Origin of the sequence: Cytobacillus spartinae (genome assembly GCF_042865285.1) — a bacterium.
Classification (GTDB): domain Bacteria; phylum Bacillota; class Bacilli; order Bacillales; family Cytobacillaceae; genus Robertmurraya_A; species Robertmurraya_A spartinae.
This window is the reverse complement of record NZ_JBIACK010000007.1, coordinates 115344-173014: the sequence shown is the minus strand read 5'-3', so window position 1 is coordinate 173014 and position 57671 is coordinate 115344. Positions and strand designations below refer to the sequence as shown.

Genomic DNA, 57671 nt, shown 5'->3' with positions numbered 1-57671 from the left:
TTCCAACAGATAAAATCGTTTCTAACTGTGCTTCCAACGTTTCAATCGCCTGTGGAAACACGTTGTGGTGCCAATGATTTTTAGGATCCATTGTAACAATAGTAGTTAGGGCCGTCATTCCGTATACCCCTAGTTCTTGAAAGGTTTTAAGGTCTGCTTGAATCCCTGCTCCTCCACTTGTATCTGATCCAGCAATCGTTAACACTTTTTTCATTGTCATAAGTAATCTTCCTTTCTATGGTGTTTCATACTTACTATGTTAGTAGAAATCACCATTTACCGCTAGTTTTTTTAACAGTAATTGCCTATTATAAAAATAGAAAAAGAAAGTACGGTGATGAACATGAAAAGAATAATCTATGTGGAAGATGATATAGAGATTGGAAGCTGGGTAAGGAATGATCTAGAAGAACGAGGATATTTAGTAGACTGGTTAAAATCTGGTGTCCGCGCCACTGAATTGATTCACCAAGCTGATTTAGTCATTCTAGATGTTATGCTGCCGGAGTTAGATGGTTTTACGGTTGGGCAAAGAATAAAAAAAGAAGCTCCGAATCTTCCTATCCTAATGCTATCAGCCAGAACAGCAGTGGATGATAAACTTCAAGGATTGCAATTTGCAGACGATTATTTAACGAAGCCCTTTCATCCTGATGAATTGGCAGCGCGAGTGGAAGTGTTACTTAGAAGATTTGGTCAGACGTTTTCGGAAGAAATCCATCTAGGACATCTGAGAATTAATTTGGAAAGTAACCAAATTCTAAATGAAGAAACCGGAGAAGAGCTTATTTTAACGGGAAAGCAATATCATATCTTTATGTATTTTTTAAAGCACCCAAATCAAATTTTGACCAAGGAACAAATCTATGAGGCCGTATGGGGAGAGTCTTATATAGAAGGAGACAAATCCTTAATGGTCCATATTCGCCATCTTCGTGAAAAGGTTGAAAGAGATCCTGGGAACCCTACTATTATTGAGACGATTCGTGGGATTGGATATAGGGTGAAACAATGAAGTTAAGAAACTCTCTATTGGTAAGATACCTTCTTATTATATTGATTGCGATTATGATTTTACCGCTTTCTTTTCCTGTTATGGCCATTCTTTTTTATGCTCCTATCAGTCTAAAAGAAGAAGCTCCTAATTTATATCTAGATGGAACAGATATTGAACGAACTTGGAGGCTGGCAGCAACAGATCTTGCAGGTGCATCAGATGAAGAAATCAACAACAAGATAAATACTCTCCATAGTAAGTATGATAAGGCTAGTATGTTTTGGGTTGATGAAACAGGCACAACGAAACTCATGATCCCGGCTGGACAGAGTATTCCGTCAGAATGGACCCCATCCTATACAGTGGATTTTATGAAACAACGATACGGAGGCGACCCTTTTACTATTGTTTCTTTTATTGGGAATTCAAAAACAGAAGGATTTATGGTGTTTCAAGTTCCCCGTTCAGAAATGATTAGTATGGGTGAGAAAATTAGAGATGAGTATGACTATATTATGGTAATTGGTACCATAGCCATTTTAGTGATATTTGTTTTTATGTCAGGTATTTTCTTTTATAAAATTAGAAAACGACTAATACGAGTTGCAAAGGCGATGACAACTCCTGCAGAGAACGGAATTCCATTACCTATATCCATACAAAAACAGGATGAGATTGGACAGCTTGAAAATGCCTTCAACGAAATGATTAAGGAATTAGAAATTAGCCGAAAACGGGAAAAAGAAGAAGAAGGACTAAGAAGGCAACTGATTGCAAACCTATCACATGATTTAAGAACTCCATTAACAACGATAAGGAGTCATACATATAGTTTGCAAAAAGAAGTTATGAGTGACAAAGGCAAGCAGTCGATTGAGTTGATTGATAAAAAAATATCTTATTTAGGTCAGCTAATTGAAAATTTACTCTCATACACTCTTCTTTCATCAAAAAAATATCCATATAACCCACAAAGAATAGATGTGGCTCGAAAACTAAGAGAGTGTTTTGCCAATTGGTACCCTGTATTTGAACATGCAGGCTTTGAAATAGAACTATACACACCTGAACATCCCGTCTATTGGATTGTAGATGCACAATGGTTTGAGAGGATCCTCGATAACCTATTCCAAAATATTAACCGACACGCAGCAACAGGAAAATATATAGGAATAAAACTAGAAGAAAAAAATGACCGCACCACCCTAACCATCCAAGACCACGGACCAGGAATGGACGGCCAATCAAACGGAAAAGGTGCCGGAATCGGCCTAACCATCGTTTCATTAATGATTAAAGAGATGAACCTAAACTGGGATATTAATAGTAGGAACAACGGAACGACGATAAGTATTTGGAAATAAGGAGCCCAGTTAGGTTCCTTTTTTTATTGAGGAATAAATTATTTTCAGCCAAGTTGATTGGAGCGAAAGGCGCGAGAATCCTGCGGGAGAACGGGTCAGGGGAGACCCCACAGGCGCATTATGCGCCGAGGAGGCTCCCCGACTCGCCCGCGGAAAGCGAGTGCCTGTAGCGTAAATCAACAACAAGGTTAATGTGAAATCTTATAAATGATGTAGTTCTAACAATCTTCTAAACAACAAGAGAAAAACCATAAATTTAAACAAAACTTAAACTCCACTCCTCCCTTAATTTAACCTTCGATGTCTATCATGAATATCGAGGTGATGACAAAATGAACGAAATGATTATCCAAACCAATCAATTAACCAAAACATTTGGCAAAAGAGCCGCTGTCGAAGATGTAAATCTACAAATTAGAAAAGGTGAAATATATGGATTCCTTGGCCCTAATGGAGCTGGAAAAACCACAACCATTCGTATGCTATTAGGACTTTCAAAACCTACAAAAGGCTCCATTCATATTTTCGGAAAAGACATGAAAAAAGAAAAACTAAATGTATTAAAAAAAGTGGGATCTCTAGTAGAGTACCCATCCTACTATGGCCATTTAACCGCAAAAGAAAACTTAGAGGCAGTTCGTAGATTGATTGATGCCCCTAAATCAAGAATCGATGAGGTGCTATCCATTGTCCGTCTATCTAATGAAGCAACTCGTCCTGTAAAAGGATTCTCCTTAGGAATGAAACAACGACTAGGAATTGCCACAGCCCTTTTAGGAAACCCTGAATTACTAATTCTTGATGAACCGACAAATGGATTAGATCCATCTGGAATTTTAGAAGTAAGGGAATTAATCAAGAGCATGCCAAAGGAGCACGGAATTACAATTGTAGTTTCAAGCCATTTACTATCAGAGATTGACCAAATGGCAACGCAGGTTGGAATTATTTCAAAAGGAAAAATGATTTTCCAAGACTCGATTGAAACCTTAAGAAGACAAGCATCCAATAAAATTAAGATTTCTGTTAATGACTCAGAAAAAGCATGGAAATGGCTCCTGTCAAACGGCCATAATGCTGAAATGGAAAAAGGCAATCTGTATATTGATTATTCAACAGATGAAAAAGTTTCTGCAATCGTTGAAAAGCTCGTAAAAAATCAATTCTCCATTTACCGAGTACAAGAAGAGAAGAAATCGCTAGAGGATATCTTCTTACAGATTACTGGTGAAGGGGTGAGCTTATAATGTTTCAGGTACTATCCTCTGATTTATTAAAGGTTAAAAGAAAGTTAATTTGGTTTCTAATCTTTTTAGGCCCTTTCGGTGTAATTGCTTTAGAAGCAGTTAATTTCACGGTAAGGTATGAATATTTAACAACACGATATGCTGATGATTTATGGGGAGGTCTAATAGAATCGGTTAGATTCCTCACCATCCCAGTCCTATTTATTGGGTTAACCATTATATCTTCCATGATTGCAAATATTGAACATCAAACAAATGCATGGAAACAAGTATTGTCCCTACCGATTTCGAGAACAAAAGTATTTACTGGGAAGTTTGCTTTAACCACAATTATGTTGTTGGTTTCAACAACTTTGTTAGGAATTGGCACAGTTATTTTAGGGTTAGCGTTAAAGTTTGGGTCAGATGTTCCCTTCATGTACTTATTAAAAATGACATATTACCCTTACTTTGCTGCTCTACCTTTTGTAGCACTTCAAGTCTGGCTTTCTATAACCGTTAAAAATCAGGCAACCCCTTTAACAATTGGGATTTTAGGGATGATCCTCTCGATGTATTCAATGGGAATGCCTGATTTTGTTCCATATAAATGGGCTTCATTAGAGAATCAATGGGGTGAACCTATCTACTCGGTAGTTGCAGGATTAACAGTAGGAATGGTGATCTATGCAATAGGGGTTATCGATTTTGCTCGAAAGGATGTTAGTTAAATGGTAAATGTCTTAAGTTCAGAATTTCTTAAAATAAAGAAGTCTAGTATTTGGGGATTAATTTTTATAAGTCCGTTATTGTCTACACTTGTTGGGTTAGGTGAAACCATGGATGAAACGATGAATCCGTGGCTTGGGACGATTGGGCTCATGTCTTTCTTACATGCATTGCTGTTTTTACCTTTATTAACAGGGGTATTCTCTGCCTTTGTATGTCGGTTTGAGCACATAGGCGGAGGGTGGAAACAACTATTATCCATGCCCGTATCAAGGAATAATGTATACATTTCGAAATACCTATTAGTAATGGGTTTACTGGCTCTAACCCAACTATTATTCTTAGCAGGACTAATTGTAATTGGAGAGATCAAGGGATTTGAAGGTCCTATTCCTTGGAATATGGTTACTACAAGTGTGGTAGGTGGTTGGATTGCCTGTCTTCCACTTGCAGCTTTACAGATGCTAGTTTCAGTCGCTTGGTCGAGCTTTGCAGCACCACTAGCCATTAATGTTATTTTGACGATTCCTAATATCTTGGTCGTAAACTCAGCAGAATATGGTCCATACCATCCTTGGGCACAACCATTCCTGGCCATGATGCCAAGGTCTGATGAGAGTTTCGGGGCGTTAAATGTTTCACCAGAAACTCTTTACTTTGTCATTTTAGGAAGCTTTGTACTCCTATTTCTTTCAGGATTAACCTATTTCAATAGAAAAGAAATTTAGCAGCACCCATCTATAAGGTTGGGTGTTTTTTTTGTATAGATAATTATGAACATTTTTTAACAATAAGGAGATTACACTATCAGCGGGTGGTTTAGAGTGATAAAAGTTACAGTTCAAATCGGTCAAAAGAAATACCATTAACACGATAGGAATATTACAAAGTTTTATTTTTTTACTATAGTAATGGTAGTTATATGAAGAGTTCACAAAATAGATATAAAAATGCCACAATTTTGTATGTTCTTTGCCACAATTTTGACGTTTTTTCTATTGTTTTTAGTATAAATTTATAACGCAACCTAATAAATACTCTATTTACTGTAGGAAATATAACATTTTTGTAATTGTGATAATTGTCGCAGAGGCAAAAGATTACTTTTTTTACAATAGTGAATGTAGAGGAAATTCTCTCTACCAAAAAGAGGTGGAAATATGAATAAGAAAGGTTGTCCTGATGAGTATCCAATTACTCTAATTGTGAATGGATATGAAGTAGCCGTATTTCAACTTACAAAGCTAAATCTTGAAGACTGGGTTTATGGCTATCTTTTCTCAGAGGGAATGATCGAGAACGCAAGTGATGTTCGATCAGTTACAGTTAATGAGGAAACAGGATCCATTCAGGTTACATTAACGGAAGACTTTGATCCGGAGCAGATGTTTTCGAAAAAGAAGCATTATACAGCTGGATGTGGAAGAGGAGTAACATTTTTCTCCATGACAGATGTGAAAACGTTTACCAAGGTTGAAGAAGGAAAAACGTATCCGTTAAGCTTCATTTTAAAAATGCGTAGTGAATTTGCCAAACAATCCCCATTGTATTTAGAAACAGGTGGAATGCATGGTGCTTGCATTGTGGATGAGCATGGAAATATTACGGTTAGAGAAGACATTGGGCGTCATAATGCAGTTGATAAGATTATTGGCTACGCAGTCCGAAATAAATTAGATCCGAAAACGTTGTTACTTTTAACAACTGGAAGAGTTTCGTATGAAATGCTATCAAAGGCAGCCAAATTTGGATTTGCAGTGGTCGGTTCACGGACGGCAGCAACTAAACAAGCTATTCAACTAGCAAAATATTTAAACATCGAAGTGATCGGTTATTTGAGGGGAAGAATGGCTATACCATACACCTCATTTGGAAGGATCATAAACGACCTTGAAGAGCGTCATTTGGGGGTTCATCCTAATTAAGGATTTATCTATAAATTGTAATGTTCTATTCTTTTAAAAACTTAAACAGAGGCTGGGGAGCCTTTGTGAAAAAAGTAGGGGGGATATAAGCTATGGAGATCAATGTTACCAGAAGGCAGTTCTTGAAACTGTCTGGTGCAATGGCAGCAACTCTGGCGGTTGTTGAGCTTGGTTTTAATGAAAAGCATGCAAAAGCTAAATCAGGCGAATTTAAAATCGCTAAGCTGAAGCCGACTCCGACAATCTGTCCGTACTGTTCGGTAGGTTGTGGTATTTTAGTATATTCTAAGGATAATGACGTGGTTTATACAGAAGGAGATCCAGATCATCCAATTAATGAAGGGTCTTTATGTAGTAAAGGAACAACGGTACGTCAAGTATTTACGTCCGAAAAACGTATAACAAAACCAATGTACCGTGCTCCAGGCAGTGATAAATGGGAAGAAGTAGATTGGGACTTTGCTCTTGATAGAGTAGTTAAAAACATTAAGGATACTCGTGACCGCACTTTTATTCAAAAAGAGAATGGATTCACAGTAAACAGAGTTGATTCAATTGCCTATTTAGGTGGAGCTGCTCTTGATAATGAAGAATGTCACTTATTACAAAAATTGTTCCGTCCTGGTTTAGGGTTAACCTATATTGAACACCAGGCCCGAATATGACACAGTTCAACGGTTGCCGGTCTGGCACCTACATTCGGTCGTGGAGCAATGACAAATCACTGGAATGATCTTCAGTATGCAGATGTTCTAATGGTTATTGGAGCAAACCCTGCTGAGAATCATCCAATTAGTTTTAGATGGATTTCAAAAGCGAAAGAAAAAGGTGGGAAACTAATCTCGGTTGACCCACGTTATACGAGAACATCACAGATGGCAAATATGTACGGACAGCTTCGTTCAGGTACGGACATTGCGTTTATCGGTGGGATGATCAACTATGTTCTTGAAAATGACCTTTATTTTAAAGAATATGTAGCAAATTATACAAATGCAGCCTACATCGTTTCTGACACGTACTCATTTAAGGATGGTATGTTTAGTGGTTATGATGAAGGAAGCAGAAAATATGATAAGACAAAGTGGAATTTTAAAACGGATGAAGAGGGCAAGGTTCTTACAGACCCTACTTTAAAAGATCCAAACTGTGTATTCCAGCTTATGAAAAAACATTATGCTCGTTATGATGTGGATACAGTAGTTGGGGTAACTGGAACTGATAAGCAAACTTATCTAGATATTTGTAAAACATACGGAGAAACTGGAAAAGTAGGTAAGGCCGGTACCATTTTATATGCAATGGGTGGAACTCAGCATACAGTTGGTACGCAAAATATTCGTGCTTATGCCATTCTTCAGTTACTTCTAGGGAACATCGGGATTGCTGGTGGCGGCGTTAATGCTCTACGTGGAGAGTCAAACGTTCAAGGTTCAACAGACTTCGGGCTTCTATATCACAATGTACCAGGTTATATGAAAGTGCCTGAAGCAACGGATGTAGATGCAACATACAAAGGGTTCCTTGACAGAGTGACACCTAAATCAGGCTATTGGACAAATATGCCTAAGTTCTATACGAGTATGTTGAAGTCTTTCTACGGGAACAACGCAACAAAAGGAAATGAGTTTGGATATCACTTTATGCCTAAGCTGTCAGCTGGCAAGAACTACTCATTCCTGAGACTATTTGATGCGATGTATCGAAAAGAACTTGAGGGCTTAATTTTATTTGGATCGAACCCAGTAGTTGGAGGGGCGAACGTAAATAAACAACAAGGTTCTCTTTCTAACTTGAAATGGATGGTTGCTGTTGATCTGTTCGAAACAGAAACTTCTGCATTCTGGCAAAAAGAAGCAGGTTCTGATCCAGCATCTATTCAAACAGAGGTTATCTTCCTACCAGCTTGTGCTTCATTTGAAAAAGAAGGATCTGTTACAAACTCTGGTCGTTGGATGCAATACCGTTGGCAAGGAATTAAGCCAAAGGGTGAATCATTGGCTGATTTAGAAATTGTTAATATGCTGGCTCGTCGTCTAAAAGAAGCCTATAAAAATGAATCAGGTCCAGCAGCTCAACAAATCAATGCTCTTACATGGGAATACGGAGATAGCGACCACCCAGACATTGACTTAGTGTGTAGAGAAATAAATGGTTACGATATGAAAACGAAGAAACAAATTAAAATCTTCGGTGACTTAAAAGACGATGGTTCAACATGTAGCGGTAATTGGATTTACTGTGGTTTCTACCCTGAAGAAGGAAACTTATCAAAACGTCGTGATAATACAAACGAGGGAATGAGCAACTTCCTGAACTGGTCTTATGCTTGGCCAGCAAACCGCCGCATTCTATACAACCGTGCAAGTGCTGATCTAAATGGTAAAGCATGGAGTAAGGACCGTGTTGGAATTGAATGGAATGCATTAGAAGGAAAATGGATGGGATATGATGTTCCTGACTTCGCAGCAACAAAAGGTCCGGATGATCCAACATTCAATGATCCATTCCTAATGATGGCTGGTGGTAAAGGTGCACTTTACTCGGCAAATGGACTGAATGAGGGACCATTCCCAGAGCATTATGAGCCTTATGAAAATCCTATGAACAATGCATTTTCAAGTGTACAGTTAAACCCTGCTGTACAGTTTGGAGAAGAAGAAATGAATGCGAAGGGTGATGTTTCGAAGTATCCTATCGTTGCCACCACTTATCGTGTATCGGAGCATTGGCAATCTGGTGCAATGACAAGAAACGTACCATGGTTAGCTGAGCTGTTCCCACATATGTTTATTGAAATTAGTGAAGAGTTAGCGAAAGAAAAAGGGATCAAAAATAAAGAAAAGATCATCGTATCATCAGCACGTGGTGAGATTGAAGCGTATGCGATGGTTACGAAACGCTTTAAGCCTTATAAATTAAAGGATAAAACACTTCACCATATTGGGATGCCTTGGCATTATGGTTACAAAGGAATTGCGACGGGTGCAACAGCTAACCGCTTAACACCGCATATCGGAGATGCGAATTCAACCATCCCAGAGTATAAAGCATTCCTATGCGATGTAAGGAGGGTGTAACGAATGGCAGATTATATTAAGTTTGTAGACGTTACAAAATGTGATGGGTGCCGTGCTTGTATGGTAGCTTGTAAAAACTGGAATGACCTTCCTGCAGAACCAGAAGGATTCCTTGGAAGCTATCAATCTCACGAAAACTTAACGGCTAATACATGGAATGTGATTACCTTTAATGAGCAAGAAACTTCTAATGGAGGATTTGAATGGTTATTTAGACATCAATCTTGCCTTCACTGTGTGCAAGCGGCTTGTGAAAAAGCTTGTCCTGAAGACGCGATTAGTCATACGAAGTTTGGATCTGTTGTCATTAATGCAGATAAATGCGTTGGATGTGGCTACTGTGTAGAGAACTGTACATTCGATGTTGTGAAACTAGCAACTTACAAAGATAAGAATGGCAAAGAGTACCGCAAAGCACAAAAATGTACACTTTGTACAGATCGTCTAGAAGAAGGATTACAGCCAGCTTGTGTAACAGCGTGCCATACGGACTGTCTGATTTATGACGAAAAAGAAAAGGTATTATCGGAAGCAAACAAACGATTAGCGAAAATCAAAGACAGATTCCCTAATGCAAATGTGTATAATCCACAAGGTATTGAAGGAACAACAACTGTCTACTTATTAGCTGATAAGCCATCTGTGTACGGTCTTCCAGAAGATCCAAAAATTCCACTATCTCAAGTCGTTTGGAAGGACTATGCTCAGCCACTTGGAAAAGCGATGTTCGGTGTAACTACTATGGCGGTTGTAGGTGCTGTCATTGCGAACGCTGTTAAGAAGGATAAAGGTGATCATAAAGGAGGAGAAGATAACCATGAGTAAGGGTAAACAAAAGATGGTAAAGCGTTTTAGTAAACCTGTCATCATTGCCCATTGGGTAAATGCACTAGCATTTTTCGTACTCTATATCTCAGCTCTTCCTATGTACACTGAATTCTTCGATTGGTTATATGTATTATTCGGAGGTCCAGAAGGTGCAAGGTTGGTTCACCGTATTTTTGCGGTAATCTTTATCTTACCTATTGTCTTTATCTTAATCGCTGATCCGAAGAGCTTTTTTCACTGGATTAAACAAATTTTCACATGGCGAAAAGATGATATTGAATTTTTAAAAGCATTTCCGAAAGAGTTTTTCGGAGGACATCCAAAGACTCCTAAACAAGACTTTTACAATGCTGGGGAAAAAGTAAACTCTTTACTTATTATCGTGACGACTGTCATGTTAATCGCCTCAGGGGTGATTATGTGGTTCCCGCAATTTTTCCCACAAGGAGCTGTTATGTGGGCGTATCCAATTCATAATATTGGACTGGGCTTGTCTGCAGCAGTAGTGGTTGGACATATCTACCTATCTATTGGTCATCCCGGATCAAAAGCTGCCTTCAGAGGAATGGTCAAAGGGGATATTCCAGAGGATTTTGCGAAAGCACACCATGGCCGTTGGTATGATGAACTTCAAAAAGAAAAACAACCTAAAAAGAAAACAAGTTAATTTATTTAGCGCTATATCAAATGAATCAATCTGAACCCCATAAAAGGAAAGAGCTACCCAGCGTATTGGGTAGCCTTTCCTCTCTATTTTATCAAATGCAAGAGGTGATTAAGAAATGAGTGTTTTAACAAATGATTATGAACAACTAGAAGAACGAATCCAAGTTTTAAGCGAAAACTGGAGCAATCAGTTAGAAGTGGAAGCTCTTACGAACGCCGATGTCATCTCAGGTTTGAAACAATATCCGATTATCCCACAGCTAGACCTGACGATTAATCTAGATAAATTCAAATCCTTTATATTAGAACTAAGTCATTTACTCAAAGAACATCAACCAGCGGTTACCGATGATATAAATAAAATTGAAAGCACCCTTTCGGATGAAGTACTTCAAAGATGGTCTAAAGAAGCGATTGCTGTTAACATCTACTACTTTGAACAGTATGCTCAAGACCTTGAAGTTGAAGATTGGCTTGGCTTATTTCTAGCAGAACATGCCGTTCGTCCTTTTCTAAGAAAAATATCTTCTGAAGTTAAGGAAACAATAAAGGAAGTAGATTCATGCACAGGCTGTCCAACATGTGGAGAACCAGCTCGCTTAGCTGTCATTAGTAAATCAGGAAAGAAAGAACTTACTTGTCCACGCTGTGATTTTACATGGGAAGAGAAAAAAATAAGCTGTGCACACTGCAAAACAGAGGAACATGCAGACTTAGAGATTTTAACCATTGAAGGCGATGAAAAGACGCAGATCCATGTTTGCCATAAATGTAACGGGTATACAAAGGTGATTGATGTCCGTAGAATGATTAAAAAAGAATCTCCACAACTATTAGATATTAAAACGATCCATTTAGACTATATCGCTCAAGAAAATGGGTACGGAATCACAGAAGGAAAAGACACTCATTAAACTAAGGTATTATTAGTTTAACGGTGGTTTCTAAGTTGTTCTTAGGAGGTGTGTAATCGACATGCAAGCAACAGGAATTATTTTAGCAGGTGGAAAATCAAGTCGCATGGGCACAAACAAAGCTCTGCTGAAAATTAATGGTGTAACAACAGTCGAAAGAGTCGTTACAGAACTTAGGAAAATAGTAGACGAAATCATCATCGTAACAAACTCATTTGAAGATTATGCGTTTTTAAACTTACCAATGGTTGAAGATCACTGGAAGGGGATGGGGCCTCTTGCTGGTATTCATGCAGGGCTAACCGCATCCAAAACGGAAAAGAATATTGTTGTTGCTTGTGACATGCCTTTTATATCCTATCAGTTTGGAAAACTACTGCTACAAAAATTGGCTCAATATCAAGCTGCTGTTCCTGAGATTGCTGGACAACTACATCCTCTTTTTGCGGCCTATCGCAAGGAAGTGAAAGGAGAAGTAGAAAGAGCAATTCAAGAAAATCAGCTTAAAATTAGAGCTATTTTACAACATATTCACGTTAAGATTGTTAAGGATGATGAATTTGAGAATCTTGGTATCAGGCTTGATGAGACCTTTTTCTATAATATGAATCATCCAAATGAGTACGAGAATGCTATCAATATGTTTAAAAATCGTTCAAAAGAAAGCAGAGAGTCCTAATGAAATTTTTCCAAGTAAAGTCAGTAGAAGAGACGTTTCAATTAATAAACGAAAATATTACTCCTTTATCGGAAAAAGTCTCGAAGCCACTTTTCGAAGCGCTTCATTTCGTTTTAGCTGAAGATATAGAAGTAAAAGAGAATGTACCGAATTTCCGTAGATCATCCGTTGATGGATATGCAGTTAAAGCAGCAGATACGTTTGGATCCTCTGAAAGCATGCCAGGTTTTTTGAATCTAATTGGAGAAGTAAAGATGGGGGAGACTCCTTCGAGAATGATTCAAATGGGAGAAGCGATGTATGTTCCTACTGGGGGAATGCTTCCTGAGGGAAGTGATTCTGTTATCATGATTGAGCACTGCGAGGATATCAGTGGGTTGCTTAATGTATACCGTCAAATCGCACCAAATGAAAATGTCATTGCAATAGGAGAAGATTTAAGAAGAGGGAATGTTCTTCTCTCCAAAGGTACAAAACTACGTCCACAAGAGTTAGGAGCACTAGCTTCACAAGGAATTATTGAAGTAGCTGTGTTTAGAAAACCGATTATCGGTTATCTATCTTCTGGGGACGAAATCATGCCAATGGAGACGGAAGCATTAGAATTGGGTCAAGTTCGTGATATGAATGGCATCACCATCGGATCCCAAGTGGCTCAATGGGGAATGACCTTTCTCTATGGTGGAGTTGTTAAGGACGATCAAGCAGAGCTTGAGAGAAGGGTACGCGACATGATTGAAAAGGTAGATTGCTTGGTTCTATCTGGAGGTAGTTCTGTTGGAACAAAGGATTATTCTGTCGACGTAATCCAGTCACTCGGTGATCCAGGTGTGTATGTTCATGGCATATCTATTAAGCCAGGAAAGCCTACGATCCTATCAAACGCAAATGGCAAGCCCGTAATAGGCTTACCAGGTCATCCAGCTTCGGCCATGATTATTTTTCATTTGTTTGGAAAAGCCATTCTGGACCGACTACAGGGAATGGAATTAGAAGAAAAACAATTAACGTTTGCTAGGGTAACCAAAAACATTCCATCTGCTCCTGGAAGAACAGACTTTGTGCGAGTAAGGCTTTTTGAAAAAGATCAAGAGTGGTATGCAGAACCAATCTTAGGAAAATCCGGTCTCATCTCGACACTTGTAAAAAGTGAAGGAATGATAGAGATTTCTTCAGAAAACGAAGGAGTTTATAAAGGGGACTTAGTACCAATTAGACTATTTCAGTAAGGTGAGGAAATATGGTTAACAAACAGTATAAACGAAAAATTTATCTTCAAGATAAACCTCGAGGTTTTGCAAGAGAGGAAATGCTAGCTCATTTTAAACCAAGGATGGAAACAGAAAGAATTTACAGTGCTGATGCCCTTGGAAGAGTGACAGCAGAACCTATTTATGCAACCAATTCAATGCCTCACTACCATGCGTCTGCCATGGATGGGATTGCCGTAATAGCCGAGGCTACTTACCTAGCCCACGAGCAGAACCCTATTCAGCTAAAACGAAATGAAGATTTTGTCTATGTAGATACAGGAAATGAAGTTCCGCCACCTTTCAATGCGGTAATTATGATTGAACATGTTGAAGAAATAACAGAAGATGTACTAGAAATTATCGAACCAGCATCCCCTTGGCAGCATATCCGACCAATTGGGGAAGATATTGTACAAGAGGAAATGCTATTCCCTCAAGGTCATATCGTTAGACCCGTTGATATTGGGGTATTGCTAGCATCACAGTCAACGATGATTGACGTGATTAAAAAACCGGTAGTTACAGTGATCCCGACAGGAAATGAGTTGATCACTCCTTATGAGACAGCTTCTCCAGGGAAATTAATCGAGTTTAATGGCACGGTTATATCCAGTTTCATCACAGAATGGGGAGGCGAAGCGATATTATCTCCTATTGTGAAAGATGATCCGGAAAAAATTAAAGAAGCTTTGTTACATGCTGCTAATACTTCTGACGTCGTTGTTATTAATGCAGGTTCTTCAGCTGGATCGAAGGATTACACGGTCCACATTATCGAAGAACTTGGAGAAGTTTTTACACATGGAGTTGCAACAAGACCAGGAAAACCTGTTATTATTGGAAAAATAAATGAAACGATAGTCATCGGAATTCCAGGATACCCTGTCTCCGCCTATTTAGCATTAGAGTGGTTTGTAAGGCCTCTCGTTTGCAAGTGCTTGCAAATTCCAGAACCAAGTAGACCTTTATTAAAAGTAAAATTAGGAAGACGAATCGTATCCACTATGGGTGCTGAAGATTTTGTTAGAATGAACATTGGTTATGTAAATGGGGAGTTTATTGCCAACCCATTAACAAGGGCAGCTGGTGTCACGATGTCATTGGTTCGAGCAGATGGATTATTAGTAGTTTCCCCCGATCAGCTAGGATTCGAACAAGGTGATATCGTAGAGGTTGAGCTTTTAAAACCAGTAGAAGAAATAAAGTCAGCAATTGTTTTTAATGGAAGTCACGATTTAACGATTGATCTTCTAACTTCACAATTAAAGAAAAACCATGTAACATCTAAAATAATATCCTCCCATGTAGGAAGCATGGCAGGAATTATGGCCATCAAAAAAGGGGAGGCCCATATTGCGGGTATTCACCTTTTAGACCCTGAAACAAAACAATATAATGTATCCTATGTACAGCGATTTTTATCAGGAGCAGATGTTGTACTGTATCCATTTTTAAAGCGAACACAAGGATGGTTTCTACCAAAAGGAAACCCTCTTCAAATAAATCATATAAAAGATATTGCTAAAAAGCAGGCGCACTTCGTTAATCGTCAAAAAGGGGCAGGTACAAGAATATTACTTGATCTACTTCTAAAAGAAAACGAGATAACACCTGATCAAATAAAAGGATACCAAAGGGAAATGTTCTCCCATTTAAGCGTAGCCGCAGAAGTAAAAGGAAACAATAATGCCGTTGGACTAGGAATATACCCTGCTGCAAAAGCAATGGGGCTAGATTTTATCCCCTTAGCAGATGAAAACTATGATCTACTAATGACAAGAGAATTCTTTGAAAGTGATCAGGGGAAATCATTAATTGAAATAATTCAGTCGGAACAATTCCAAACACAAGTTAATCAAATTGGCGGGTACTCAGTTATAAAAAACCCTGAACCTATTTATTTTTAATTAAGGCTCATAGAATCAGTGTTGGAGACCCATTACGAATTGCAACATTCTATGCGAAAAACAGCTTAAATTAATGTATATTTCAAAAGGTGATACTTTTTATAAATCTTAAAAACCTAAGTTGATTGGAGCGGAAGGCACTTGACTCCTGCGGGATGTAGAGGGAAGTGTGAGACCCTACAGGCGAAGCCGAGGAGGCTCACATCCCTCCCCTAAGAGGAATCGAACCCCATTCCTCCTAGGAAAGAAAGTGCCTGTAGCGGAAATCAACAACAGGATTATCTGAACTAGACAACGAAAAAAGCTCCCCAGGAGGGTAAAAATGAACTTTGAAATCGCAAAAGACCCTATTAATATACAAGAAGTCATAGATAAAGTCATCCAGCGTGAAGCAGGTGCCATTACAACTTTTATCGGCACCGTACGTGAGCTCACAGCAGGAAAAAAGACTCTTTACCTCATCTACGAGGCATACGAGCCAATGGCCGTAAAAAAACTAGAGCAAATCGGTACTGAAATCGGCGAACGTTGGCCTGGATCAAAAGTAGCCATTACTCATCGAGTTGGGAAGCTAGACATTACCGATGTAGCCGTAGTCATCGCCGTTTCTACCCCTCACCGGGCAGATGCGTATGAAGCAAACCGATATGCGATTGAAAGAATTAAAGAAATTGTGCCGATTTGGAAGAAAGAACATTGGGAAGACGGACAAGAATGGATTGGGAACCAGTTAGAAACGGTAGCCTATCCAACTGGCAAACCAGAGGAGAAGGATTTAAATGAATAAAATCTTATTTTTTGCCCATTTAAAAGACGTTACCGAAGAAGAATTCATTATGATGGATGTATCAGGAAAGTCAGTGGCTGAAGTAAAAGAAATCCTTTTACAAAAATATGATCGACTCAAGCTAGATACGGTGATGACTGCGGTTAACGAAGAGTTCGCAACAAATGATGAAACGATAAAACCCGGCGATGAAATTGCCTTTATCCCTCCGGTAAGCGGTGGTTGATTCTAGTATAAAGGTTTTTAAGGTGATGGGGGGTGCAAATGAATGGATGAGCGCTACTCTCGACAAATCTTATTCACACCGATAGGCAAACCAGGACAAGAAAAGATCAGTTCCAAACACGTGTTGATCATTGGCGCAGGCGCTCTTGGTTCTAGCAATGCCGAAACCATGGTTAGAGCCGGTATTGGACGGCTCACCATTGTGGATAGAGATTACGTAGAATTTAGTAATCTACAGAGGCAGCAGCTTTATACGGAAGAAGACGTAATAGAAAAGCTTCCTAAAGCAGTTGCTGCGGAAAAAAGGCTGAGAGCTATTAATTCTGGCGTACAAATCAACTCTATTGTTGGAGACGCCAATTATGAAATGTTTGAGGAATTAGTAGCTGGAGTAGATTTGATTCTTGATTCGACCGATAACTTCGAGACGAGAATGTTGATTAATGATATTTCTCAAAAATATAACATCCCTTGGATTTATGGTGCGTGTGTTGGAAGCTATGGAATGAGCTTTACGATTATTCCAGGCAAAACACCATGTTTAAACTGCTTACTTAAAGCCATTCCGATGCAAGGAATGACATGTGATACGGCAGGCATTATTGGTCCCACTGTTCAGATGGTGATTGCTCATCAAACTGCAGAGGCGTTAAAAATTTTGGTCGAAGACTGGGATTCGATTAGAAACTCCTTTCTAAGCTTTGACTTATGGCGAAATCAATATACAAGCATGAAGATGGGCAAAGCAAAGGATGAGGGCTGCTTATCATGTGGGACTTCCCGAACTTATCCTTACTTAGACAAAAATAATCTAATGAAATCAACCGTTTTATGTGGTCGGGATACGGTACAAATTAGACCTCCTGGAAATGTTGATATTAACTTAAACGACTTAGGCGGACGTTTACAATCTCTCGGATATGATGTGAAAGGAAATCCATATCTTTTATCCATTGAAATGCCTGATCAACGCCTAGTCATTTTCAGTGATGGCCGAGCCTTAATACATGGCACAAAGGATATGACATACGCAAGAACCATTTATCAACGCATATTAGGCTAAGGCTCTTTTCGTAAACTTTTTTGATATTTAAATACTTCAAACTACTTTCTGAAACGATTCTTGTGCTGTTTTCTTCCTTCTACGAAGAAAAGATGCGAAGTAGCACAGAACCCGTGTTGAAGAATATATACGAATAGCAACAATCAGTGCGAAAACAGTCTAGGCTAAAAGAACACCTTCGATTTTAAACGAAGGTGTTCTTTCTTCCTCTCTTATGTGAAATTAAATTTAATAAATATACCTGTTATAAGTTGAATCGGCCTGATTAGATCCAATCAGTATAAGTTTTCCTTCATCCAGCTTTTCTTCCATTTGTTCAGCTTCTACTTGGCTCAATCCGAGCGATCTCATTTTAGATCGGAGTTCGTCTCCTCTATCTCGAAACACATTCCCGATTGATTCAAAAATTCCTTGCTCTTTAATCCCTACTTCCCCTGTATCGGTTCCATCCGTAATTTGTTCAGAAAGATATTTATCATGAGCAAAAATATAAATTTGTTTCTGCTCATAACCTGAAGACCTCATTGATTCAACTGTATTAGATGCTTGTACGACATTTTCAACAACATGTACATGATACATACAATCTCCTCCTTCATTTTTAAAATAAAGCCTCTATTATTTCTATAACCTATTTCATGTCTATTAAACTATCTTTTTATATACTTTAACGAAATCTACCATTCGTTCTTTTTCAGCAAAAGATTACAAAATTTGCATCTATCACTTTATAATAGAGTGTAATAGCGACGAAAGGCGTGAAAGAATGACAAAAAAAGATGAGGAAATCCTCACACAATTAGAGGCTATTATGGAAGAGTTAAAAGAGGCCCGTCAACAATCGGCAAGTACAATAGCTATGGAACGTAAACCCTTTACCTTAGGTCATTATTTAAAAGCAGGGTTAAGACTTTGGAGTATAAAGATTAGTGTAATTTTGATCTTATTAGTTTTAATAGGAACGATAATAGGAGCTAGTATTTTTTATTTTACAAGTAGTAGTGTTCATACAGAGAAGGGAAGTTTTGTCGAACAAATAAGGGATTTGTCGTCCCTTGCAACTTCTCAAGCTTATGTAAAAGCAGTGATTGAAAAAGAAGACAATCAATTATTTGGGAAAGAGATTAGTACAAATATTCCTGGTACCAAAAGAAAGCTTCTTTTAATCATACCTGGGTCGGTAACGGCAGGAGTAGATTTAGAACAGCTGCAGGATGATGACATAAAGCTTATGGAAGAGGAGAAGAGATTGGAAATTACACTTCCAAAAGCAGAACTCCTTCAAGACCCATCCTTAGACTTCGAACAAGCTCAAACCTTCTCTGTAGAAGGGATTTTTAGAGGAGAAGTCAATTGGGATGAAGGCTATGAGTTAGCAAAAGAGGCGAAGGATAAGGTAGTAGAAGAGGCTCTAACACAAGGTTTACTTCAAACCGCTGAGAAAAATGCAGAAAAAATGTTAACAGAGTTTTACTCAAGAGTAGGGTATGATGTCGTAATTCACTTCCAGGATTAAAGAGGTAATAGAATGGTCTATCAAGTTTTACAAAATAATTGGAATGAAATAGTAGGCAACGAGTTTAAAATGAATTACTTTAAAAGTTTGAGTCAGTTTTTAGAAGAAGAATATCAAAATGAGCTTATATATCCAGAAAGAAATGAAATCTTTAATGCCCTTAACTATACTGATTATCATGATGTAAAGGTTATTATACTTGGTCAGGATCCTTACCATGGTCCAGGTCAAGCACATGGGTTAAGTTTCTCAGTAAAGCCTGGAGAGAAGATTCCGCCTTCTTTACTTAATATATATAAAGAACTAAACGCAGACATAGGGTGTGAAATTCCCAGCCATGGCTATCTAAAAAAATGGGCTGACCAAGGAGTTTTGTTGTTAAATACGGTTTTGACTGTCCGTTCTGGGCAAGCCCATTCTCACCGAGATCAGGGATGGGAGACGTTTACAGATAAAGTAATTAGCAGTTTAAACAAAAGGGAGAAGCCAGTTGTTTTTATTTTATGGGGACGTCCTGCTCAAAGTAAAATGAAATGGATTGATCGAGAAAAGCATTATATCCTTTCATCCCCACATCCAAGTCCATTATCCGCTCATCGAGGTTTTTTCGGAAGTAAACCTTTTTCAAAGGTCAATGATTTACTAAGAAAGATGGGCGAGAAAGAGATTGATTGGCAAATAGAAGATAGGTAAGGAATGGAGATACATGTCGAATGGTGAGTCTAGCATTCGACTTGTTTCACGTGAAACAACAAATTGCGACAATCCTACCTGTTGAGAGACTTTAAAGTAGAAGGTATGTTACTTTTATAAAGAGAGATTAGTAGATAGGGAAACGGGGCTTAACCAGATATAAATGAAAAGTCTTAAAAGGAATGACAAATGTGAAGACGGAGAGAATTGATTGTTACAAGTGTAAACACTTTTACGTGACTTGGGATCCAAATTTTCCAAAGGGATGCAGAGCATTTCAATTTAAAACAAGACAGTTTCCTTCTGTAGAAGTCTTAAAGGCTTCAGGGGAACCATGTCTTCGATTTGAGAAAAAATAGTCTCTACTAATGGAGTTATTACATAAGGAATCATCATCATACATTTAAAAAAGTTTGTTTATACTGAGAGTAGAGGTGAAGAGTTTGAGTATACCAGTAAGAAAGTTGCTTGAAAAAATGGAGCAAGAAATGACCCAAGCTAAAAGGAGTGAATCTTCTGCTCACATAAGAGAGCGCGTTCATGCCATCAAAACATTATGTGAACTGGTCCTTGATGAACAAGTGAAGATGGAGGGCACACTGAAAGTTGCAACTTCAACATCCATCACACAAGGACAACCCGTAAGTGTTCAACAACAAACCAAGCGGATGGAAATAGACGATCAATCAAATGGAGAGTCATTATTTGATTTTTAACGAAAGGGGTCAAAACAAGATGAAATTATTTATTATTTTAGGAGCAATAAATGCTTTTTTATCTGTAGCATTAGGAGCATTTGGCGCACATGGGCTTGAAGGAAAAGTGGAACCGAAGTATTTAGATATTTGGAAGACTGGGGTAACCTACCAGATGTTTCACGCAACGGGACTTTTAATTATAGGGGTATTATTAGGAAAACTGCCTACTAGTGCACTGCTGTCATGGTCTGGGTGGTTAATGTTAATTGGCATTATTTTATTTTCAGGTAGTTTGTATGTCCTTACTTTAACAAAAATTGGTGTTTTAGGAGCGATTACTCCTTTAGGTGGAGTCTCATTTTTAGCTGCTTGGATTCTAATCATCATAGCTGCCGTAAAGTATTTATAATAATAAGAAGGAGCTCTGACACGATGTCAGGCTCCTTTTCATTTACACACTATTATCTAGGTGTATAAGTTGTCATCCCTGGTACCCCAAATGGGTAATCATATTCTAATTCTTCATCAAACGTTGCATATGCAAAGTAAACCATTGGAATTAAATATCTCATTCCAGTTTGAGGGTCACTTAAAATTAAGTGGTCCCTACCAGCTGCTTCAATGATCCCCTTGAAAGTTCTAGCAAAAGATTCGTCTGTTGTTTCAAATAACGTATAAACAGTCGTTAACTTCCCTTTATTCAATCGTAAAATGTTTTCAATATACGATTGTTCTAAAGGAAGCATACCAGGTATTTGAGGCGCTGGTGTTGGTGCAACTGCACCTGGGAATCCTGGAGCCCCTCCAGCAGGTGGTATATAAGTTGTAGCTGGTGCAGTTGGATAAACCGGCTGGCTGCCATATCCAGTTTTTTGTGGCTGTGTACCATATGTAGGTACTTGGCCTGTTGCTCCTGCTCCATAGTTTTGTGCAGGTTGTTGATAACCGTATTGTCTATTTGCATTCGTGCCATATTGTGACAATAGAACCCCTCCTAATTAATGGTTAATTATAAGGCCATCGTTTCGTTAAAAGCGCAAACTGCTTCTAGAAACAATCATTAACAAAGACTAGACTACACATCAAAAAAACTTTGCCTTTCTTTCACCTCTCTTTGCTGTCATCAAGTATGGTGGTGAAATGATGATTGGCACCATTATTAGAAACATTCACTATTTCATAGATATGTAGGAGATGTACGCTTTATGACAAAGGCTTTAATCGTAACCTAGGAGAGGTGGAAACTTGTTTGATAAAGCCCTTAAGCTTTAGGGGTATATGTACTAGAAACATGCGTTTTTTATGTGGAAATCATGCTAATCACAAAAAAGCTCCCAGCAAATAGCTGAGAGCACAGAAATATTATTCATTAACGTGTAAAAACTTATGTACCGCTTCTTCTTCTAGAAGATTTCCTACGAAGAATGCTCCGAATTCTCCAAAGCGAGCACTTACTTCATCAAAACGCATTTCATAAACAAGTTTTTTGAATTGAAGTACCTCATCAGAGAATAACGTTACGCCCCACTCATAATCATCAAATCCAACAGATCCTGTGATGACTTGTTTTACTTTTCCTGCATATCCACGACCAATCATTCCGTGGCTACGCATCATGTTGCGGCGGTCTTCCATCGGAAGCATATACCAGTTATCAGTACCTTGACGACGCTTATCCATAGGATAGAAACATACATGCTTTGCCTTTGGTAGAGTCGGGTAAAGGCGCGCTAAAATTTCTGGGTTTTCATATGGATTTTGACCTGCTGGTAGGTAGTTACTTAATTCAACAACAGAAACATAAGAGTGCGCTGGAATTGTAAACTCAGCTAACTTTGATTTATTGAATTCTGTCTCAATTTCATTTAATTCTTCCATAGTTGGTCGTAAAATCATCATCATAAAATCTGCTTTTTGACCAACAATTGTATATAATGCATGACTGCCTTCTTTGTTGCTTTGCGTTTTATTCCATTTTTCAACTAAACCTAAAAATTCGTTGATAGCCTCTTGTCTTTCTTCACTAGGTAGCATCTTCCATGTTGTCCAATCTACGGTACGGAAATCATGAAGACAATACCACCCGTCAAGCGTTTGTGCTGCTTCACTCATTCAAATCACTCCTAAAAATAAATTTCAACGAGTTTCATAAATCGATTAATACCAATAGAATCTTGCCTAAATATGTACGTTCATAGGTTAAAAATCGTTTGGTTATGAAACCATCCTTTGGCAAATACATGAATACTATATCATAGTTTCACCATGAAACGTGTGAATAAAACACGAAAATGTGACAACTTTTTCCGTATAGAATCTTCTTAAAAAGGATATTTTGTAAAAAAGTAGTGGATATTAAAAATGTTTTGAATGGAATTTAATGAATGATAAGGGTTTCAATCTTTAGAAAAGAAAGACATTTCACCTGTAAGCGATACCAATCTTGAAATTCTATAGTGGAGGAGTATCCTAGAAGTAGAGGAAAAAGGAGGATTCGTGATGAGTGATTTATTTGAAGGCTTAAAAAATAAAGTATCGGGAAACAACTTGAAAATTGTTTTTCCTGAAGGATTAGATGAACGAATTATTTCTGCGGCAGGGCGCTTGGCTGCAGAGGGAATTTTAACACCGATTCTAGTAGGAAATATTGAAGAAATCAGCCAAAAAGCGGAAGGTTTAAATGTAGGATTAGAGTCTGTAGAGATATATGACCCAGCCAATTTTGCAATGATGGACGCTCTTGTAGCTTCATTTGTAGAAAGAAGAAAAGGCAAAGTGACTGAGGAAGACGCACAGAAGATTCTATTAGATGAAAATTATTTTGGTACGATGCTCGTTTATTCCAATAAAGCCGATGGGTTAGTGAGCGGCGCTGCTCATTCAACAGCGGATACCGTTCGCCCTGCTCTTCAAATTATCAAAACGAAAGAAGGAGTCAGAAAAACATCAGGTGTTTTCATCATGGTGCGTGAAGATGAGAAATACGTATTTGCTGACTGTGCTATCAATATTTCACCTGATAGCAAGGACTTAGCTGAAATCGCTATAGAAAGTGCGAAAACAGCAAAAATGTTTGACATTGATCCAAGAGTTGCGATGCTTAGCTTCTCAACAAAAGGATCTGCCAAATCACCAGAAACGGATAAAGTATCAGCGGCACTAGAAGAAGCAAAATTAAGAGATCCTCTTCTTGTCATAGATGGGGAATTCCAATTTGATGCTGCTTTTGTTCCATCTGTAGCAAAAAAGAAAGCACCAGATTCACCTATTCAGGGAGATGCCAACGTCTTTATTTTCCCAAGCCTTGAAGCAGGGAATATTGGATATAAAATTGCCCAGCGTCTTGGGAATTTTGAAGCAGTTGGACCAATTCTTCAAGGGTTAAATCAACCTGTTAATGATTTATCAAGAGGTTGTAACGAAGAAGATGTCTACAAGCTTTCATTGATTACAGCTGCTCAAGCTCTTAAGCAATAAGGTAGACTTTCGGGGATAGATTGTATTTGTCGAATAATCGATATATGTAAAAATTCGTGCATATCTTTCAGGAATTCGTGCATATATATTGAAATTTGTTAGATAAAATCTCTAATTTGTTCGATATCTTATTTTTGTAGGCAGTTTGGAAGTCTTGTTCGTGCAAAAACAGGGTTTTATAAATGAATTTTTCTCTAAAAGAGTCAGACTATCGTATCTGGCTCTTTTAAATTTATGTATAATCGCTACCTTATTAGCGAACAGCAAAAACATGCTATAATAAGTTGTATTTTTTACATTTTAATATAAGGCTCTTTTCGTTAACTTTGTTGCTATTTAAATACTTTAACTGTTTTTGAAGTAGTATTGTGCGTATTTAATTCTTCGTAGAAAAGGTACCATGAATAGTAACAATCAATGCGAAAACAGCTTAATATAAAGTTTAGAAGGAGAAATAACCATGAGTCTGTTGTTTCAAGAGCAATGGAGAGTGATTGATCAGTCATCGGTAGGATTGCATTTACATGCTCTGCAATCGTTCGGAATGGATGATACACTCTGTGCTTCTGTTGGGTCGGCTACTGCTCCATCAACAGCACGTGCTTGGGTGCACCCGCCTACCATTGTGTTAGGGATTCAGGATTCAAAGCTTCCTTTTTTAGAAAAAGGATTAACCTATATAAAAGAACAGGGTTACGATTACTTAGTTAGAAACTCAGGTGGATTAGCCGTTGTACTAGACGAAGGAGTTTTAAATCTATCTCTTATATTTCGTGAGGAAGAAAAAGGAATAGATATTAATAGAGGCTATGAAGCTATGTGGGAACTAATTAAAGAAATGTTCTCAGATTTTAGTAAGGAAATTGAAGCTAGAGAAATTGTTGGGTCATACTGTCCTGGAAGCTATGACCTTAGTATAAATGGGAAAAAATTCGCGGGTATTTCACAACGTAGACTTCGAAATGGGGTAGCTGTACAAATTTATTTGTGTGTTTCCGGTAGTGGAAGTCAAAGGGCCGAGCTTGTAAAAAAATTCTATGCACTTGCAAAACAGACTAGTGATACGAAATATGAATATCCAGAGGTAAATCCAGAGGTCATGTCCTCTTTATCGGAACTCCTTGAAGTAGAATTAACGATTCAAGACGTCATGCTCCGTTTTTTAACAGTTTTAAAAGCAAAGAGTGATGCTATTTTTGCGGGAGATTTGACAGAAGATGAACTTGTTTTATTAGAAGGCTATACAAAACGAGTTATTGAGCGTAATGAAAAAATATTAAATGATAAGTAGAGTTTGTGACAAGCCCAACAGAAAAGCCGTAACCTTAATTGGTTAACGGCTTTTCTTAATAAAATGTTGTTGCCTTTCTCCTTCTCCATCTATCTATATGATATAGGCTTTTTTTACAAAATAGCCTTAGGAAACCATCAATTAAATATAGTATAAGAGAAAACCAGAACTAGTTTATTAATTGTTTATTCAGCAACCTTTTCTAAATTTCCATTGCGATCCATTTTAAACTTTGTAGCTGGTCGTTCTTCCTCATCAAACAACACAAGCTTTCTTGCACGATTCATAATCTTCATTAACGTCTCGTAATCTTCTTGAATCATAACGGAATTTTGTTCTAAATGACCAACCTTTTCTTCTAAATCTTTATTACGACTTGAGATTTGAGCAATTTCTCGCTTCAATCTTTCATTCTCGTTTTTTAGAATATCAACTTGGAATGTTGACCCTTTTAAGCTCTGTAAATAAGAAATGACTGTATCGAGATTAAGTTCTCGATGCATTGTTGTTGGTGGTGTACTCTGTGCTGCCGGCATTGAGACAGGGCTAGGATTAGATGTAGCCACCTCAGTAGTGGTCTCAAACTCTTCAGCAAATTCTTGCGTGAAGATTGGCTCTTCATATTCCACTGTTTCAGTAAAATGTTCGACTTCTTCCATAGAAGGAACTGGTGGAGAATATAATAGCTTCTTCTTTCCACCTTGATCTTTTCCTAGTATTCTTTGACGTTGCTTTCTTTGTTTTTTCGCTAGTTGAAGAGCTTTCTCATAACGATGTCTAACAACTGCATTCCAGCGGAAACCACATGCTGCAGAAGTACGGTTCAGCTTGTCCCCTACTTCCTCAAAAGCATTAAGCTGGGTACTCCCTTCTCTAACATGTCTAAGTACAGTTTCAGCTAGTAATAAATCATTTTCATCCGTCCATGCGTCTTGACGAATTTTCATCATTCCTCAACTCCCTATATATTTTCCATTTAATTAAATGTTCTAGTCTAAGGATGACCAAAATTTCAAGAATATATACAAAAGTGTTTAAAAGGATAGTAGATTTTTTCCATAAAAAAAGAAATCAATAGAAAGTAAGGATTTCTTCGTCATTTTTTCATGCATTTTTTACAACTTGCAATAGAGGGAAAGAAACTGTAAAATACCGTGTAGACTATAAAAACCAAAGTGTTGGTTGTTATTTATATAAGTTTTGATGATGTTAAACGATATGGAAGATTCTAAAGTGAAATACGAGAATCTAACATCACCTATGGAAGTAAATTTACGTAACTGCATGCGAGTTACACCGAAGAAAGGGTTGTTAGCTAAATGGCAAACGAATTTCGGGTTTGCGACGATTGTCAAGCTGTTAATTTAAAAACATTAATACCCCGACTGAACGAGATTGATCCAGAAGCTAAAGTTGAAATTGGTTGTCAATCCTATTGTGGTCCCGGCAGAAAAAAGACGTTTGCATTTGTCAATAATCGTCCGTTAGCTGCTTTAACAGAAGAGGAATTAATGGAGAAAATTAATAAAAAGCTAAAAAAATAAAAAATCGCCTTTGCGTCACTGAAGGTGATTTTTTATTTTCTAAGCTTGTCGAATTTTATTTTCAGACATAAACCTTGCCATTGACGCAATTTGTCAAAATCTAGTGAATTTTTTTAGATTCAATGATGATTTGAAGAAAAAATCGGGCTATAATAATAACCAAGATGATTTAGGAAGAGGGTAAAAGATGGGATACTCTGCAGAAAAATTGAGTGAAGAGAAGGTTTTTAAAGATCCTGTTCACCGCTACGTACATGTTCGCGATAGAGTTATATGGGATCTAATTGGTACAAGAGAGTTCCAGAGACTCAGAAGAATTAAACAGCTGGGAACAACCTATTTAACCTTTCACGGAGCAGAGCACAGTCGATTTAACCATTCTCTAGGAGTATATGAAATTATCCGTAGAATTGTGGATGATGTTTTTCGAGACAGAGCTGAATGGGATGAAGAAGAACGACTTCTATCTCTATGTGCAGCGCTTCTACATGATTTAGGACATGGTCCATTTTCCCACTCTTTTGAAAAAGTTTTTGACCTCGATCATGAAAACTTCACGCAAGAAATTATTTTAGGTGATACCGAAGTAAATAAAGTACTATCAAGGGTTCATGCTAGCTTTCCGAAGAAAGTGGCAGAAGTAATCGGGAAAACATACAAAAACAAGCTGGTTATTAGCTTAATCTCAAGCCAAATTGATGCGGATCGCATGGATTATCTGCAAAGGGATGCTTATTTTACAGGGGTAAGCTATGGTCATTTTGATATGGAGCGAATTCTACGTGTAATGCGCCCTAGGGAAGATCAAGTGGTCATTAAGCAAAGTGGGATGCATGCCGTAGAGGACTACATCATGAGTCGTTATCAAATGTATTGGCAAGTGTATTTTCATCCTGTAACAAGAAGTGCAGAGGTTATTTTAACAAAAATCCTTCATAGAGCAAAAGATTTATATAAGCAATCTTATTCATTCAAGCATGATCCTATCCATTTTTATTCTTTATTCGAGGAAAAGGTCACACTAGAAGATTACTTAAAGCTAGACGAAGCTATTATCCTTTTCTATTTCCAAATGTGGGAAAGCGAAGAAGATACGGTCTTAAGCGACTTATGTAAAAGGTTCATGAACAGAAATCTATTTAAATATGTAGAGTTTGATCCGGCTAAAGAGTATAAGAAACTATCGGAGCTTTCTAGCTTGTTTATGAAGGCTGGGTTAGATCCAGAATATTATTTAGTGGTAGATTCTTCTTCTGATTTACCATACGACTTTTATCGTCCAGGAGAAGAAGAAGAAAGGCTTCCAATTCATTTGTTAATGAAAAATGGAGAAATCCGTGAGTTATCGAGAGAATCCGAAATTGTTGATAGTATTTCTGGAAAAAGAAGAACAGATCATAAATTATACTTCCCAGATGACTTGCTTCAAGATGATACTTCTAAAAAAAATATAAAAAAACAGATACGTGCACTCTTAGAAATTTAATCTACTACATAAGAACATGTGACGTACTATACGGAGTAGGAGATGACAGGTTTGTTAAAAGATCACGCTAAATTGATGTATGCATTTGCGGCTTCAGGGGAAATTATTGGACGGAAAAAGCTGCAAAAGATGATATATATTGCTAAAAAAGTTACTTTCCCTTTTCAAGAGAGATTTACTTTTCATTTTTATGGGCCATATTCCGAAGAATTAACATTACGTGTGGAAGAACTTTGTAATATGGGGTTCTTAGACGAAGTGAAAGAAAAAAAGGGTGGATATTTTCAATATCGTTACACATTAACGGACACGGGGAAAGAATTTTTAAGTCTAAACGAAGTGGACATGCCTTCTTTACCTGGGTGTTTAACGGATATGAATGACCAATCTGCTAGATTCCTTGAACTTGTTTCGACGGTTTTATATTTTGATAGCTTACCAAAAGAAGAGGTGGAAGAAAAAATATCTACCTTGAAAAGCAAACAACGTTACACGTCAGAAGAAATTGACCAAGCATACGAATACATTGAACAGTTAAAAGAGAAAGCTAAGCCTGTTAATTAGGGCTTAGCTTTTTGAATTATTGATCACTTAATCTTTTACCAGCTACAGCATAATGATTCTTTGACATTTCCTCAATAAAAACCACGATTTTTTCTTCAGGAGCACCTGTTGTTTCACTTACCGCAGTCGTTACTTTTTCAACTAATGCTTTCTTTTGTTCTTCCGTACGGCCTTCTAGCATTTTTACTGTTACATATGGCATTGATATTGCCTCCTTTAGGTATGTATACGCAGAATCAGTTTTTCATATTTTAAGAAAATGCGCAATAGGTTAGACACCTTACTTTTTCACTTTAGGATGAGATTCATGTATACTTTTAAATGGGATGTTTTATCTAATTAGAGAAGCTTTCACGAAAAAATTGCAAATATTGCCTTCAAGAACGAAGCAAAGTACAGTTTTGTAAATAAGTCCAATTACTTGGGCATATTTCTAATATAGGGTCAAAGATTCTTCTTCGGTGAGCATCAAAGAAAAACTACATATATTATTTTTAACAATAAGGGAGTTTTGATAGTTGGAACAATTTCTCGCTTTCTCCTTAAGGGAGATTCCATTTGTAGCCATTACTTTAATGGTTGCGTTTACCGTTCATGAATTTGCTCATGCTTTTGTTGCTTATAAATTTGGGGATCCAACAGCAAAGAATCAAGGAAGATTAACCCTTAATCCCATTCACCACCTAGATCCGTTCGGAACCATCCTCATATTTATTGCAGGTTTTGGATGGGCGCGACCGGTACCGGTTAATCGATTTTTCTTTAAAAATCCAAAGTTAGCGGGTGTATTAGTTTCGGTCGCAGGTCCTTTAAGTAATTTACTACTAGTAGCATTAGGGTTTGCCGTATGGTACGGAATGGTTGCGACAGGACTTTCTGCAAGCTTACCATCATACATCCCAGAATTTATGGACATTTTTATTCAGTTAAACGGAGTATTATTTATCTTTAATCTATTGCCTTTTCCACCTCTTGATGGATATCGAATCATTGAGGATTTAGCACCTGCGGATATACGGGCTAAAATGACGCAATTTGAACAATACGGAGTAGTCATCTTTATCATTCTAGTCATTACTCCACTTGATCAATATACGATACAACCTATATTTAATACCGTACTCCCTTTTGTCTTAGGGGGCTTGAATGAATTTTTCTATCAACTGTTTATATAGGCTCTTTTCGTAAACTTTCTTAGATCTAGTGAAGAAAAGATGCTACTAAGTAGCGCAGAATCCGTGGTGAGAGCCATATACAAATAACAATCAATGAGAAAACAGTCTATATATAAGACAGCGTTGTGTAAGGAGGATAAAATACAATGGAAGAAAACAAGAAAAAGAAGGTAGGCTTTAATATTATTAAAAGTGATCCGACAGATGGTCATGGTGGCTTTGGGGTTGGGACATTAACGTTGGATAATGTTTCGCCTGTTATTATTGATGTGGATGCTGAAGAAGCTGTTGTTGATATTGGGGCTATGCATGCTAGAAGCGTGGTGGAAAAAGGAATAAAATTTTTGCCGAACAAAGCTGATGTTCCAAATGGAAAGCCGTATTGGTTAATCTGGGTAACGATCGATCGTAAAGTTGAAGGTCCTTACTATGCTGGAGTAACAGCATGTGAGATGACAGTGGACCGTGAGATAAGAAGAGGGTATAAATCTCTACCTGAACATGTCAATCGTTTAGATAAGTCCATTAAACGAAATATAATCGTAGATCATATGGATAACAAGTCGAAAGCGATCCTAGAAAAGTTTCTTCGTGAGCATGATTTAGGTATGTGGGAAAGGGCATCTCAACAGTTAAAGGATGACTTAAAGATTTAATCTTCTACTAGAAAAACAAATAATTGGAATTTGCAAGTGGAAAAAGAAAAATCCACCAATAATTTGACCAAAATGTGAATTTTTTCGAAACTAAAATATAATGTACTTGCTGTTTTCCGTTAAAAAAAGTAAACTATGTACAGCGTAAACACGCTATAGAACTAGGACATGAGAAACCTCGGGTATTTTTACCCGAGGTTTTTCAATTCTAGGAAGCCCAATCAAATAGTTTCTTATACCAAGGCTTCTTTTCTTCTTTTTCCTTTTTAGAACCTTTTGGTTTTTCCTCTTTTTCATGAAAGAGATGGTCCGTACAGTATTCAGTCGGTTCTGTACCTGCCACAAAGTAAGTAAATCTCTTTGTAGGACATCCATCCGTAGCTAGTTTTCCATTAATCGGATTTACATAAACACCTACTGTCCCCTCTGGAGCTCTAAATAATTTAGCAGGTTTACCATCTAGAGCATCCTCCATAAAATTAATCCAAATATTTTTGGCATACGTTTTATCAGCTACTAATTCAATCGGGCTACCGTTGTCATAACCAGTCCATACGGCAGTAACCAATTGAGGAGTAAATCCAATCATCCAGCTATCAGAGTCCGTTGTCCCTGATTTTCCTGCATAAATTCTTGTCATATCATTAATTAACGTACTTCCTGTGACACTAGAATAGCCATTCAAATTTCGATCAAACATTCCTGTCATCATTTGTGTCATAACAAAAGCTGCTTCAGGTCGCAAAACTGTTTCCTTATGTGTGTCAGCCTTATAAATAGTTTCTCCTTGGTGGTTTTCAACGCGCTCAATATAGACTGGCTGTATCTTTTTTCCACCATTCGCAAACATACTATACGCATTTGCCATCTCCACGACTCGTACCCCTGAGGTACCGAGAGCAAGGGAAGGGACTGCAGTCATGTCTGTCGTAATACCGAATTTCTTAGCGGTATTTACTAGGGAATTCTCACCTAAAAATAAGTGAGTTTTGACCGCGTATACATTATCTGATAGAGCTAGTGCTTGGGCCATCGTAATCTCTTCGCCCGCATAAATATTGTTGAAGTTATGTGGAGTATAATCAGGTCGATTATCCTGGAATTTGAACGTCGTAAGCTCACTTCTCATCATGGTTGATGGAGTAAAGCCCTGTTCTAAAGCCGTGTAGTATAAAAGTGGCTTCATCGTTGAACCTGGTTGACGAACTGCTTGAACAGCACGGTTAAAGGGACTTTCATCATAGTTTCTACCCCCAACCATCGCTCTTACATGTCCATTCTTAGGGTCCATGGAAACCAAGCCAATTTGGATGTCCGAATCTTTAGCAATATGGTTCTCTACTGTTTCTTCTGCAATTTCTTGTTCTTTTATATTTAATGTTGTATACACTCTTAATCCGCCAAGTTCAAGAACTCGGTCATCTAGGTTTAGAACATTTTTTAAAGCATTTTTGACTGCATCTTGGAAATATGGAGCCACTTTCTTTTCTGCATCACTATGTTTGCCCACAATTTTAAGAGATTCCATTGAAGCTTTATTTGCTTCTTCTTTGGTGATGAAACCGTTTTTTTTCATCGCGTCTAAAATAATTCCTTGTCTATTCTTTGCTTTTTCAAAAGAAACGACTGGTGAATAGATGTTAGGTCCCTTTGGAATTCCTGCTAGCATAGAAGCTTCAGCGAGAGTTAAATCTGCAGCACTTTTTCCAAAATAATATTGACTAGCTGCTTGTACTCCGTACGCTCCTTTACCGTAGTAAATCGTATTTAAGTAGCCTTCTAGTATTTGTTCTTTTGAGTAATTCATCTCAATTCTAATCGTATAAAGAGCTTCTAAAGCCTTTCTCTTCCACGTTTTTTCATGCTCAAGAAAAAGATTTCTCGCATACTGCTGGCTGATGGTGCTTGCACCTTGTACCTTCGCCATCGCTTTTAAGTCGGCAAGAGCAGCACCCGCGATTCTTTTATAATCAAAGCCATGATGACGATAAAACGTTCGATCCTCAATGGCGATCGTAGCATCTACTAAATCTGGAGAGATATCCTCAAAGGGTACCCAGTATCTTTTTTGACCGTGATGGCTTTCACCTATCACCGTACCATCATCCGAGAAGTATAAAGTCGATTGTGGAACGGCAAGTGGAGGTGGACCGAGTACTTTAGCATAAATAAGTATGCCAATAAAGGAAACTAATCCAATAACCATTCCGATAAGCCCCACAATTAAAAAGGCCCGTAAGTATTTAATCGTTCTTTTAAAACGTTGATTTGTCATAATTTCCATTTCGATCACCTCACAATCATTTTAAAGGCGTAAGCGCTAGGCACTGGAGCTTAGACACCGAACTAAGTTCAAGAATTAACTCGAGTTTTACTGCTTAATTTAATGAAGATAACGTAAGCCAGCGTAAAATTATAAATACAGCTGGAAAACTTTCAAATGTATAAAATGAATACATAGTAACAGTATGAAAGAAAGAAGGTAGTTTTAAACATTTGCTTATAAAAAATTGTCATTTATACTCCTAATAGAAAAAATAATCAAGTGAATGGATAATTTTTTTCTTGCATTTTTGCTAGATTCATCTATACTTTTTCTCATGTTTGTAATAATAAAGTTGGGGAAGTATAACAAGTAAGTTAATTTTGTGAAAAATAAAGAGGCTATGTCCTCTCACTAGATTTTATTGAAGGGATTGAACGTAATGGGACTTTGGTTTACTGAAAAGCAAACAGAGAACTTTGGAATAACAATGAAAGTGAAACGCACATTACATACGGAACAAACAGATTTTCAAAAGCTAGATATGGTAGAAACAGAAGAATGGGGCAACATGCTTCTTCTAGACGATATGGTTATGACATCTATTAAAGATGAGTTCGTATATCACGAAATGGTAGCACACGTACCATTATTCACTCATCCAAACCCTGAGAACGTTCTTGTTGTTGGTGGGGGAGACGGAGGAGTTATCCGTGAAGTTCTAAAGCACCCAAGTGTAAAAAAAGCGACGCTTGTTGAAATCGACGGAAAAGTTATTGAGTATAGCAAAAAATACTTACCTGAGATTGCTGGTGACCTAGATGACGAGCGCGTTGAAGTAAAAGTAGACGACGGCTTCATGCATATTGCTCAAAGTGAAAATATCTATGACGTCATCATGGTAGATTCTACTGAGCCTGTAGGACCAGCAGTAAACCTGTTTACAAAAGGATTTTATGCAGGAATCTCTAAAGCTTTAAAAGAAGATGGAATTTTCGTCGCACAGTCGGACAACCCTTGGTTCAAAGCTGATCTAATTAGCAGTGTTCAAAAGGATGTAAAAGAAATTTTTCCAATCACTCGTCTATATATTGCAAATATCCCAACTTATCCAAGTGGAATGTGGGCGTTCACATTAGGATCAAAGAAGCATGATCCTCTAGAAGTAAGTGAAGAGCGCTTCCATGAGATTGATACAAAATACTACACAAAAGAACTTCACAAAGCAGCATTTGTTTTACCTAAATTTGTTCAAGATTTAGTGAAGTAATACAGGGGCCTGACCCCCGTTAAGTTAATACGTTAAAACAACGGGGGCCTGACCCCCTTTTTTATGGAGGTATGTTGTATGCGTTTTGATGAAGCTTATTCAGGTAATGTGTTTATTAAAAGCCATCCTAGCTTTGAAGAAAGCAAAGCCGTTCTTTACGGAATGCCGATGGACTGGACGGTTAGCTATCGTCCTGGATCTCGTTTTGGTCCAACTCGTATCCGTGAAGTTTCCATTGGGTTAGAAGAGTATAGTGCGTATTTAGACCGTGAGCTTGAAGATGTAAAGTATTTTGATGCGGGAGATATCCCACTTCCATTTGGGAATCCGCAAAAAAGCTTAGATGCAATCGAAGAGTTCGTCGATAAGTTATTAGCTGACGATAAGTTCCCTCTTGGAATGGGTGGGGAGCACTTAGTATCATGGCCAGTTATGAAAGCTATGTATAAAAAGTATCCTGATTTAGCGATCATTCATATGGATGCTCATACAGATTTGCGCGAACATTACGAAGGGGAGCCGCTATCTCATTCAACCCCTATCCGCAAGGTCGCAGAATTAATTGGACCTACAAATGTGTTCTCGTTTGGAATTCGTTCTGGTATGAAAGAAGAATTTGAATGGGCTAAGAAAGTGGGCATGCACATTTCTAAATTCGATGTTCATCAGCCATTGAAAGAAATTTTACCGAAACTAGCAGGCCGTCCTGTTTATGTAACGATTGATATTGACGTGTTAGACCCAGCTCATGCTCCTGGCACTGGAACAGTTGATGCAGGTGGGATCACATCAAGAGAGCTTCTAGCTTCGATTCATGAGATTGCTCACTCTGATGTAAACGTAGTTGGTGCAGATCTAGTAGAAGTAGCACCAATCTACGATGTGTCTGAACAAACAGCAAACACTGCAAGTAAACTTATTCGTGAAATGCTTCTTGGGTGGGTAAAATAATAGAGGATTGTAATGGCATCTGCAGTTCGTGTGCAGATGCCATTTTTAATAGTAATTGTAGATAAAAGCCTTTAAATTGTAGTTAAAGTACAAATATTGTTGAGAAGCTTTATGTTTTTGTATGAAGAGTAGGAACTTTTGTAGATAGAGCGTTGATTTTTGTTGATAGACATGACTGAGTGCTGGGGCACATAGGTAAAATTGGTGAAACTGTCGCATCCATTTAAATAGATTGCTGCAAATTCCGCATAAAAGGATAAATCTGCCGCATAAATGCTACAAACTGCCGCATAAATTCAAAAATCTCCGCAAAAACCCAAGAAAGTGCCGCATAAACAACAAAAGATCTAAAAAACTTATATCTAAAAACTAAATAACCTCAATTAAACCAATTTTTCGCCTGAAAAATCCTAGATTTGCACTTCGAACCCAAACTATTTATACTAATAAAGTTGCATCAGCAAACAACTCTACATAATTTTTGTAAACGAAAAGGAAGTGTGCCCGTTGTCATCAAGTCCAGCGGAACAGAAACCTGTTAAAATACGAGTAAATTCATCCATTCGCAATGGAGATAGCAAAGAGACTTTTGAATTAACGACATTTGGCCGATACTATCAAAAGGATGACTCGTTTTATCTTCAGTATGAAGAAGTAATGGAAGAAGGAACCATTAAGTCGATTGTGAAAGTCTCTGAGAAGGAGACGTTAATATTACGAAGTGGCGCGATTAAAATGAGAATGGTGTTCCAGATGTATAAGAAACTAAAGGGGCGCTATGAAACCCCATTTGGAACGATGGAAGTGATCACACATACTAACAGATTAGCCCATACTTTTAACGAAGATAGTAAAAAGGGAAATCTTGATCTTTTATATGATTTAAATGTACAAGGTGCACATGCAGGTACATACCATTTAGAAATTCACTTTGAGGAGGAGAAGCAATGAATATCGTTGAACAAGTTCAATCCAAGTTAAAAGACGAAATAAAAGCTGCTGTCATTAAAGCCAATTTAGCGACGGAAGATCAAATACCAGATGTCATTTTAGAAGTACCGAAAGAAAAAGCACATGGTGATTACTCCACCAATATGGCGATGCAGCTTGCTAGAGTGGCAAAGAAGGCACCTCGTATGATTGCTGAACAGCTAATCGAACATTTTGATCAGTCTAAAGCATCCATTGAAAAAATGGAGATTGCAGGGCCCGGATTCATTAACTTTTACATGAATAATAGTTATTTAACAGATTTAATTCCTACTATTTTAAAAGCAGGCGAAAAATACGGAGAAACGACTGTTGGAAACAATCAAAAAGTTCAAGTGGAGTTCGTTTCCGCCAATCCCACTGGAGACCTTCACTTAGGACATGCTCGTGGGGCAGCGGTTGGGGACTCACTTTGCAATGTTCTAGCTAAAGCAGGGTACGATGTGTCCCGTGAATACTACATAAATGACGCAGGTAACCAAATCAATAATCTTGCTCTTTCAGTAGAGGCACGTTACTTCCAAGCATTAGGCATGGAAAAAGAAATGCCAGCTGATGGCTATCATGGTGAAGATATCATTGGAATTGGAAAACGTCTAGCTGAAGAGTTTGGCGATAAGTATGTTGAGGTGCATGAAGAAGAACGCTTTTCATTTTTCCGTGAGTACGGTTTGAAATATGAAATGGAAAAGCTGAAGAAAGATTTAGAAGACTTCCGTGTGCCATTTGATGTTTGGTATTCTGAAACGTCTTTATATCACAACGGGAAAATTGACGTGGCTCTATCAAAGCTTAGAGAGAATGGCTATATTTATGAAGAAGAAGGTGCAACTTGGTTCCGTTCGACTGATTTAGGTGACGATAAAAATCGTGTCCTTATTAAGCAAGATGGTTCATACACCTATTTAACCCCGGACATTGCTTACCACAAGGACAAGCATGACCGTGGCTTTGAAAAGCTGATCAACATTTGGGGAGCAGATCATCACGGGTATATTCCGCGTATGAAAGCTGCGATTCAAGCATTAGGCTATGAACGCGATACATTAGAGGTTGAGATTATTCAGCTTGTTCACCTTTATAAAAATGGTGAAAAAATGAAGATGAGTAAGCGTACAGGTAAAGCTGTTACGATGCGTGATCTTGTAGAAGAAGTAGGATTAGATGCGGTTCGTTACTTCTTCGCGATGAGAAGTGCGGACACACATATGGACTTTGACCTAGATCTAGCAGTATCTCAGTCAAACGAAAACCCTGTATACTACGCTCAATATGCGCATGCTCGTATTTCTAGCATTTTGCGTCAGGGAGAAGAGCAATCAATCACATTTGATGAAAATGTTGATTTCTCTTTAGTTGGAGCAGAAAAAGAAATCGAAGTGTTGAAAAAGCTTGGAGAGTTCCCATTAGCAGTAAGTGAGGCGGCTCAGAAACGAATGCCACACCGCATTACGAACTACATTTTTGAACTAGCATCTTCTTTCCATAGTTTCTATAACGCTGAAAAAGTATTGGATGCTGAAAACATCGAAAGAACAAAAGCACGCCTTGCCCTAATCAAGGCGGTTCAAACAACGTTAAAGAATGCTCTATCTTTAATTGGAGTATCCGCACCGGAAAAAATGTAATAAGGCATATAAATAGGCTTCCAACCAGGAAGCCTTTTAACCTGCACCTCATATCTAATTTGGAGGTGCAGTTCTTATTTCCACTCCAACTCCGCACCACCAATTCTTTTAACCCCTCTAATTTTGCTTAAATCCTCAACTAATTTTAGTAGTGCTTGATCTTTCCCTTTTGCTTCAATCATAAAATCGACATCTCTATTGAAAGTTTTTAAAATATCAATCATTGGCTTGATAAATTCGGGATCGACAAAGTCCGCGTGAGAGCGAAAGGCTTTATCAGACTTTGGGGATGAGATATGAATTTTGGGTTTTAGACTTCTTCTCTCCCATGTCTCAAAAATGGAGGGAAGCAAACTTTCTAAAGGCTTTTCCCCTAAATTAGCCATATGATGGTGGTAGTCAAATACGAGCGGAATATTTTCTTTGATACATACCTCAAGTGTTTCTTCTGTATTGTAGGTTTTATCATCATTTTCTAGGGTCATTACATCTTTTATTTCGAGTGGAAGTGTTTTTAAACTTTCATGGAACCGTTCTAATGTAGAAGTTTTATCCCCATATGCTCCACCAATATGGATGTTGATGACACTCTCTTTTTCAATTCCCATAGCCTTGAGCATATTGTAATGGTACTCCATATCAATCACTGCATTTCTCGTTACTTCCTCTCTCGGAGAAGTGAACAAAGTAAATTGATTGGGATGAAAGCTCACGCGCAAGTTATGCTGTTTAACCAGATCACCAATTTTCTTCCACTCCTTCTTAAAAGGCTTAACAAAATCCCAAAAAACTTCAGGATGTGTAGCGAGTGGGACAATCGAGCTTGAAAATCGATACACTTGAATTTGATGAGCGATATTATAATGAAGCATTCTTAATGTGTTTTTTATGTTCTCAGAGGTCACCTGTAGCAACTTCGCCTTCTGCTCCTTAGCAGAAAGCTGTTTATACCTCGTAAACGTAATAGTTTTTGCAGGGGAAGCCTCCCATAACGTAATCGCATGGGAGACATACCCAAAACGAATTTTCATTTCATTTTAGCCCCTTTACTAAAGGCTTATTTTATAAGAAGTGCGAGATTACACGAGCAATGCCTTCTTTTATGGCACGAAAAGGATTAGGTTTATTTAAATCCTTTAATGATAACTGCCTAGAATCCTCTAGATCATTTTGAATAATCGGGATCATTTTATTAATGTATTTTTGATCTACTACATAACAATTAATTTCATGGTTTAAAAACAAACTTCTTCGATCAAAATTTGCGGTTCCAAGGTCGCAAATCTTTTCATCAATAATAAATGTTTTTGCATGGTAAAAGCCCTTCATATACTGATAAATGTTGGCTCCTTTTTTAATAAGGGGTCTAAAGTAACGATAAGAAGCTTCTTGAACTAAAGGGTGATCGGCGTTTTTTGGAACGAGGATGGTTAACTTGACACCTCGATCTAAAGCTCTCATTAGGTCAGAAAAAATTCGATTACTCGGGATAAAATAAGGTGTTCCGATCGTGATAGAATCTTTGGCCTTTTTAATTAAATCTGAAAATGTATCCTCTAGAAGAAAACCCTCTGAGGAAATAGTTTGATGCTTTATATTTCCTTTCTCAAGAGGGGGAAAATAGATTTTGCTTTGTAACAGATTGGTCTTGGTCGATTCAAACCAATCGTGTAAAAATTGTGTTTGTAGATCTTCTACCCCTTCACCCGTAATTTTTAAATGATAATCACGCCATGGGCTTAATTTCGGATCTAAATCTACATACTCTTTTCCTACATTAAAACCACCTAAATAGCCCTTTACACCATCAATCACCGTTATTTTTCGATGATTACGAACCTGTGAGGAATAGAAGATAAAAGGGAACTTTGGGATGTGACAAAAATGAATTTGAACCCCTGCCTGTTTTAAAGCATTTATAGATTTTCTTTTCACCTTAAAACTGCCGACATAGTCGAAAAGTAAACGTACTTCTACTCCAGCTTTGGCTTTTTCTATTAACATCTCCATAAATTTTTCACTTATGGTATCATCCTTAACAATATAAAACATCACATGGATATGCTTTTTGGCATTTTTTATTTCGGTAAACATATCATTAAATAAGTCTTGTCCCCTAGTGAAAACTTCCAGATTACTTTGACGATAGGGAGGGTTTGGTTTTACAATTGATTTAAGATGCTGCTTTCTTCCTAACTTATAGTCAATCACTAACCAGATGCCTAACAAAATTAGAAGTGTTAGAATCATTTTATATCCCCTCCTAATATTCTCTAGTATTTACATTATTGTCCCCGTAAAGGATTCTTCTATGATAAAAAGTAAAAAAGTGAATAAAAATCATTGACTGAATGCTCATTCATTATATAATGGAAATAGGTATTAAATTCAGAAAATTTTATTGGTTGTTAATATTCTTGATGAACGGAATTTTATAAGAGGGATGTATCCGTTTGCTTGGACTGAAATAAAATTTTCTAGTGATTGAGCTGCTAGAGGGGGTCTAGCAAGATAACTTCATGGAAGGAGAGCTTTAGGTATGAACGGACTATTATGGTTTAATCTTATTGCATTTCTACTTGTAACCGCTTACGCTGTGAGTTTGTTTGTGTATGTTGTAAAGACAAGACTCGAATACATTAAGCTTGGAAAAAAAGTAGAGTTTGATAAAAATTTTAAAGAGCGAATGGATAAAATTTGGGTCAATGTATTTGGACAGAAAAAATTATTGAAGGATAAGAAAAGTGGAATTATCCACGTTATGTTCTTCTATGGTTTTATTCTTGTACAATTTGGGGCGATAGACTTTATTATTAAAGGGATCAAACCAGGTGCACACTTACCATTAGGACCTCTGTACGCAGGGTTCACGTTCTTCCAAGAAATCGTAACGCTTATGATTTTAATCGCGGTCGTTTGGGCTTTCCATCGCCGTTATGTAGAAAAACTTGTACGCTTAAAAAGAGGCTTTAAATCCGGATTAGTACTTATTTTTATCGGTGGCTTAATGCTATCTGTTTTATTAGGAAACGGAATGGGTCTAGTATGGCATGGACACGAACCAACATGGTCAGAGCCAATCGCTTCCCTGTTCGCCATTGCTTTAGGATGGATTGGTGAGACAGCATCTATCGTTATATTCTATATCGCATGGTGGATTCACTTATTGTTCCTACTTGCGTTCTTAGTATATGTACCGCAATCAAAGCACGCTCACTTAATTGCTGGGCCTGCGAACGTATTCTTCAATCGCCTTGAAAAACCAGGTAAGTTATCTAAAATTGACTTTGAAGATGAGTCTCAAGAATCATTTGGTGTTGGGAAAATTGAAGATTTTACCCAAAACCAATTAATTGATTTATATGCTTGTGTGGAGTGTGGACGTTGTACAAACATGTGTCCTGCAACAGGCACAGGAAAAATGCTTTCTCCAATGGATTTAATTTTGAAGCTTCGTGATCACTTAACAAATCACGGTGCTGCTGTTACACAAAAGCAACCATGGGTGCCTACATTTGCTTTTGGGAATACAAGAGGAAACCAAATCGCTTTAGCGGCTGCAGGTAAAGGGGTAGAAGAATCTGCTGCTGGTCTTGCTTATAGCCCAAGCTTAATTGGTGAAGTGATTACAGAAGAGGAAATCTGGGCTTGTACAACTTGCCGTAACTGTGAAGATCAATGTCCAGTAATGAACGAGCATGTTGATAAAATTATTGATCTTCGTCGTTACCTAGTGTTAACGGAAGGTAAAATGGATGCTGATGCTCAACGTGCGATGCAAAACATCGAACGTCAAGGGAACCCTTGGGGTCTAAACCGTAAAGAGCGTGAAAACTGGCGTGAAGCTCGTGAGGATGTTCAAGTACCAACTGTTAAAGAGATGAGTAAAGCAGGCGAAGAGTTTGAGTACTTATTCTGGGTTGGTTCAATGGGATCTTACGATAACCGCAGCCAAAAGATTGCTCTATCTTTCGCGAAACTCTTAAACGAAGCTGGCGTTAAATTCGCTATCTTAGGAAATAAAGAAAAGAACTCTGGTGATACTGCTCGACGTCTAGGAAACGAATTCGTATTCCAAGAGTTAGCAACAAAGAATATCGAAGAGTTTGAAAAGAACGAAATTAAGAAAATTGTTACCATCGACCCGCACGCTTATAATATTTTCAAAAATGAATATCCTGATTTCGGTCTAACTGCAGAAGTATATCATCACACTGAATTACTGGCTCAGCTAGTAAAAGAGGGTAGACTTAAGCCACAATACGAGGTTAAGGAAACAATTACGTTCCATGACTCTTGTTACTTAGGTCGTTACAATGAGGTATACGATGCACCGCGTGATATTCTAAAAGCCATTCCAGGTGTGAAGCTAGTGGAAATGGAAAGAAGTCGCGACACTGGTATGTGCTGTGGAGCTGGTGGAGGCTTAATGTGGATGGAAGAAGAAACTGGTCACCGTATTAACGTTTCACGTACGGAACAAGCACTTGCTGTTAACCCATCTGTAATCAGTTCAGGATGTCCATATTGCTTAACCATGCTTTCTGACGGTACAAAAGCAAAAGAGGTTGAAGAAACAGTTTCAACTTACGATGTAGCAGAATTACTTGAAAAAGCAGTATGTGGAGAGCCACAAACATTAGTTTCATAATTTAAAAGATTTATAGAGAGGAGATTCGTAAAGGGTCTCCTCTTTTTTAAAAGCTGTTTTCGTATACATTGTTGCTAATTTAAATTAATTCCTTTATCAGTACTTAGATGAGAAGAAACATGAAAAATCCCTACTGCCGGCTTTTTCAAAAGGCAGTTTCTTCTTGCTTCGAGTATTTTTTCTTCCCAAAATAAAAAATAGCACCATAATCCGTTTAAAAGCATTTAAAGTACTTAACGAGCAACAAAGTTTACAAAAAGGGCCTTTTTCAAAGAATTTTTGTATATTTTCTTATAGGTCATCGTAAGATAGTATGAAAAATTTTTGAATGTAAAAAAGTTGCACGAATTTTATGTAAAGTGTTTTAATTTTCCTTGGATTTACAGTAAAATATAATAAAGCGCTTACAATGGAAAAGTTACAACTACTATTACGAGGGGATCGAAAATAGGAATGATCTCCTTTTCTTCAGAAACGATTTCGAGCGAGCGTTCAGTCGTTCGAAACCATCCACAACTAGATTCACGCTTTCACAAACAAGTCAATTCATTTAAAAAAATTTAAGTTTAATAGAAAAGGAGAGGTTATGATGAGCAGAACGGTCATTCTTAGTGGGGTCCGAACACCTTTTGGAAAGTTTGGTGGTGCTTTAAGCAGCCTTACTGCCTCAGAACTTGGAGGAATCTCGATTAAAGAAGCATTAAATCGTGCTAATGTTCAAGCGGAAGAAGTTAACGAAGTCATCATGGGAACCGTGCTTCAAGGCGGACAAGGACAAATCCCTTCTCGTCAGGCAGCTAGAGATGCCGGCTTACCTTGGAATGTTAAAACAGAAACGGTAAACAAAGTTTGTGCATCAGGAATGCGAAGTGTTTCTTTAGCAGATCAAATCATCCGTGTGGGCGATGAAGAGGTTATTGTGGCTGGTGGAATGGAATCGATGAGTAATGCTCCTTATATCCTTCCAAAAGCTAGATGGGGACTGCGAATGGGAGATGCTACAGTATCCGATTTAATGACTCATGATGGCTTAACATGTAGCTTCACAGGTGTTCATATGGGAACATACGGAAATGAAGTCGCGAAAGAAATGGTTATAAGCCGTGAGGAGCAAGACGAGTGGGCGTTACGAAGCCATACTTTAGCGGTTGCTGCGATTGAATCTGGGAAACTAGCAGAGGAAATCGTATCAGTAGAAATTCCACAAAGAAAAGGCGATCCAATCGTAGTTTCAACGGATGAGTCACCGCGTAAAGACACTTCGATTGAAAAATTAGCGAAACTAGGTTCAGTTTTTAATAAAGACGGAACGATTACAGCTGGAAATGCTCCTGGTGTAAATGATGGAGCAGCAGCACTAGTATTAATGAGCGAGGAACGTGCTCTTCGTGAGGGCAGAAAGCCAGAAGCTTATATCATCGGGCAAGCGGCTATCGCTGTTGAAGCGAAGGACTTCCCTAAAACACCGGGAATCGTAATCAATGAGATTTTGAAAAAGACCGGTAAGTCATTAGAAGAAATTGATTTATTTGAGATCAATGAAGCATTTGCAGCAGTTGCCTTAACAAGTGGGAAGCTAGCAAACCTAGACCCTGAAAAGGTAAATGTAAATGGTGGAGCTGTAGCACTTGGTCACCCAATCGGGGCAAGTGGAGCAAGAATCATTATTACGTTAATGCATGAGCTTAAACGTCGTGGTGGTGGAATTGGAATTGCAGCGATTTGTAGTGGTGGCGGTCAAGGGGATGCCGTCATGATTGAAGTACCGAAACAATAACGAACCGAAAATATAGATCGTAATGGAGGATGAAAACATGAGCGTACAAAAAATTATGGTAATCGGTGCAGGACAAATGGGATCAGGGATTGCACAAGTGTGTGCCCAAGCTGGCTACAGTGTCATTTTAAACGACTTAAAACAAGAGTTTGTAGAACGCGGATTTGGAATCATTAATAAAAATCTTTCTCGTCAAGTATCGAAAGAAAAGATGACTGCTGAAGAGATGGAAAAGGTGTTAGGTAACCTTACTCCATCAACAGACTTAAATGATGCAAAAGATGTAGATTTAGTTATTGAGGCTGCTGTGGAAAATATGAAGATTAAATCTAAGATTTTTAACCAGTTAGATTCAATTGCTCCAGCTCATGCTATTTTAGCAAGTAATACATCATCTTTACCTATCACTGAAATTGCAGCCGTTACGAATAGACCGGAAAAAGTAATCGGAATGCATTTTATGAATCCAGTTCCTGTTATGAAACTAGTAGAGATTATTCGCGGGCTAGCTACTACAGACGAAGTGTACCAAACAATTGAGGACATCACAAAAACATTAAATAAAGTTCCTGTTGAAGTAAATGACTTCCCAGGGTTCGTTTCAAACAGAATTCTTATGCCAATGATTAACGAAGCTATTTATACCCTTTATGAAGGAGTAGCTACAAAGGAAGCAATTGATGAAGTCATGAAGCTTGGGATGAACCATCCAATGGGTCCTCTTACACTAGCTGACTTTATCGGGTTAGATACGTGCTTATACATTATGGAAACATTACACGAAGGATTTGGCGACACCAAATACCGTCCATGTCCATTACTTCGTAAATATGTGAAAGCAGGATGGCTAGGTAGAAAAACAGGACGCGGTTTCTACGTTTACGAATAAGATTTGCTCTCTATATGTGACAACGGCATGAACCATGCAAATATCGTACTAGATTTTGCAAGAATATGAGAGAAATGCGCAAATAAATTCCAAAAAAGTGCAAGTAAATAGCTTAATTATGCAAAAATATTACCTTTTACCTCAGCAGGGAGGCTATACAAAGATGGATTTAAGGTTTACAGAAGAGCAGGAAATGATGCGTAAAATGGTTCGCGATTTTGCGCAAGAAGAAATAGCTCCGTTCGTTGAAAAAATGGAGCAGGGAGAATTTCCGAGAGAAATTTTAAAGAAAATGGGTGAGCTAGGGTTGATGGGGATCCCAGTTCCTGAACAATATGGCGGCTCTGAGATGGATTTTACATCTTACATTATTGCGATTAACGAGATTTCAAGAGTAAGCGCTACCGTAGGGGTAATCCTATCTGTTCATACGTCTGTAGGTACAAACCCGATTCTTTATTTCGGAAATGAAGAGCAGAAGAAAAAGTATGTTCCAAAGCTTGCGGCTGGTGAATATTTAGGTGCTTTCTGTTTAACCGAGCCAAGTGCTGGCTCTGATGCAGGAAGTCTTAAATCAAAAGCAGTATTGGTTGGGGACGAATACGTCATTAATGGTTCGAAGGTGTTTATTACAAACGGTGGAGAAGCAGATGTTTATATCGTATTTGCTTCAACGAACCCAGAAGCTGGGAACAAAGGAATTTCAGCATTTATCGTCGAAAGAGATACTCCTGGTTTAGTAATTGGGAAAGACGAGCATAAAATGGGTCTTCACGGATCTAGAACAGTTCAACTAACGTTTGAAGATATGCGAGTACCAAAAGAAAACCTATTAGGCGAAGAAGGCAAAGGCTTAAATATCGCGTTAGGAAACCTAGAGGTAGGAAGAATTGGAATCGCAGCTCAGGCCCTTGGGATTGCTGAAGCAGCATTTGAGGCGGCTGCAAATTACGCAAAAGAACGCCAACAATTTGGAAAGCCAATTGCAGCTCAACAAGGAATTGGATTTAAGCTTGCAGATATGGCAACAAGTATTGAAGCCTCAAAACTACTAATCTATCGCGCGGCAGATCTTCGCTCACAAGGCATCAAGTGTAGCAAAGAAGCATCCATGGCAAAGTTGTTTGCTTCTAAAACAGCGGTAGAGGTAACAACTGAGGCGATTCAAGTATTCGGTGGCTATGGCTACACAGAAGATTACCCAGTTGAACGCTACTTCCGTGATGCGAAGGTAACGGAGATTTACGAAGGAACTAGTGAGATTCAGAGACTGGTGATTGGGAAGCAGCTGTAGGAATTAGAGTGTTGTGTTCGCATATATGAATGATTTATCGCAAAAAAGTGGTCATGACCGCAAATAAAGGACACTTTTTCACAAATAAGCCAGTCGAGAGTTAAAGTCGCGGAGACAACCTTTTGTGAAAAATGGAAGATTCCCGCGGTGTACGCTGTTAATTCCGCGGTATATGGGATTGTTTCCGCGTTTAACAAAATAATTCCGCGAAAACAGTTTTACCTAGATAATTAAAAAAATCAAACCAAAGCGAGGTATATAAAATGAGATTCCAACTGACTGAAGAGCATGAAATGATTAGAAAAATGGTACGCGACTTTGCTAAAAACGAAGTAGCTCCAACGGCTGCTGAGCGCGATGAGGAAGAGCGCTTTGACCGTGAAATTTTTGACAAAATGGCGGAGCTTGGCTTAACAGGTATTCCATGGCCAGAAGAGTACGGCGGAATTGGAAGTGACTATCTAGCTTACTGTATCGCGGTAGAAGAACTTTCACGCGTTTGTGCTTCTACAGGGGTAACTTTATCTGCTCACACTTCTCTTGCAGGATGGCCAATTTACAAGTTTGGTAGTGAAGAGCAAAAGCAAAAATACCTTCGTCCAATGGCTGAAGGGAAAAAAATCGGCGGTTACGGTTTAACTGAGCCTGGTAGCGGTTCAGATGCAGGTGGTATGAGAACAACTGCACGTCTTGAAGGCGACCACTATGTGTTAAATGGATCAAAAATCTTCATTACTAATGGTGGAATTGCTGATATCTATGTGGTATTTGCTTTAACAGACCCTGAATCAAAACATAAAGGAACAACTGCGTTTATCGTTGAAAGTGACTTCCCAGGCTTCTCAGTAGGGAAAAAAGAGAAAAAGCTAGGGATCCGTTCATCACCTACAACTGAAATTATTTTCGAAGACTGCAAGGTTCCAGTTGAGAACATGCTTGGAGAAGAAGGGGAAGGGTTCAAAGTTGCCATGATGACTCTAGATGGCGGTCGTAACGGGATCGCTGCTCAAGCAGTAGGAATTGCTCAAGGTGCGTTAGATGCTTCGATTGAATACGCAAAGGACCGTCACCAATTCGGTAAGCCTATCGCTGCACAACAAGGAATCGGTTTCAAATTAGCAGATATGGCGACAAATATCGAAGCTGCAAGACTATTAACTTATCAAGCAGCATGGTTAGAGTCTGAAGGCCTACCATACGGAAAAGAATCTGCTATGTCTAAACTTTTCGCTGGAGATACAGCAATGAAAGTAACAACAGAAGCCGTTCAAATCTTCGGTGGATATGGATATACAAAGGATTATCCAGTAGAAAGATACATGCGTGATGCAAAAATTACTCAAATTTATGAAGGTACACAAGAAATTCAACGCCTAGTAATCTCTCGAATGGTTACGAAGTAATTCTTTAAAAATATTTTGCTAAGGCACAATCTTGTTCACCCTTTAAAAAATCATTTTACATTTCCATATAAGGCGGACATCCTCCGCCTTATAAAGGATTTTTGTAAAGGCGGTAGGATGAAACGATGAAAAAGCGTGAAGTACATGCTTCAGTCAAAGATGAACGCCTCGTAATCAAAAGGCGAAATCAAATGATTAAAGGGGCCGTCACCCTTTTTAAAGAAAAAGGGTTTCACCGTACCACAACAAGAGAAATTGCAAAAGCTTCTGGGTTCAGCATTGGTACCCTTTATGAGTATATTCGAACAAAAGAAGATGTTTTGTATTTAGTTTGTGATAGTATATACGACCAAGTTAAAGAGCGACTTCAAAGGGATCTTGATACAAATGGTGGCACACTAAAAAGCTTAAAAACCGGCATCGCTGATTATTTCCGTGTTATGGATGAGATGCAAGCGGAAGTTCTCGTCATGTATCAAGAAGCGAAGTCTTTATCGAAGGATGCTCTTCCATATGTTCTTCGAAAAGAAATGGAAATGGTCTCTATGTTTGAGCTAGTCATTGGACGTTGTGTGGAAAACGGAGAGCTATCGTTATCAGAAACACAAGTGAATATTTTAGCTCATAACATTGTGGTTCAGGGACAGATGTGGGGCTTCCGCAGATGGGCATTACAAAAAAACTATTCATTAGATGAATATATCGAGTTGCAAACAGAATTGCTTTTTCAAGGTATTAACAATAGAGGTTTAGTATCAGCTCATGAAAAAGGGGGAGAAGAATGAGTACACAAACGATCTATAAACCAAAGAATCATATTCGTTTTGTTACCGCTTCAAGTTTGTTTGATGGTCATGATGCTTCAATAAATATCATGCGTAGAATTATCCAGGCAAGTGGAGCAGAGGTTATCCATCTTGGACACAACCGCTCTGTTGAAGAAGTGGTAAATGCTGCTGTACAAGAGGATGTTCAAGGGATTGCCATTTCATCCTATCAAGGTGGTCACGTCGAGTACTTTAAATATATGTACGATTTATTAAAAGAACGTGGAGCTTCTCATATCCGTATTTACGGTGGGGGCGGTGGAGTTATTATTCCTAAGGAAATAAAAGAACTCCACAACTACGGGATTGCGAGAATTTTTTCTCCAGAAGATGGGCGTCAGCACGGTCTTCAAGGAATGATTAATATGATGCTTGAAGAGTGTGATTTCCAAACCATCACTCCAGAAGCTTCTGAACATATTGAAAAACTCCAAACTGGCGATATTAACGCAACTGCCAAACTAATCACTCTAGCAGAATATCAAACAGGTGCGAGTCAAGAAGTGGCTGCTGCTGTTGAGTCCGTCATGGAAAAAGTAAAGTCGATGGAAAAAACGGTCCCTGTTCTAGGAATTACAGGTACTGGTGGGGCAGGTAAAAGCTCTCTAACAGATGAGTTAATTCGTCGCTTCATTAATGAAGTACCAGATAAAAAAGTAGCCATTTTATCAGTAGATCCTACAAAACAAAAAACAGGTGGAGCCCTTTTAGGGGACCGTATTCGTATGAATGCAATTTTCTCTCCGCGTGTCTATATGAGAAGTTTAGCAACTCGTAATTCTAAGAGTGAGCTTTCTTTAGCGATTAAAGATGCTATCTCTGTTGTAAAAGCAGCTGGTTTCGATCTAGTAGTGGTTGAGACGAGTGGTATTGGGCAAGGGGATGCTGAAATCACGGAAATTTGTGATGTGTCCATGTATGTGATGACGAGTGAATTTGGTGCTCCGTCCCAGCTTGAAAAAATCGATATGATCGACTTTGCTGACTTAATTGTTATCAACAAGTTTGAGCGTAAAGGTTCAGAGGATGCTAGACGTCAGGTTCAAAAGCAGTATCAACGTAGCCGCTTGCTTTTTGAGAAAGAGCTTGATGAAATGCCAGTATACGGCACAATTGCTAGCCAATTTAATGATCCGGGAACAAATGCATTATTCGCTGCTTTAGTTGAAGTGTTAAACGGAAAAGCAGGAACAGATTGGACTACATCGTTTACTAAAAATGCTTTAGTAGAAAAGCAAAACGTGATTATTCCAAACGATCGCCGTTACTATTTAAGAGAGATTTCTGACACGGTTAGAAAATATCATAAATCTGCTGAAGAACAAGTAGAGCTTGCGCGTCGTTTATTCCAAGTTGAGGGTACGATTGAAGCAGTAAAAGAACGCGAACTGAGTGAAGATGTAATATCATCTCTTCAAACATTAAAAGAAGAGGTGGAGTCTAAATTAACTCCAGAATCAAAACAAATTTTATCACAATGGGAAAAGAAGAAAGAGATGTATGCTTCTGATCAATTTGTGACGAAAATTCGCGATAAAGAAATTGTCACGATTTTAAAAACGAAGAGTCTAGCTGGTACGGATATCCCCAAAATTGCACTACCTAAATTCAAGGATTTCGGTGAGATTTTACGCTGGGTATATAAAGAGAATGTACCAGGTGAATTTCCTTATACAGCAGGAGTATTCCCGTTCAAACGTGAAGGAGAGGATCCGAAACGTCAGTTTGCTGGAGAAGGGACACCAGAACGTACAAACCGTCGTTTCCACTATCTATCAAAAGACGATAGTGCGAAACGTCTAAGTACTGCATTTGACTCTGTAACCTTGTACGGGGAAGATCCAGATTACCGTCCAGATATTTACGGGAAAGTTGGAGAGAGTGGGGTTAACGTTTGTACCCTCGACGACATGAAAAAGCTTTATGCGGGCTTTGATTTATGTCACCCATCCACTTCTGTTTCGATGACGATTAATGGTCCTGCACCGATTATCCTTGCGATGTTTATGAACACTGCGGTTGATCAGCAGATCCAGGCAAAAGAAGCAGAATTAGGTCGTATTTTAACACCTGAAGAACTACTAGAAGTGAAAGCAAAAACACTTCAAACGGTTCGTGGAACAGTTCAAGCTGATATTTTAAAAGAAGACCAAGGTCAAAATACATGTATCTTCTCAACTGAATTCGCTCTACGTATGATGGGCGATATTCAACAATATTTTATTGACCAAAAGGTTCGTAACTATTATTCAGTTTCAATCTCTGGTTACCATATTGCAGAAGCAGGAGCGAATCCAATTTCGCAGCTAGCGTTTACTCTAGCAAATGGTTTAACGTATGTAGAGTACTATTTAAGTCGTGGTATGAACATTGATGATTTTGCACCGAATTTATCATTCTTCTTCTCAAATGGTTTAGATCCAGAGTACACGGTGATCGGAAGGGTTGCACGTAGAATTTGGGCAACGGTTATGAGGAATAAGTACGGTGCTAACGAGCGTAGCCAGAAGCTTAAATATCATATTCAAACATCTGGTCGATCTCTACACGCCCAAGAAATTGATTTCAATGATATTCGTACAACGTTACAAGCATTAATGGCGTTACATGATAACTGTAACTCTCTTCATACAAATGCTTACGATGAAGCAATTACGACTCCAACAGAGGAATCAGTTCGTCGTGCAATGGCGATTCAAATGATTATTACAAAAGAACATGGATTAACAAAGAACGAGAATCCGCTTCAAGGTGCATTTATTGTTGAAGAGCTTACAGACTTAGTTGAAGAGGCAGTTCTACAAGAGTTTGAACGATTAAACGACCGTGGTGGCGTATTAGGAGCAATGGAAACTCAATACCAACGCGGAAAAATTCAAGATGAGTCCATGCATTATGAAATGAAAAAGCATACGGGCGAATTACCAATTATCGGGGTAAATACGTACCTGAATCCTAACCCTCCATCAGAAGATGAAATGGATAACATGGAAATTGCTCGTGCAACGAAAGAAGAAAAAGAATTACAAATCAACAACTTAAAAGAATTCCAAAGCAGAAATGCTGATAAGACGGATGCTTATTTAACAAGACTAAAAGAGACAGCTATGAATAATGGCAATATTTTTGAAGAGTTAATGGAAACGGTTAAATACGCGAGTCTTGGTCAAATTACGAGAGCCCTATATGAAGTTGGGGGACAATATCGTAGAAATATGTAATAGGAAAGGTTATTTCGGCTTATAGTTCATCTATAAGCCTTTCCTCTGTTTTTTAGGAACCTAAATGTTTAAGTGCTGACTTATGTGGATAAGCGACTTTACGAACTAGTAAACAAATCTTTATATAAATACACTTTTTAGAATAAGTAGACATTAGGTATAATACGCTTAATAGAACTTATAAGCTTAAAAGATAAGATTTTTTCTACACTCAGGATGTGACGGGATTTGAAACAAATATTTATTTTTGCCGGAATCGTGGGCTTTATTGGATTTATGTATTTTTTATATCAACATCAGCTAGGGGCAATCCCTTTCTTTTTGCTGTCGATTTTTTTCTTTGCATTAGCAAGAGGGCAACTTTCCAAACATCGGGGACAGGATAAGAAGGATCACCAAAAGAATAAAAAAATATAAAGCAATCCTGAGCAACTTTTAGCAACTGAGAAGGAAAAATTAAAAAGTGGGATAAGGATTCAGTGTAAAGTGAAGATAAAAGGAGCAATTACTGCTCTAATGAATAAAAAGTAAGATAAACCGCATATTCAGCTAGCATAAAGGCCAAGATTTTGTTTATAATGAAGAATATGCTATTTTTAGTACATATTTTTTAAAAAATGGAAGCTGAAATGTATATAATAGTTGAATCACTTTGAGTTCTTGTCCAACTTGGAGTAAACTATATCAGCATATACTTAAAGGTATAGGCTCATTTTCTATGATTCCTCTATTTTATACATAAGGATGATCAGTTGAAAGGAAGTGCGAATGTTGAGTCTTAATGGTATCTCACAAGAGCAACTACAAGAAATGTCAGCAATTGAACTAGCATACGAAATTCTTAAAAACAATAAACAAGCAATGCCATTTAAAGAAATTATGGATGAAATCACAAACATTCTTGGTCTATCTGAAGAAGAAGTTCGATCTAGAATTGGTCAAATCTATACGGATTTAAATATAGATGGCCGTTTTCTGTCACTGGGTGAAAATAGATGGGGACTAAGAGCATGGTACCCTGTTGATCAAACAGAAGAAGAAACGGTAACAGCTGTAAAACCTAAAAAGAAAAAGGCTAAGAAGGCTGTCGATGAAGATGAGGATCTGGATATCGAAGATTACGATGATCTAGAAGAAGAGGACATCGATTACGATGATTACGATTCTACGGATGACGATGTTGATGATGATCTGGACGAAGACGATGATGATGACGACGATCTGTTAGAAGATGATCTAGAGACCGATGATGACGATGAAGATCTTCTAGGTGATGATGAAGAGTTTGAGCTAGATGAAGATGATGATCTGGATGATGAAGACGATGATGATGATCTAAGTCTAGATGAATTAGAAACAGATGATGAGGACGATGATTTATAATATCTTGACTTTTTTAGTCGAGGCTTGTAGAATCATTTTTGGGCTCCTTAAAAAAGGAACGGTATGTTTAAATAACAGCGCTCCCCTTACTTCTAAGTAAGTGGGGGCGCTTTTTTATTTTTTATGTTTTACCTACATCCCCTGCTAATAATTTTTGAATGGGTTGTTTGAATAGTCTGTTACTACTTATGAACTGTTTTCAAAGAACAATGTTGATATTTAGCGCTGTGTTGATGGAGTGGAGGGCACTCGACTCCTGCGGGAGAACGAGGCTCCTGGTCTCGCCCGCGGAAAGCGAGTGCCTGTAGCGGAATCAACAACCAAGATTAAAGTAGCAAAAGTTAACCATTTGTTCTAAATGAGTACAAACGTAACAAATTTAAAAAAACATCCTTAAAGATAAAAAAAATGCACAAACTTAAAAAGAGGGGGATAAATAAAAATGACAAAGTATATATTCGTAACAGGTGGAGTGGTATCTTCACTTGGAAAAGGGATTACAGCAGCTTCTCTAGGTCGTTTACTTAAAAATCGTGGATTGAGTGTTACGATCCAAAAATTCGACCCATACATTAACGTGGACCCAGGAACGATGAGTCCATATCAACACGGAGAAGTTTTCGTAACAGGTGATGGAGCGGAAACAGATCTAGACTTAGGACACTACGAGCGTTTCATTGACATTAACTTAACAAAATTCAACAACGTAACAACAGGTAAAATCTATTCAACTGTACTTAAAAAGGAACGTCGTGGAGATTACTTAGGTGGAACAGTTCAAGTTATTCCACACATCACAAATGAAATCAAAGAACGAGTATTTCGTGCTGGCCGCGAAACAGGTGCAGACGTGGTTATTACCGAAATTGGTGGAACGGTAGGGGACATTGAGTCACTTCCATTCTTAGAAGCAATCCGCCAAATTAAAAGTGATATTGGTCGCGACAATGTTATGTACATCCACTGTACATTAATCCCTTATATTAAAGCAGCTGGAGAAATGAAAACCAAGCCAACTCAACACAGTGTAAAAGAGTTAAGAAGCTTAGGGATTCAACCAAACATCATCGTTGTTCGTACGGAAATGCCTGTTTCTGAAGACATGAAAGATAAGATTGCTTTATTCTGTGATATTGATCCAAAAGCGGTTATTGAAGCACGTGATGCAGATACATTATATGCAGTTCCACTAGCACTTCAAGAGCAAAACATGGACCAAATTGTATGTGACCACTTAAAATTACAGTGCCACGATGCGGACATGACAGAGTGGGTTAAGTTACTAGACAAAGTACGTAACTTATCAAAAACAACTAGAATTGCACTAGTAGGGAAATATGTTGAACTTCAAGATGCTTATATTTCTGTCGTTGAAGCAATGAAACATGCAGGTTATGCGTTTGACTCAGATATCGATATTAAATGGGTTAATTCTGAAGAAGTAACGTCAGAAAACGTTGCTGAATTCTTAGGAGATGTTGATGGCGTTCTAGTACCTGGTGGATTTGGTGATCGTGGGATTGAAGGAAAAATTCTTGCTACACAATATGCTCGTGAAAACAAGAAGCCTTTCTTAGGAATTTGTTTAGGAATGCAGCTGGCATCTGTAGAATTTGCAAGAAATGTACTTGGATTAAAAGGAGCTCACTCAGCAGAAATTGATCCTACTACAGAGTTTCCTATCATTGACCTTTTACCAGAACAGAAGGACATTGAAGATCTAGGTGGAACACTTCGCCTTGGGTTATATCCATGTAAGCTTGAAGAGGGAACGAAAGCATTTGCTGCTTATAATGATGAAGTTGTTTACGAACGTCACCGTCATCGTTATGAATTTAACAATCAATACCGTCAAGAGATGGAAAAAGCAGGTTTCGTATTCTCTGGTACAAGCCCAGATGGTCGTTTAGTGGAGATTATTGAGTTAACAGATCATCCTTGGTTTGTTGCATCTCAATTCCACCCAGAATTTACATCAAGACCAACAAAACCTCAACCACTATTTAGAGACTTTATTGAAGCGTCTCTTAAGCAGAGTGAATAGTATATAATTGATATTGAAAAGACGTGTTAACTGAAAATCAGTCAAACACGTCTTTTATTTTTGTCTAGGAAATAGTTAGTTATTACGTCCAGCTCCAGCGCCCAGCGCCTAGTAAACTTCCCCCCTCCTAAGAAAAATCGGATGATTTTTCACTCCTTACGATAAGTCAACATCGAATCGCTAACGCTCTTCGTGTTTCCTTTATCTCATACGAAGGGAGTCCAGTTTATACGTCGAAAACGGGCGCTTGCGCTTTTGTTCTTGCTTAAATATCTTCTAGCTCCATCTCGTATTCCGCAACAATTTCATCTATTGTGAACTTGAGTCCATAATAAGCAAACAATGCAGCAATTGATGCAGGATACCCGAAACGATTCCCCACGTCGTCTGGAAGGAGCCCCTTTTTCAAATGAAGATCAATATGCACATCGGCCAAATCAACAAGAGAGTCCCCTTCTGAAGTTCCGACCGTTGAAATGGAAACGAAAGGTATACCTTGTTCATTTAGTTTTTTCCCTATCTTTAGTGCTTCTTCATCATTTCCGAACCTTGATACAAGCAATACCCGATCTGCTTCCGTCAATAGACGATCTTGAGTGAACTTTTGTGCCCATTTAAGAGGCTCTTCACTATACAATGCTTCTGCTTCAACAGCACTCATCTCATTTGTCCCATAGATGTATATATGACCTGCCCCAACGGCTGCTTGGGCTAAAAGTCGAGCGCCATCTTCAAAAGAAAATTCTTCTTTATCGTGAATTCGATTTAATAAACCGGTTAACTGAGTCGAAAACATTTTTAGCATAAATCTTTCCCTCCTAAACTCTACTGCAACTAACTAAATTATAGTGAACATTGGATTAAAGGTAAAATTTCATAAGGAATTGACAAGAAACACAACAAAAGTAAAAAAATGTATGATAAGCTTTAAAAATAAAGAGGATTTTAAAGGTAGGGATAGAATAAATAGAAAAGGGATCAATAGGAAAAAGGTGAGTCTACTTATTAACTATTCTCAAATGGTTTAAAAAACTCGGAGAAATAAAGCTACATACTGATTGAAAGCATTCATATTTCAAAAGCCTATGTAGGCAACGTTAAGCAAAAAGATATATGTAAACTTAAAGAAATGAGCTAATTTCATGATTTCCTACGTGAGAGAATTAGCTAGACAACCATGTTGTTTAACAAGCCTTATACAATAACATCGCGGTTATATCGATAAGAGGGGGAGAAGTGGCTTTATGAAGGAAAAAATACTTATTGTTGATGATCAGTTTGGAATTCGGATATTGCTTAATGAGGTTCTTCAGAAGGAAGGGTATGATACCTATCAAGCTGCAAATGGAGTACAAGCTTTGGATATTGTTACAAAGCATTCTCCTGATCTTGTTCTGCTAGATATGAAAATTCCAGGTATGGATGGAATTGAAATTTTAAAAAGAATGAAGGTCATTGATAAGGATATCAGAGTTATTATCATGACAGCTTATGGTGAGTTAGACATGATTCAAGAAGCAAAAGACTTAGGAGCTCTTACTCACTTTGCAAAACCTTTTGATATTGATGATATTAGATCTGCTGTAAAAAAATATTTAGCGGTCCAATTAGGGTAGAAATTCTAATTTAGGAACGATTTTGTAATGATAGCGTTTGCTTTATATCATTTTTATGACACTTTTAAAAATAGCCTTTCTGATAATGGCAAATCCTTTTTCGATTTGGTATGATACAAATGAATTCTAAGGATCATCCTCTATTGCTAGAACTTATATTTACATATTCAATTTTAATAAAGGGAAACCTTTAAGAAGTAACCTTGTTAAAAATAGAGGATAATCATGAATAAGGAGGAAGAAAAATGCCTTTAGTTTCAATGAAAGATATGCTGATTAAAGCAAAGTCAGAAGGCTATGCAGTTGGACAATTTAACTTAAATAACCTTGAATTTACTCAAGCAATCCTACAGGCTGCTGAAGCAGAAAAATCACCGGTTATTTTAGGTGTATCTGAAGGTGCTGCACGTTACATGGGTGGCTTCAAAACAGTAGTAAAAATGGTTGAAGGTCTTTTAGAAGATTATAAAATTACTGTCCCTGTAGCAATCCATTTAGACCATGGTTCAAGCTACGATAAATGTAAAGAAGCAATCGATGCTGGATTCACATCTGTTATGATTGATGCTTCACATGATCCTTTCGAGCAAAACATTGAAACAACTTCTAAAGTAGTTGAGTATGCTCACTCAAAAGGAGTTTCAGTTGAAGCTGAGTTAGGTACTGTTGGCGGACAAGAAGACGATGTAATCGCTGATGGTGTTATTTATGCAGACCCGAA

The 57671-nt window shown here is 38.0% G+C and carries 53 protein-coding genes (2 of these 53 cut by a window edge); 43 read left to right on the top strand and 10 right to left on the bottom strand.

The genetic code is table 11. The features are described 5' to 3' along the window. Window positions 1-220: the 5' portion of a pyridoxine/pyridoxal/pyridoxamine kinase gene (pdxK, locus tag ACFYKX_RS15100; RefSeq protein WP_389361891.1), read on the bottom strand. 602 nt of this gene lie to the left of the window's left edge; the window shows 220 of its 822 coding nt (coding positions 1-220); the start codon lies at window positions 218-220; the stop codon falls past the left edge of the window. 123 nt (window positions 221-343) lie between these two features. Here pdxK and ACFYKX_RS15095 point away from each other — a divergent pair, with 123 nt between their 5' ends. The 16 genes from ACFYKX_RS15095 (at window position 344) to ACFYKX_RS15020 (ending at window position 17643) form a co-directional block, all read left to right on the top strand. Continuing rightward, a complete protein-coding gene (locus ACFYKX_RS15095; protein ID WP_389361890.1) occupies window positions 344-1015 on the top strand; it encodes a response regulator transcription factor in 672 nt (223 codons plus the stop codon). Next, the gene (locus ACFYKX_RS15090; protein ID WP_389361889.1) at window positions 1012-2361 is read left to right on the top strand and encodes a sensor histidine kinase; all 1350 of its coding nucleotides are present in this window, start codon (window positions 1012-1014) and stop codon (window positions 2359-2361) included. The genes ACFYKX_RS15095 and ACFYKX_RS15090 overlap by 4 nt, the downstream gene beginning before the upstream one ends. A 332-nt stretch (window positions 2362-2693) precedes the next feature. Further along, window positions 2694-3608, top strand: coding sequence for an ABC transporter ATP-binding protein (locus ACFYKX_RS15085; RefSeq protein ID WP_389361888.1), 915 nt, complete (start codon window positions 2694-2696; stop codon window positions 3606-3608). After that, entirely contained in the window at window positions 3608-4318 is a 711-nt protein-coding gene (locus ACFYKX_RS15080) for an ABC transporter permease (protein WP_389361887.1), read from the top strand. Before ACFYKX_RS15085 ends, ACFYKX_RS15080 begins: the two co-directional genes overlap by 1 nt. Beyond that, complete coding sequence (locus ACFYKX_RS15075) at window positions 4319-5044, top strand: ABC transporter permease (protein ID WP_389361886.1); 726 nt, start codon at window positions 4319-4321, stop codon at window positions 5042-5044. Window positions 5045-5476: 432 nt separating this feature from the next. Further along, window positions 5477-6241, top strand: coding sequence for a formate dehydrogenase accessory sulfurtransferase FdhD (fdhD, locus tag ACFYKX_RS15070; protein ID WP_389361885.1), 765 nt, complete (start codon window positions 5477-5479; stop codon window positions 6239-6241). 98 nt (window positions 6242-6339) lie between these two features. After that, the gene (gene fdnG, locus ACFYKX_RS15065) at window positions 6340-9321 is read left to right on the top strand and encodes a formate dehydrogenase-N subunit alpha (protein ID WP_389361972.1); all 2982 of its coding nucleotides are present in this window, start codon (window positions 6340-6342) and stop codon (window positions 9319-9321) included. Between the two features lie 3 nt (window positions 9322-9324). After that, on the top strand, window positions 9325-10146 hold the full coding sequence (locus ACFYKX_RS15060) for a 4Fe-4S dicluster domain-containing protein (protein WP_389361884.1): 822 nt from the start codon (window positions 9325-9327) through the stop codon (window positions 10144-10146). Further along, complete coding sequence (locus ACFYKX_RS15055) at window positions 10139-10816, top strand: formate dehydrogenase subunit gamma (RefSeq protein WP_389361883.1); 678 nt, start codon at window positions 10139-10141, stop codon at window positions 10814-10816. Before ACFYKX_RS15060 ends, ACFYKX_RS15055 begins: the two co-directional genes overlap by 8 nt. Before the next feature lie 115 nt (window positions 10817-10931). Next, window positions 10932-11729, top strand: a complete 798-nt coding sequence (locus ACFYKX_RS15050) for a formate dehydrogenase accessory protein FdhE (protein ID WP_389361882.1) — start codon at window positions 10932-10934, stop codon at window positions 11727-11729. 61 nt (window positions 11730-11790) lie between these two features. Then, the gene (gene mobA / locus ACFYKX_RS15045) at window positions 11791-12408 is read left to right on the top strand and encodes a molybdenum cofactor guanylyltransferase (RefSeq protein ID WP_389361881.1); all 618 of its coding nucleotides are present in this window, start codon (window positions 11791-11793) and stop codon (window positions 12406-12408) included. Continuing rightward, the gene (locus ACFYKX_RS15040; RefSeq protein WP_389361880.1) at window positions 12408-13637 is read left to right on the top strand and encodes a molybdopterin molybdotransferase MoeA; all 1230 of its coding nucleotides are present in this window, start codon (window positions 12408-12410) and stop codon (window positions 13635-13637) included. The genes mobA and ACFYKX_RS15040 overlap by 1 nt, the downstream gene beginning before the upstream one ends. Window positions 13638-13648: 11 nt before the next feature. Next, window positions 13649-15568 (top strand): molybdopterin biosynthesis protein, encoded by a 1920-nt coding sequence (locus tag ACFYKX_RS15035; protein ID WP_389361879.1) that lies wholly within the window; start codon window positions 13649-13651, stop codon window positions 15566-15568. A 322-nt stretch (window positions 15569-15890) separates the two neighbouring features. Next, a complete protein-coding gene (locus tag ACFYKX_RS15030; protein ID WP_389361878.1) occupies window positions 15891-16355 on the top strand; it encodes a molybdenum cofactor biosynthesis protein MoaE in 465 nt (154 codons plus the stop codon). After that, on the top strand, window positions 16348-16581 hold the full coding sequence (gene moaD, locus ACFYKX_RS15025; RefSeq protein ID WP_389361877.1) for a molybdopterin converting factor subunit 1: 234 nt from the start codon (window positions 16348-16350) through the stop codon (window positions 16579-16581). The genes ACFYKX_RS15030 and moaD overlap by 8 nt, the downstream gene beginning before the upstream one ends. Before the next feature lie 42 nt (window positions 16582-16623). Beyond that, window positions 16624-17643 carry a thiazole biosynthesis adenylyltransferase ThiF gene (locus ACFYKX_RS15020; protein WP_389361876.1) on the top strand — a complete coding sequence of 340 codons (1020 nt, stop codon included), beginning with the start codon at window positions 16624-16626 and terminating at the stop codon, window positions 17641-17643. 228 nt (window positions 17644-17871) lie between these two features. Here the strand turns inward: ACFYKX_RS15020 and ACFYKX_RS15015 are convergent, their stop codons facing one another. Further along, entirely contained in the window at window positions 17872-18225 is a 354-nt protein-coding gene (locus tag ACFYKX_RS15015; RefSeq protein WP_389361875.1) for a general stress protein, read from the bottom strand. Between the two features lie 184 nt (window positions 18226-18409). On the opposite strand from ACFYKX_RS15015, the gene ACFYKX_RS15010 reads away from it, so the two are divergent. The 4 genes from ACFYKX_RS15010 (at window position 18410) to ACFYKX_RS14995 (ending at window position 20959) form a co-directional block, all read left to right on the top strand. Further along, window positions 18410-19159: a DUF4230 domain-containing protein gene (locus tag ACFYKX_RS15010; RefSeq protein WP_389361874.1), complete on the top strand. Its 750-nt coding sequence runs from the start codon at window positions 18410-18412 to the stop codon at window positions 19157-19159. Between the two features lie 12 nt (window positions 19160-19171). Beyond that, window positions 19172-19852, top strand: coding sequence for a uracil-DNA glycosylase (locus tag ACFYKX_RS15005; RefSeq protein ID WP_389361873.1), 681 nt, complete (start codon window positions 19172-19174; stop codon window positions 19850-19852). Window positions 19853-20295: 443 nt separating this feature from the next. Beyond that, window positions 20296-20568 (top strand): YwdI family protein, encoded by a 273-nt coding sequence (locus ACFYKX_RS15000; protein ID WP_389361872.1) that lies wholly within the window; start codon window positions 20296-20298, stop codon window positions 20566-20568. Between the two features lie 19 nt (window positions 20569-20587). Then, window positions 20588-20959, top strand: a complete 372-nt coding sequence (locus ACFYKX_RS14995) for a DUF423 domain-containing protein (protein WP_389361871.1) — start codon at window positions 20588-20590, stop codon at window positions 20957-20959. Window positions 20960-21011: 52 nt separating this feature from the next. On the opposite strand, the gene gerQ is transcribed toward ACFYKX_RS14995, so the two are convergent. Together gerQ and hemQ are read right to left on the bottom strand one after the other, a co-directional pair. Beyond that, window positions 21012-21533: a spore coat protein GerQ gene (gene gerQ / locus ACFYKX_RS14990; protein ID WP_389361870.1), complete on the bottom strand. Its 522-nt coding sequence runs from the start codon at window positions 21531-21533 to the stop codon at window positions 21012-21014. A gap of 379 nt (window positions 21534-21912) precedes the next feature. Beyond that, window positions 21913-22662 (bottom strand): hydrogen peroxide-dependent heme synthase, encoded by a 750-nt coding sequence (hemQ, locus tag ACFYKX_RS14985; RefSeq protein WP_389361869.1) that lies wholly within the window; start codon window positions 22660-22662, stop codon window positions 21913-21915. Window positions 22663-23049: 387 nt separating this feature from the next. Between hemQ and pta the strand changes: the two genes are divergently transcribed. After that, on the top strand, window positions 23050-24027 hold the full coding sequence (pta, locus tag ACFYKX_RS14980) for a phosphate acetyltransferase (protein WP_389361868.1): 978 nt from the start codon (window positions 23050-23052) through the stop codon (window positions 24025-24027). Between the two features lie 460 nt (window positions 24028-24487). Beyond that, window positions 24488-25318, top strand: a complete 831-nt coding sequence (locus ACFYKX_RS14975; protein ID WP_389361867.1) for a lipoate--protein ligase family protein — start codon at window positions 24488-24490, stop codon at window positions 25316-25318. A 185-nt stretch (window positions 25319-25503) separates the two neighbouring features. Here ACFYKX_RS14975 and ACFYKX_RS14970 read toward each other — a convergent pair whose 3' ends face one another. Then, entirely contained in the window at window positions 25504-26265 is a 762-nt protein-coding gene (locus ACFYKX_RS14970) for an RsfA family transcriptional regulator (RefSeq protein WP_389361971.1), read from the bottom strand. A 372-nt stretch (window positions 26266-26637) separates the two neighbouring features. Here ACFYKX_RS14970 and ACFYKX_RS14965 point away from each other — a divergent pair, with 372 nt between their 5' ends. The 3 genes from ACFYKX_RS14965 to ACFYKX_RS14955 all read left to right on the top strand — a co-directional run bounded on the left by ACFYKX_RS14965 (window position 26638) and on the right by ACFYKX_RS14955 (window position 28912). Next, window positions 26638-26862, top strand: a complete 225-nt coding sequence (locus tag ACFYKX_RS14965; RefSeq protein ID WP_389361866.1) for a DUF1450 domain-containing protein — start codon at window positions 26638-26640, stop codon at window positions 26860-26862. A gap of 187 nt (window positions 26863-27049) precedes the next feature. Continuing rightward, the gene (locus tag ACFYKX_RS14960) at window positions 27050-28348 is read left to right on the top strand and encodes an HD domain-containing protein (RefSeq protein ID WP_389361865.1); all 1299 of its coding nucleotides are present in this window, start codon (window positions 27050-27052) and stop codon (window positions 28346-28348) included. Between the two features lie 51 nt (window positions 28349-28399). After that, complete coding sequence (locus tag ACFYKX_RS14955; RefSeq protein WP_389361864.1) at window positions 28400-28912, top strand: YwgA family protein; 513 nt, start codon at window positions 28400-28402, stop codon at window positions 28910-28912. Between the two features lie 16 nt (window positions 28913-28928). Here ACFYKX_RS14955 and ACFYKX_RS14950 read toward each other — a convergent pair whose 3' ends face one another. After that, a complete protein-coding gene (locus ACFYKX_RS14950; RefSeq protein ID WP_389361863.1) occupies window positions 28929-29114 on the bottom strand; it encodes a 2-hydroxymuconate tautomerase in 186 nt (61 codons plus the stop codon). A gap of 316 nt (window positions 29115-29430) precedes the next feature. Here ACFYKX_RS14950 and ACFYKX_RS14945 point away from each other — a divergent pair, with 316 nt between their 5' ends. Both ACFYKX_RS14945 and ACFYKX_RS14940 read left to right on the top strand, forming a co-directional pair. Then, window positions 29431-30087 (top strand): site-2 protease family protein, encoded by a 657-nt coding sequence (locus ACFYKX_RS14945; RefSeq protein WP_389361862.1) that lies wholly within the window; start codon window positions 29431-29433, stop codon window positions 30085-30087. Window positions 30088-30233: 146 nt separating this feature from the next. Next, window positions 30234-30743 (top strand): YwhD family protein, encoded by a 510-nt coding sequence (locus ACFYKX_RS14940; RefSeq protein WP_389361861.1) that lies wholly within the window; start codon window positions 30234-30236, stop codon window positions 30741-30743. Window positions 30744-30951: 208 nt separating this feature from the next. Here the strand turns inward: ACFYKX_RS14940 and ACFYKX_RS14935 are convergent, their stop codons facing one another. After that, complete coding sequence (locus tag ACFYKX_RS14935; RefSeq protein WP_389361860.1) at window positions 30952-33027, bottom strand: transglycosylase domain-containing protein; 2076 nt, start codon at window positions 33025-33027, stop codon at window positions 30952-30954. A gap of 421 nt (window positions 33028-33448) precedes the next feature. Between ACFYKX_RS14935 and speE the strand changes: the two genes are divergently transcribed. From speE to argS, 4 genes are all read left to right on the top strand, one after another. After that, window positions 33449-34276: a spermidine synthase gene (speE, locus tag ACFYKX_RS14930; protein ID WP_389361859.1), complete on the top strand. Its 828-nt coding sequence runs from the start codon at window positions 33449-33451 to the stop codon at window positions 34274-34276. Window positions 34277-34354: 78 nt separating this feature from the next. Beyond that, a complete protein-coding gene (speB, locus tag ACFYKX_RS14925; RefSeq protein ID WP_389361858.1) occupies window positions 34355-35227 on the top strand; it encodes an agmatinase in 873 nt (290 codons plus the stop codon). A 507-nt stretch (window positions 35228-35734) separates the two neighbouring features. After that, complete coding sequence (locus ACFYKX_RS14920) at window positions 35735-36178, top strand: DUF1934 domain-containing protein (protein WP_389361857.1); 444 nt, start codon at window positions 35735-35737, stop codon at window positions 36176-36178. Beyond that, window positions 36175-37845 (top strand): arginine--tRNA ligase, encoded by a 1671-nt coding sequence (gene argS / locus ACFYKX_RS14915; RefSeq protein WP_389361856.1) that lies wholly within the window; start codon window positions 36175-36177, stop codon window positions 37843-37845. The genes ACFYKX_RS14920 and argS overlap by 4 nt, the downstream gene beginning before the upstream one ends. Window positions 37846-37919: 74 nt before the next feature. On the opposite strand, the gene uvsE is transcribed toward argS, so the two are convergent. Together uvsE and cls are read right to left on the bottom strand one after the other, a co-directional pair. Beyond that, window positions 37920-38876 (bottom strand): UV DNA damage repair endonuclease UvsE, encoded by a 957-nt coding sequence (gene uvsE / locus ACFYKX_RS14910; RefSeq protein ID WP_389361855.1) that lies wholly within the window; start codon window positions 38874-38876, stop codon window positions 37920-37922. 31 nt (window positions 38877-38907) lie between these two features. Then, a complete protein-coding gene (gene cls / locus ACFYKX_RS14905; RefSeq protein ID WP_389361854.1) occupies window positions 38908-40095 on the bottom strand; it encodes a cardiolipin synthase in 1188 nt (395 codons plus the stop codon). A 289-nt stretch (window positions 40096-40384) separates the two neighbouring features. On the opposite strand from cls, the gene ACFYKX_RS14900 reads away from it, so the two are divergent. The 10 genes from ACFYKX_RS14900 (at window position 40385) to ACFYKX_RS14855 (ending at window position 55334) form a co-directional block, all read left to right on the top strand. Further along, on the top strand, window positions 40385-42496 hold the full coding sequence (locus ACFYKX_RS14900) for a heterodisulfide reductase-related iron-sulfur binding cluster (RefSeq protein WP_389361853.1): 2112 nt from the start codon (window positions 40385-40387) through the stop codon (window positions 42494-42496). A gap of 589 nt (window positions 42497-43085) precedes the next feature. Further along, complete coding sequence (locus tag ACFYKX_RS14895; protein WP_389361970.1) at window positions 43086-44273, top strand: acetyl-CoA C-acetyltransferase; 1188 nt, start codon at window positions 43086-43088, stop codon at window positions 44271-44273. Between the two features lie 37 nt (window positions 44274-44310). Then, a complete protein-coding gene (locus tag ACFYKX_RS14890) occupies window positions 44311-45162 on the top strand; it encodes a 3-hydroxybutyryl-CoA dehydrogenase (protein WP_389361852.1) in 852 nt (283 codons plus the stop codon). Window positions 45163-45325: 163 nt separating this feature from the next. Next, window positions 45326-46456 carry an acyl-CoA dehydrogenase gene (locus tag ACFYKX_RS14885; RefSeq protein WP_389361851.1) on the top strand — a complete coding sequence of 377 codons (1131 nt, stop codon included), beginning with the start codon at window positions 45326-45328 and terminating at the stop codon, window positions 46454-46456. Between the two features lie 263 nt (window positions 46457-46719). Next, window positions 46720-47859: an acyl-CoA dehydrogenase gene (locus ACFYKX_RS14880; protein ID WP_389361850.1), complete on the top strand. Its 1140-nt coding sequence runs from the start codon at window positions 46720-46722 to the stop codon at window positions 47857-47859. A 125-nt stretch (window positions 47860-47984) separates the two neighbouring features. Continuing rightward, window positions 47985-48644, top strand: a complete 660-nt coding sequence (locus ACFYKX_RS14875; protein ID WP_389361849.1) for a TetR/AcrR family transcriptional regulator — start codon at window positions 47985-47987, stop codon at window positions 48642-48644. Then, window positions 48641-51907 (top strand): fused isobutyryl-CoA mutase/GTPase IcmF, encoded by a 3267-nt coding sequence (icmF, locus tag ACFYKX_RS14870; protein ID WP_389361848.1) that lies wholly within the window; start codon window positions 48641-48643, stop codon window positions 51905-51907. The genes ACFYKX_RS14875 and icmF overlap by 4 nt, the downstream gene beginning before the upstream one ends. 228 nt (window positions 51908-52135) lie before the next feature. Beyond that, window positions 52136-52324, top strand: a complete 189-nt coding sequence (locus tag ACFYKX_RS14865; protein WP_389361847.1) for a hypothetical protein — start codon at window positions 52136-52138, stop codon at window positions 52322-52324. A 354-nt stretch (window positions 52325-52678) separates the two neighbouring features. After that, window positions 52679-53290 (top strand): DNA-directed RNA polymerase subunit delta, encoded by a 612-nt coding sequence (gene rpoE / locus ACFYKX_RS14860; protein ID WP_389361969.1) that lies wholly within the window; start codon window positions 52679-52681, stop codon window positions 53288-53290. Window positions 53291-53732: 442 nt separating this feature from the next. Further along, on the top strand, window positions 53733-55334 hold the full coding sequence (locus ACFYKX_RS14855) for a CTP synthase (RefSeq protein WP_389361846.1): 1602 nt from the start codon (window positions 53733-53735) through the stop codon (window positions 55332-55334). 265 nt (window positions 55335-55599) lie between these two features. Here the strand turns inward: ACFYKX_RS14855 and ACFYKX_RS14850 are convergent, their stop codons facing one another. After that, window positions 55600-56139 carry a DUF2529 domain-containing protein gene (locus tag ACFYKX_RS14850; RefSeq protein WP_389361845.1) on the bottom strand — a complete coding sequence of 180 codons (540 nt, stop codon included), beginning with the start codon at window positions 56137-56139 and terminating at the stop codon, window positions 55600-55602. 439 nt (window positions 56140-56578) lie between these two features. Between ACFYKX_RS14850 and ACFYKX_RS14845 the strand changes: the two genes are divergently transcribed. Both ACFYKX_RS14845 and ACFYKX_RS14840 read left to right on the top strand, forming a co-directional pair. After that, the gene (locus tag ACFYKX_RS14845) at window positions 56579-56950 is read left to right on the top strand and encodes a response regulator (protein WP_389361844.1); all 372 of its coding nucleotides are present in this window, start codon (window positions 56579-56581) and stop codon (window positions 56948-56950) included. Window positions 56951-57195: 245 nt separating this feature from the next. Next, window positions 57196-57671: the 5' portion of a class II fructose-bisphosphate aldolase gene (locus tag ACFYKX_RS14840; RefSeq protein ID WP_389361843.1), read on the top strand. Its footprint extends 382 nt past the window's final position; only the first 476 of its 858 coding nucleotides appear in the window; it begins with the start codon at window positions 57196-57198; its stop codon lies off the right edge, out of view.

Bases quoted from the DNA above. Each gene is read 5' to 3' on its own strand.
- ACFYKX_RS15095 (WP_389361890.1), top strand. From the start codon at position 344: ATGAAAAGAATAATCTATGTGGAAGATGATATAGAGATTGGAAGCTGG.
- ACFYKX_RS15090 (WP_389361889.1), top strand. From the start codon at position 1,012: ATGAAGTTAAGAAACTCTCTATTGGTAAGATACCTTCTTATTATATTG.
- ACFYKX_RS15085 (WP_389361888.1), top strand. From the start codon at position 2,694: ATGAACGAAATGATTATCCAAACCAATCAATTAACCAAAACATTTGGC.
- ACFYKX_RS15080 (WP_389361887.1), top strand. From the start codon at position 3,608: ATGTTTCAGGTACTATCCTCTGATTTATTAAAGGTTAAAAGAAAGTTA.
- ACFYKX_RS15075 (WP_389361886.1), top strand. From the start codon at position 4,319: ATGGTAAATGTCTTAAGTTCAGAATTTCTTAAAATAAAGAAGTCTAGT.
- fdhD (WP_389361885.1), top strand. From the start codon at position 5,477: ATGAATAAGAAAGGTTGTCCTGATGAGTATCCAATTACTCTAATTGTG.
- ACFYKX_RS15060 (WP_389361884.1), top strand. From the start codon at position 9,325: ATGGCAGATTATATTAAGTTTGTAGACGTTACAAAATGTGATGGGTGC.
- ACFYKX_RS15055 (WP_389361883.1), top strand. From the start codon at position 10,139: ATGAGTAAGGGTAAACAAAAGATGGTAAAGCGTTTTAGTAAACCTGTC.
- ACFYKX_RS15050 (WP_389361882.1), top strand. From the start codon at position 10,932: ATGAGTGTTTTAACAAATGATTATGAACAACTAGAAGAACGAATCCAA.
- mobA (WP_389361881.1), top strand. From the start codon at position 11,791: ATGCAAGCAACAGGAATTATTTTAGCAGGTGGAAAATCAAGTCGCATG.
- ACFYKX_RS15040 (WP_389361880.1), top strand. From the start codon at position 12,408: ATGAAATTTTTCCAAGTAAAGTCAGTAGAAGAGACGTTTCAATTAATA.
- ACFYKX_RS15035 (WP_389361879.1), top strand. From the start codon at position 13,649: ATGGTTAACAAACAGTATAAACGAAAAATTTATCTTCAAGATAAACCT.
- ACFYKX_RS15030 (WP_389361878.1), top strand. From the start codon at position 15,891: ATGAACTTTGAAATCGCAAAAGACCCTATTAATATACAAGAAGTCATA.
- moaD (WP_389361877.1), top strand. From the start codon at position 16,348: ATGAATAAAATCTTATTTTTTGCCCATTTAAAAGACGTTACCGAAGAA.
- ACFYKX_RS15020 (WP_389361876.1), top strand. From the start codon at position 16,624: ATGGATGAGCGCTACTCTCGACAAATCTTATTCACACCGATAGGCAAA.
- ACFYKX_RS15015 (WP_389361875.1), bottom strand. From the start codon at position 18,225: ATGTATCATGTACATGTTGTTGAAAATGTCGTACAAGCATCTAATACA.
- ACFYKX_RS15010 (WP_389361874.1), top strand. From the start codon at position 18,410: ATGACAAAAAAAGATGAGGAAATCCTCACACAATTAGAGGCTATTATG.
- ACFYKX_RS15005 (WP_389361873.1), top strand. From the start codon at position 19,172: ATGGTCTATCAAGTTTTACAAAATAATTGGAATGAAATAGTAGGCAAC.
- ACFYKX_RS14995 (WP_389361871.1), top strand. From the start codon at position 20,588: ATGAAATTATTTATTATTTTAGGAGCAATAAATGCTTTTTTATCTGTA.
- hemQ (WP_389361869.1), bottom strand. From the start codon at position 22,662: ATGAGTGAAGCAGCACAAACGCTTGACGGGTGGTATTGTCTTCATGAT.
- pta (WP_389361868.1), top strand. From the start codon at position 23,050: ATGAGTGATTTATTTGAAGGCTTAAAAAATAAAGTATCGGGAAACAAC.
- ACFYKX_RS14975 (WP_389361867.1), top strand. From the start codon at position 24,488: ATGAGTCTGTTGTTTCAAGAGCAATGGAGAGTGATTGATCAGTCATCG.
- ACFYKX_RS14970 (WP_389361971.1), bottom strand. From the start codon at position 26,265: ATGAAAATTCGTCAAGACGCATGGACGGATGAAAATGATTTATTACTA.
- ACFYKX_RS14965 (WP_389361866.1), top strand. From the start codon at position 26,638: ATGGCAAACGAATTTCGGGTTTGCGACGATTGTCAAGCTGTTAATTTA.
- ACFYKX_RS14960 (WP_389361865.1), top strand. From the start codon at position 27,050: ATGGGATACTCTGCAGAAAAATTGAGTGAAGAGAAGGTTTTTAAAGAT.
- ACFYKX_RS14950 (WP_389361863.1), bottom strand. From the start codon at position 29,114: ATGCCATATGTAACAGTAAAAATGCTAGAAGGCCGTACGGAAGAACAA.
- ACFYKX_RS14940 (WP_389361861.1), top strand. From the start codon at position 30,234: ATGGAAGAAAACAAGAAAAAGAAGGTAGGCTTTAATATTATTAAAAGT.
- ACFYKX_RS14935 (WP_389361860.1), bottom strand. From the start codon at position 33,027: ATGGAAATTATGACAAATCAACGTTTTAAAAGAACGATTAAATACTTA.
- speE (WP_389361859.1), top strand. From the start codon at position 33,449: ATGGGACTTTGGTTTACTGAAAAGCAAACAGAGAACTTTGGAATAACA.
- speB (WP_389361858.1), top strand. From the start codon at position 34,355: ATGCGTTTTGATGAAGCTTATTCAGGTAATGTGTTTATTAAAAGCCAT.
- argS (WP_389361856.1), top strand. From the start codon at position 36,175: ATGAATATCGTTGAACAAGTTCAATCCAAGTTAAAAGACGAAATAAAA.
- uvsE (WP_389361855.1), bottom strand. From the start codon at position 38,876: ATGAAAATTCGTTTTGGGTATGTCTCCCATGCGATTACGTTATGGGAG.
- cls (WP_389361854.1), bottom strand. From the start codon at position 40,095: ATGATTCTAACACTTCTAATTTTGTTAGGCATCTGGTTAGTGATTGAC.
- ACFYKX_RS14900 (WP_389361853.1), top strand. From the start codon at position 40,385: ATGAACGGACTATTATGGTTTAATCTTATTGCATTTCTACTTGTAACC.
- ACFYKX_RS14895 (WP_389361970.1), top strand. From the start codon at position 43,086: ATGAGCAGAACGGTCATTCTTAGTGGGGTCCGAACACCTTTTGGAAAG.
- ACFYKX_RS14890 (WP_389361852.1), top strand. From the start codon at position 44,311: ATGAGCGTACAAAAAATTATGGTAATCGGTGCAGGACAAATGGGATCA.
- ACFYKX_RS14885 (WP_389361851.1), top strand. From the start codon at position 45,326: ATGGATTTAAGGTTTACAGAAGAGCAGGAAATGATGCGTAAAATGGTT.
- ACFYKX_RS14880 (WP_389361850.1), top strand. From the start codon at position 46,720: ATGAGATTCCAACTGACTGAAGAGCATGAAATGATTAGAAAAATGGTA.
- ACFYKX_RS14875 (WP_389361849.1), top strand. From the start codon at position 47,985: ATGAAAAAGCGTGAAGTACATGCTTCAGTCAAAGATGAACGCCTCGTA.
- icmF (WP_389361848.1), top strand. From the start codon at position 48,641: ATGAGTACACAAACGATCTATAAACCAAAGAATCATATTCGTTTTGTT.
- ACFYKX_RS14855 (WP_389361846.1), top strand. From the start codon at position 53,733: ATGACAAAGTATATATTCGTAACAGGTGGAGTGGTATCTTCACTTGGA.
- ACFYKX_RS14850 (WP_389361845.1), bottom strand. From the start codon at position 56,139: ATGCTAAAAATGTTTTCGACTCAGTTAACCGGTTTATTAAATCGAATT.
- ACFYKX_RS14845 (WP_389361844.1), top strand. From the start codon at position 56,579: ATGAAGGAAAAAATACTTATTGTTGATGATCAGTTTGGAATTCGGATA.